This is a genomic window from Nannocystis sp. (genome assembly GCF_016714285.1).
GTDB lineage: Bacteria > Myxococcota_A > Polyangia > Nannocystales > Nannocystaceae > Nannocystis.
In genome coordinates, this window is sequence record NZ_JADJNN010000001.1 from 173,015 (window position 1) to 229,541 (window position 56,527).

General features: G+C 71.3%; 51 protein-coding genes, 1 tRNA gene and 3 pseudogenes (2 of these 55 cut by a window edge). 32 read left to right on the plus strand and 23 right to left on the minus strand.

Annotation, left to right across the window (positions count from 1 at the left end; genetic code table 11):
* A protein-coding gene (locus IPJ59_RS00740) for an ExbD/TolR family protein (protein WP_293269307.1) crosses the window boundary here: on the plus strand, positions 1–74 show its 3' end. Its footprint begins 376 nt before the window's first position; the window shows 74 of its 450 coding nt (coding positions 377–450); the start codon falls outside the window, past its left edge; the stop codon is at positions 72–74.
* 66 nt (positions 75–140) lie between these two features.
* Positions 141–4,151, plus strand: coding sequence for a thrombospondin type 3 repeat-containing protein (locus tag IPJ59_RS00745; RefSeq protein ID WP_293269309.1), 4,011 nt, complete (start codon positions 141–143; stop codon positions 4,149–4,151).
* A 107-nt stretch (positions 4,152–4,258) separates the two neighbouring features.
* On the opposite strand, the gene IPJ59_RS00750 is transcribed toward IPJ59_RS00745, so the two are convergent.
* On the minus strand, positions 4,259–4,777 hold the full coding sequence (locus tag IPJ59_RS00750; RefSeq protein WP_293256318.1) for a peptidylprolyl isomerase: 519 nt from the start codon (positions 4,775–4,777) through the stop codon (positions 4,259–4,261).
* Between the two features lie 86 nt (positions 4,778–4,863).
* Between IPJ59_RS00750 and IPJ59_RS00755 the strand changes: the two genes are divergently transcribed.
* Positions 4,864–5,835: an endonuclease/exonuclease/phosphatase family protein gene (locus tag IPJ59_RS00755; RefSeq protein WP_293256315.1), complete on the plus strand. Its 972-nt coding sequence runs from the start codon at positions 4,864–4,866 to the stop codon at positions 5,833–5,835.
* Between the two features lie 103 nt (positions 5,836–5,938).
* Here IPJ59_RS00755 and IPJ59_RS00760 read toward each other — a convergent pair whose 3' ends face one another.
* Complete coding sequence (locus tag IPJ59_RS00760) at positions 5,939–7,003, minus strand: SDR family oxidoreductase (RefSeq protein WP_293269311.1); 1,065 nt, start codon at positions 7,001–7,003, stop codon at positions 5,939–5,941.
* A gap of 342 nt (positions 7,004–7,345) precedes the next feature.
* On the opposite strand from IPJ59_RS00760, the gene IPJ59_RS00765 reads away from it, so the two are divergent.
* Positions 7,346–8,848: a S1 family peptidase gene (locus IPJ59_RS00765; RefSeq protein ID WP_293269313.1), complete on the plus strand. Its 1,503-nt coding sequence runs from the start codon at positions 7,346–7,348 to the stop codon at positions 8,846–8,848.
* Positions 8,849–8,862: 14 nt separating this feature from the next.
* Here the strand turns inward: IPJ59_RS00765 and IPJ59_RS00770 are convergent, their stop codons facing one another.
* Both IPJ59_RS00770 and IPJ59_RS00775 read right to left on the minus strand, forming a co-directional pair.
* Positions 8,863–9,801 (minus strand): alpha/beta fold hydrolase, encoded by a 939-nt coding sequence (locus IPJ59_RS00770; protein WP_293256306.1) that lies wholly within the window; start codon positions 9,799–9,801, stop codon positions 8,863–8,865.
* Positions 9,802–9,958: 157 nt separating this feature from the next.
* Positions 9,959–10,168 (minus strand): TIGR04563 family protein, encoded by a 210-nt coding sequence (locus tag IPJ59_RS00775; RefSeq protein WP_293256303.1) that lies wholly within the window; start codon positions 10,166–10,168, stop codon positions 9,959–9,961.
* Positions 10,169–10,386: 218 nt separating this feature from the next.
* Between IPJ59_RS00775 and IPJ59_RS00780 the strand changes: the two genes are divergently transcribed.
* The 4 genes from IPJ59_RS00780 (at position 10,387) to IPJ59_RS00795 (ending at position 13,073) form a co-directional block, all read left to right on the plus strand.
* The gene (locus tag IPJ59_RS00780) at positions 10,387–10,914 is read left to right on the plus strand and encodes a TetR/AcrR family transcriptional regulator (protein ID WP_293269315.1); all 528 of its coding nucleotides are present in this window, start codon (positions 10,387–10,389) and stop codon (positions 10,912–10,914) included.
* Positions 10,915–11,166: 252 nt separating this feature from the next.
* Positions 11,167–11,535, plus strand: a complete 369-nt coding sequence (locus IPJ59_RS00785; RefSeq protein WP_366524534.1) for a TraR/DksA family transcriptional regulator — start codon at positions 11,167–11,169, stop codon at positions 11,533–11,535.
* Positions 11,536–11,574: 39 nt separating this feature from the next.
* The gene (locus IPJ59_RS00790) at positions 11,575–12,441 is read left to right on the plus strand and encodes a prolipoprotein diacylglyceryl transferase family protein (protein ID WP_293256295.1); all 867 of its coding nucleotides are present in this window, start codon (positions 11,575–11,577) and stop codon (positions 12,439–12,441) included.
* Positions 12,429–13,073 carry a hypothetical protein gene (locus IPJ59_RS00795; RefSeq protein WP_293256292.1) on the plus strand — a complete coding sequence of 215 codons (645 nt, stop codon included), beginning with the start codon at positions 12,429–12,431 and terminating at the stop codon, positions 13,071–13,073. Before IPJ59_RS00790 ends, IPJ59_RS00795 begins: the two co-directional genes overlap by 13 nt.
* Positions 13,074–13,242: 169 nt before the next feature.
* On the opposite strand, the gene IPJ59_RS00800 is transcribed toward IPJ59_RS00795, so the two are convergent.
* A tRNA-Met gene (locus IPJ59_RS00800) sits at positions 13,243–13,319 on the minus strand.
* Positions 13,320–13,580: 261 nt separating this feature from the next.
* On the opposite strand from IPJ59_RS00800, the gene IPJ59_RS00805 reads away from it, so the two are divergent.
* The 10 genes from IPJ59_RS00805 (at position 13,581) to IPJ59_RS00850 (ending at position 23,479) form a co-directional block, all read left to right on the plus strand.
* Positions 13,581–14,759, plus strand: a complete 1,179-nt coding sequence (locus tag IPJ59_RS00805) for a thiolase family protein (RefSeq protein WP_293269319.1) — start codon at positions 13,581–13,583, stop codon at positions 14,757–14,759.
* A gap of 39 nt (positions 14,760–14,798) precedes the next feature.
* Complete coding sequence (locus IPJ59_RS00810; RefSeq protein WP_293269321.1) at positions 14,799–15,674, plus strand: 3-hydroxyacyl-CoA dehydrogenase NAD-binding domain-containing protein; 876 nt, start codon at positions 14,799–14,801, stop codon at positions 15,672–15,674.
* Positions 15,671–16,495 (plus strand): enoyl-CoA hydratase/isomerase family protein, encoded by an 825-nt coding sequence (locus tag IPJ59_RS00815; RefSeq protein ID WP_293269323.1) that lies wholly within the window; start codon positions 15,671–15,673, stop codon positions 16,493–16,495. The genes IPJ59_RS00810 and IPJ59_RS00815 overlap by 4 nt, the downstream gene beginning before the upstream one ends.
* 43 nt (positions 16,496–16,538) lie before the next feature.
* Positions 16,539–17,687, plus strand: a complete 1,149-nt coding sequence (locus IPJ59_RS00820; protein WP_293269325.1) for an acyl-CoA dehydrogenase family protein — start codon at positions 16,539–16,541, stop codon at positions 17,685–17,687.
* A gap of 65 nt (positions 17,688–17,752) precedes the next feature.
* Positions 17,753–18,295, plus strand: a complete 543-nt coding sequence (locus IPJ59_RS00825) for a hypothetical protein (RefSeq protein WP_293256277.1) — start codon at positions 17,753–17,755, stop codon at positions 18,293–18,295.
* A gap of 2 nt (positions 18,296–18,297) precedes the next feature.
* Complete coding sequence (locus IPJ59_RS00830) at positions 18,298–19,464, plus strand: acyl-CoA dehydrogenase family protein (protein WP_293269327.1); 1,167 nt, start codon at positions 18,298–18,300, stop codon at positions 19,462–19,464.
* A 26-nt stretch (positions 19,465–19,490) separates the two neighbouring features.
* Positions 19,491–20,105, plus strand: a complete 615-nt coding sequence (locus tag IPJ59_RS00835) for a hypothetical protein (protein WP_293269329.1) — start codon at positions 19,491–19,493, stop codon at positions 20,103–20,105.
* Positions 20,105–21,511: a class I SAM-dependent RNA methyltransferase gene (locus tag IPJ59_RS00840; protein ID WP_293269330.1), complete on the plus strand. Its 1,407-nt coding sequence runs from the start codon at positions 20,105–20,107 to the stop codon at positions 21,509–21,511. Before IPJ59_RS00835 ends, IPJ59_RS00840 begins: the two co-directional genes overlap by 1 nt.
* Entirely contained in the window at positions 21,508–22,581 is a 1,074-nt protein-coding gene (gene holA / locus IPJ59_RS00845) for a DNA polymerase III subunit delta (RefSeq protein WP_293269331.1), read from the plus strand. The genes IPJ59_RS00840 and holA overlap by 4 nt, the downstream gene beginning before the upstream one ends.
* 82 nt (positions 22,582–22,663) lie before the next feature.
* Entirely contained in the window at positions 22,664–23,479 is an 816-nt protein-coding gene (locus IPJ59_RS00850; protein WP_293256259.1) for a hypothetical protein, read from the plus strand.
* A gap of 197 nt (positions 23,480–23,676) precedes the next feature.
* Here the strand turns inward: IPJ59_RS00850 and rpsT are convergent, their stop codons facing one another.
* Positions 23,677–23,946 carry a 30S ribosomal protein S20 gene (rpsT, locus tag IPJ59_RS00855; protein WP_293269333.1) on the minus strand — a complete coding sequence of 90 codons (270 nt, stop codon included), beginning with the start codon at positions 23,944–23,946 and terminating at the stop codon, positions 23,677–23,679.
* A 226-nt stretch (positions 23,947–24,172) separates the two neighbouring features.
* Here rpsT and IPJ59_RS00860 point away from each other — a divergent pair, with 226 nt between their 5' ends.
* Entirely contained in the window at positions 24,173–25,039 is an 867-nt protein-coding gene (locus tag IPJ59_RS00860; protein WP_293269335.1) for a peptidylprolyl isomerase, read from the plus strand.
* 141 nt (positions 25,040–25,180) lie between these two features.
* Here IPJ59_RS00860 and IPJ59_RS00865 read toward each other — a convergent pair whose 3' ends face one another.
* Complete coding sequence (locus tag IPJ59_RS00865) at positions 25,181–26,050, minus strand: hypothetical protein (RefSeq protein WP_293269337.1); 870 nt, start codon at positions 26,048–26,050, stop codon at positions 25,181–25,183.
* A 106-nt stretch (positions 26,051–26,156) separates the two neighbouring features.
* Here IPJ59_RS00865 and IPJ59_RS00870 point away from each other — a divergent pair, with 106 nt between their 5' ends.
* The 6 genes from IPJ59_RS00870 (at position 26,157) to IPJ59_RS00895 (ending at position 33,933) form a co-directional block, all read left to right on the plus strand.
* Complete coding sequence (locus IPJ59_RS00870) at positions 26,157–27,740, plus strand: L,D-transpeptidase (RefSeq protein ID WP_293256248.1); 1,584 nt, start codon at positions 26,157–26,159, stop codon at positions 27,738–27,740.
* Between the two features lie 54 nt (positions 27,741–27,794).
* Positions 27,795–28,439: a glutathione S-transferase family protein gene (locus tag IPJ59_RS00875; RefSeq protein ID WP_293256245.1), complete on the plus strand. Its 645-nt coding sequence runs from the start codon at positions 27,795–27,797 to the stop codon at positions 28,437–28,439.
* 112 nt (positions 28,440–28,551) lie between these two features.
* Entirely contained in the window at positions 28,552–29,052 is a 501-nt protein-coding gene (locus IPJ59_RS00880; protein WP_293269339.1) for a hypothetical protein, read from the plus strand.
* Between the two features lie 118 nt (positions 29,053–29,170).
* Positions 29,171–30,097: a tRNA glutamyl-Q(34) synthetase GluQRS gene (gluQRS, locus tag IPJ59_RS00885; RefSeq protein ID WP_293269341.1), complete on the plus strand. Its 927-nt coding sequence runs from the start codon at positions 29,171–29,173 to the stop codon at positions 30,095–30,097.
* A gap of 124 nt (positions 30,098–30,221) precedes the next feature.
* Complete coding sequence (locus IPJ59_RS00890; protein WP_293269343.1) at positions 30,222–32,426, plus strand: prolyl oligopeptidase family serine peptidase; 2,205 nt, start codon at positions 30,222–30,224, stop codon at positions 32,424–32,426.
* Positions 32,427–32,544: 118 nt separating this feature from the next.
* A complete protein-coding gene (locus tag IPJ59_RS00895) occupies positions 32,545–33,933 on the plus strand; it encodes a DUF2520 domain-containing protein (RefSeq protein WP_293269345.1) in 1,389 nt (462 codons plus the stop codon).
* A gap of 33 nt (positions 33,934–33,966) precedes the next feature.
* Here IPJ59_RS00895 and IPJ59_RS00900 read toward each other — a convergent pair whose 3' ends face one another.
* From IPJ59_RS00900 to IPJ59_RS37460, 6 genes and pseudogenes are all read right to left on the minus strand, one after another.
* Positions 33,967–34,689: a TaqI-like C-terminal specificity domain-containing protein gene (locus IPJ59_RS00900; protein WP_366524535.1), complete on the minus strand. Its 723-nt coding sequence runs from the start codon at positions 34,687–34,689 to the stop codon at positions 33,967–33,969.
* A 1-nt stretch (position 34,690) separates the two neighbouring features.
* Positions 34,691–36,166, minus strand: a complete 1,476-nt coding sequence (locus IPJ59_RS00905; RefSeq protein WP_293269347.1) for an HsdM family class I SAM-dependent methyltransferase — start codon at positions 36,164–36,166, stop codon at positions 34,691–34,693.
* Positions 36,163–36,546 (minus strand): hypothetical protein, encoded by a 384-nt coding sequence (locus IPJ59_RS00910; RefSeq protein ID WP_293269349.1) that lies wholly within the window; start codon positions 36,544–36,546, stop codon positions 36,163–36,165. The genes IPJ59_RS00905 and IPJ59_RS00910 overlap by 4 nt, the downstream gene beginning before the upstream one ends.
* Positions 36,530–37,312, minus strand: a complete 783-nt coding sequence (locus tag IPJ59_RS00915; RefSeq protein WP_293269351.1) for a hypothetical protein — start codon at positions 37,310–37,312, stop codon at positions 36,530–36,532. Before IPJ59_RS00915 ends, IPJ59_RS00910 begins: the two co-directional genes overlap by 17 nt.
* A 66-nt stretch (positions 37,313–37,378) precedes the next feature.
* Positions 37,379–38,530, minus strand: coding sequence for an AAA family ATPase (locus IPJ59_RS00920; protein ID WP_293269353.1), 1,152 nt, complete (start codon positions 38,528–38,530; stop codon positions 37,379–37,381).
* A gap of 256 nt (positions 38,531–38,786) precedes the next feature.
* A pseudogene (locus tag IPJ59_RS37460) lies at positions 38,787–39,932 on the minus strand (ATP-binding protein); the annotation flags it as partial.
* Positions 39,933–40,087: 155 nt separating this feature from the next.
* Between IPJ59_RS37460 and IPJ59_RS00930 the strand changes: the two are divergent.
* Positions 40,088–40,456 carry a hypothetical protein gene (locus tag IPJ59_RS00930; protein WP_293256227.1) on the plus strand — a complete coding sequence of 123 codons (369 nt, stop codon included), beginning with the start codon at positions 40,088–40,090 and terminating at the stop codon, positions 40,454–40,456.
* Between the two features lie 26 nt (positions 40,457–40,482).
* Here IPJ59_RS00930 and IPJ59_RS00935 read toward each other — a convergent pair whose 3' ends face one another.
* The 8 genes and pseudogenes from IPJ59_RS00935 to IPJ59_RS00970 form a co-directional block, all read right to left on the minus strand.
* Positions 40,483–41,415: a hypothetical protein gene (locus IPJ59_RS00935; RefSeq protein ID WP_293256224.1), complete on the minus strand. Its 933-nt coding sequence runs from the start codon at positions 41,413–41,415 to the stop codon at positions 40,483–40,485.
* Between the two features lie 308 nt (positions 41,416–41,723).
* Complete coding sequence (locus tag IPJ59_RS00940; protein WP_293269357.1) at positions 41,724–42,383, minus strand: MBL fold metallo-hydrolase; 660 nt, start codon at positions 42,381–42,383, stop codon at positions 41,724–41,726.
* A 499-nt stretch (positions 42,384–42,882) separates the two neighbouring features.
* Entirely contained in the window at positions 42,883–44,088 is a 1,206-nt protein-coding gene (locus IPJ59_RS00945; protein WP_293256219.1) for an NAD(P)/FAD-dependent oxidoreductase, read from the minus strand.
* Positions 44,085–44,387 (minus strand): (2Fe-2S)-binding protein, encoded by a 303-nt coding sequence (locus tag IPJ59_RS00950; RefSeq protein ID WP_293256216.1) that lies wholly within the window; start codon positions 44,385–44,387, stop codon positions 44,085–44,087. The genes IPJ59_RS00945 and IPJ59_RS00950 overlap by 4 nt, the downstream gene beginning before the upstream one ends.
* 87 nt (positions 44,388–44,474) lie before the next feature.
* Positions 44,475–45,335 (minus strand): hypothetical protein, encoded by an 861-nt coding sequence (locus tag IPJ59_RS00955; protein ID WP_293269359.1) that lies wholly within the window; start codon positions 45,333–45,335, stop codon positions 44,475–44,477.
* Positions 45,336–45,579: 244 nt separating this feature from the next.
* Positions 45,580–45,819, minus strand: a pseudogene (locus IPJ59_RS37470) ((2Fe-2S)-binding protein); the annotation flags it as partial.
* Positions 45,820–45,993: 174 nt separating this feature from the next.
* Positions 45,994–46,743, minus strand: coding sequence for a YggS family pyridoxal phosphate-dependent enzyme (locus tag IPJ59_RS00965; protein ID WP_293256210.1), 750 nt, complete (start codon positions 46,741–46,743; stop codon positions 45,994–45,996).
* Positions 46,744–46,762: 19 nt separating this feature from the next.
* Positions 46,763–47,341: a Maf family protein gene (locus IPJ59_RS00970; protein ID WP_293256207.1), complete on the minus strand. Its 579-nt coding sequence runs from the start codon at positions 47,339–47,341 to the stop codon at positions 46,763–46,765.
* Positions 47,342–47,593: 252 nt separating this feature from the next.
* On the opposite strand from IPJ59_RS00970, the gene IPJ59_RS00975 reads away from it, so the two are divergent.
* The 3 genes from IPJ59_RS00975 (at position 47,594) to IPJ59_RS00985 (ending at position 51,305) form a co-directional block, all read left to right on the plus strand.
* Positions 47,594–48,475 carry a hypothetical protein gene (locus IPJ59_RS00975; protein WP_293269363.1) on the plus strand — a complete coding sequence of 294 codons (882 nt, stop codon included), beginning with the start codon at positions 47,594–47,596 and terminating at the stop codon, positions 48,473–48,475.
* Positions 48,476–48,512: 37 nt separating this feature from the next.
* The gene (locus IPJ59_RS00980) at positions 48,513–49,538 is read left to right on the plus strand and encodes an LLM class flavin-dependent oxidoreductase (RefSeq protein WP_293269364.1); all 1,026 of its coding nucleotides are present in this window, start codon (positions 48,513–48,515) and stop codon (positions 49,536–49,538) included.
* A 96-nt stretch (positions 49,539–49,634) separates the two neighbouring features.
* Positions 49,635–51,305, plus strand: coding sequence for an Ig-like domain-containing domain (locus IPJ59_RS00985; RefSeq protein WP_293269366.1), 1,671 nt, complete (start codon positions 49,635–49,637; stop codon positions 51,303–51,305).
* A 75-nt stretch (positions 51,306–51,380) separates the two neighbouring features.
* On the opposite strand, the gene IPJ59_RS00990 is transcribed toward IPJ59_RS00985, so the two are convergent.
* Entirely contained in the window at positions 51,381–52,325 is a 945-nt protein-coding gene (locus IPJ59_RS00990) for a hypothetical protein (RefSeq protein ID WP_293269368.1), read from the minus strand.
* Positions 52,326–52,467: 142 nt separating this feature from the next.
* Here IPJ59_RS00990 and recD2 point away from each other — a divergent pair, with 142 nt between their 5' ends.
* Positions 52,468–54,729 (plus strand): SF1B family DNA helicase RecD2, encoded by a 2,262-nt coding sequence (recD2, locus tag IPJ59_RS00995; protein WP_293269369.1) that lies wholly within the window; start codon positions 52,468–52,470, stop codon positions 54,727–54,729.
* Between the two features lie 91 nt (positions 54,730–54,820).
* On the opposite strand, the gene IPJ59_RS01000 is transcribed toward recD2, so the two are convergent.
* Positions 54,821–55,570 carry a hypothetical protein gene (locus tag IPJ59_RS01000; protein WP_293269371.1) on the minus strand — a complete coding sequence of 250 codons (750 nt, stop codon included), beginning with the start codon at positions 55,568–55,570 and terminating at the stop codon, positions 54,821–54,823.
* A 71-nt stretch (positions 55,571–55,641) separates the two neighbouring features.
* Here IPJ59_RS01000 and IPJ59_RS01005 point away from each other — a divergent pair.
* Both IPJ59_RS01005 and ruvC read left to right on the plus strand, forming a co-directional pair.
* Positions 55,642–56,387: pseudogene (locus IPJ59_RS01005) on the plus strand (YebC/PmpR family DNA-binding transcriptional regulator).
* 1 nt (position 56,388) lies between these two features.
* A protein-coding gene (gene ruvC / locus IPJ59_RS01010; RefSeq protein WP_293269373.1) for a crossover junction endodeoxyribonuclease RuvC crosses the window boundary here: on the plus strand, positions 56,389–56,527 show its beginning. It continues 368 nt past the right edge of the window; 139 of the gene's 507 nt are visible here — the first part of the coding sequence; the start codon lies at positions 56,389–56,391; the stop codon falls past the right edge of the window.

Below are 56,527 nucleotides of genomic sequence, written 5' to 3' on the forward strand. Positions count from 1 at the left end.
GTGCTGAGGTTCTCGGCATCATGAAGAACAAAGACAAGCCGACCCCGAATTCACTGCGTCCAGGCGCCGCCTGAGCGCGGCCTCGCAGGTCTCGTCCCCGAATTTTTTGTCGCCATCCGTCGTCACCAGGACCCATCGCCATGCGCACGTACACCACCCTCGATCTCGGAACGCAGCGCCCGACCTCTCGCTGGCGCCTCGCGGGCTTGCTCGGTCTGTTCGGCTCTCTCGGTATCGCCGCGGGCGCCATGTCGGGCTGCGTCAACGACCCCGACTGCGGCGTCTGTGACCCCGACAACCTGATCCTTGAGAGCATCGCGGGGGTCAACTACGCGGGCAAGATCGTCAAGTTGCTCGGGCCGGAGTGCGTTGGAGACAGCTGTCCCGGGGAGATCACCGAAGGTCAGTACTTCGTCGAGAAGGTCATCCCCTGCATCGAGACCGACGAGGCGATCAACGCCCCCCGCGGGGTCGACGAGTGGTGTCGTGTCTCGCCCCTCATCGTCGATTCCGGGCTGCAGTTCATCTTCAATAACCTCCTCGACCCGCAGTCGGTCGAGCTCGTGCGCAAGCAGGCGGTCAACCCGCAGTTGATCGAGGTCTTTGATTGGAAGACCCACATCGTTCACCTCGAGGGTCCGATCACTCGCTTCAACGGCGACTACCGCCCCGGTCAGACGCAGACCAAGCCTGACACGGTCACCCGCGCCACCAACCTCGCGTGCATTGAGAACCTCGCCAAGCAGGGCATTCCCTACGACCACACGGTCGTGGAAAAGGACCCGACTATCTGCGACGGCACCTACAAGGCCGAGGATGGCAAGGTCTGGCCGCTCAAGACTGAGTTCCAGCGAAAGAACAGCAAGGGCAAGCTCGAGCCCGCCAGGATCGACACCTACCGCGGCGAGACCGACACCCGCCGCCAGTCGCAGTCGTGCACGCCGCCGCAGAGCGGAGCCGACACCTGCTGCGACACTTGCGACTACGAGGTTGCGGTCAATGTCTCCAAGTATGGTGTGGTTGCGCCGCTCGACGAGATGACGCCCGCCGGTGCCGACCAGCGGCGTACGCTGAGCAATGCAATCAAGTGCACGCCGATGGGCGACAAGTACAGCCAGTGCAAGGATTTCATCCCGCACGTGTACCGTGGCCAGGAGCAGCGCAGCTTCTCGTACAACTGGGATGGCGACCCCGCGGGCACCTACGAGACCTTCCACGTCCCGCTGCAGGACAAGCTGCGCGAGACCCATCCGGACCAGCGCTGGTCCGGTCACGAGCAGCGCACGGTGCCTTGCAACGATGACGCCGACTGCACGAGCGACACCAAGGCTTTCCTGGTTGGGATGGAGTGCGTGGGCGAGCTCGGCAAGAACGGCCCCGCCTGCAATACCGGCGATGAGTGCATCAACAAACGCTGCGTCGCGGAATGGTTCGGGGACTGCCGCGCCGACGCGAAGACCACCGGCGAGCAGGGCTACTGCGTCGACAAGCGCTGGAACGGCGAGGGCAGCGCGGGCTGCTTCACCAACGACGCGGCGTACTATGTATGCGCGTCGCCCGAGACCTGTCCCGACGAGGACTTCGGCAACAAGGGCCGCACACAGGGCAAGGGCTCGCGCTTCTCGCTGGCCGACTCGAACTTCGACGGCACCGTGGAGGCCATCGAGGGCTGTCGCACCAGCCTGGGCGGCGTAGACAAGGAGGCGTGCGATCCGCTCTACCAGTCAGGCATCACGCCGATCCCGCTCTATGACCGGAAGGAGACATTGCCGACCACCACCCGCAACTGCGTCTGCGAGGATGAGCCGGCGGAAGGTTGCGACGAGCTCGTCGACAAGCTTTGCCGCGTCGACGGTGACCCGAGCAAGGATATCATCAAGGAGAAGAAGGGGCAGTTCGCGGTCAAGTTCGTCACTCGCCTCGGCGGTGTGGTCTACGATCCGGCGATCAAGGGTGTACAGTTCCTGCCCGCCGATCTCGGCAACATGCCGCGCAGCCTGGTCGAGGCCTGCTCTGCGGCTCGCGCTGGCGGAGCCAAGGGCTTCAGCATCAAGGACGGCTGGCGCGCTAACGACTCCGGCGCGGAGAACTACGAGGACTTCGATCGTGCCATGTGCTCGAGCTCCGAGTACAGGGTCGTGTTCAACACCGACGCCGACAAGGGTCCAGTCGAGTACATCCGCGACAAGGTCGGCAACACCCTGCGTGGCAAGTCCACCTACGTCTTGCACACGCCGGACTTCCACGTCATCCCGGGCAGTGGCTTCCCGACGGACAATCTCCGGATCGGCGCCTGCGACGACTTCGAGATCCGTTTCTCGAACAAGTACGATCTCAGCGCCGCCAACCTCCAGAAGCTGCAGATCGTCGAGATCACGCCCGAGGGTGAGGAGATCGGCGTGGTCGCCGGCGGACTCAACTGCACGACCGATGCCGACGCGAAGATCCCATGCCTCACCACGAACGTGCGCGACCAGGAGATCGGGGCCATTCGCCTGTCGATCGATACGGCGTTGTATGGCGCGGTCCTGGTCGCCCAGCACCGCTACCGGGTGAAGGTCCCGGGCATCGAGCTCGCCAAGGGCGAGACGGTGCAATCGGTCATCGCCCAGGGTGGTGCCCGCTACCGTGAGGCGTTCTGGGATGCTTGCGGCATGCCGCTCACGAATTCGATGCCGACCCTCGACAGCGCTGGCAAGCCGGACGACGGCGGCAAGCGGCGTGATGCCGACTACTTCTACGACTTCAACATCGACGAGCCGAAGCCGAAGGAAGACAAGGAGAACGACAACGTCCAGTTCTCCTGCGACAACGCTCCGGACAACTACAATCCCGACCAGGCCGACATGGATGGGGATGGCTTCGGCGACGTGGTCGACAAGTGCCCGACGATCGCCACCGACAACAACAAGGCCGACACCGACAAGGACGGCATCCGCAACGCGTGCGACCTCTGTACCCGCCAGCTCACGGCCTACAACGAGCATGCTGGCGACGTGGTGCCGCCGGTACCGGTGTACATGATGGTCCGCAACATCCCGTTCCAGGCCGACTACGACCAGGACGGTATCGGCGATGTCTGCGACAATTGCATCGTCAAGGCCAACTGCGGCGACTTCGGGCCGAAGGCGGACGGTTTGACCCCCGCGGTGATCAGCAGCACCGTGCCCTTCGACAACGACAGCGAGTGCCAGGTCGACAATGACGACATGCCCTTCATCGGCGACGCCTGCATCGACCAGGGCATGCCGGTGCAGCTGGCCGACGCCGCCGGGCCGGTCGGTCACGCCGCCGACGATGACTTCGATCAGGACGGCCTGACCAACCTGAGCGACAAGTGCCCGCGCCTGCGCGTCGAGCTCACGGCGTGCCAGGGCGTCGACGACTGCCCTGAGTTTGCCGAATGCACGGCGGGCTTCTGCAACCACCCAGACAGCGATAACGACGGTGTTGGTGACCTCTGCGACACCTGCCCCGCCAAGGCGAACCCGAAGCAGGTCCAGGACGGCGGCATGCAGGCCGACGACCCCGACTCCGACTTCGTCGGCAACGTCTGCGAGACCAACCCCGGTTGCTACGATCGCGACGACGCCCGCCGCATCGCGTTCTACACCAAGTCGGCCAACGGTCAGTGCTGCGTGCAGACCTTCAGCGAGAAGCTCGGCTTGACCGACCCCGGCTACGTCGAAATTGACGAGACCACGGCCGAGTGCAAGGTCATCGACCCGGTCGTTCCGCTGACGGCGGACTGCGCCGAGGATCAGGAGAACGTCACTTGCCGTCGCCTGCCGAAGTCTGTGATCGACCGTCCGGGTGTTGTGAACCTGCCGGTGGGGTGCACCGAGGTTGGTGAGCCGCTCACCCTCGAGAGCCCGACGATCAAGGGCGACGAGGATCTGCTCTACAGCTTCATGTGCCTCATGCCGCAGCTCGACTCCGACTTTGACGGGATCGGCGACGCCTGCGACCTCTGCGAGTTCTCGTTCGACCCCGACAACAGCTTCTACAAGGACGACAACAACAAAGTCTGGCCGAACTACGGCAACTTCTGCCGCGGCAAGTATGACCCCGAGAAGGGCATCCAGACTTGCGAGGATGTGCCGGATACCGATACCGAGGGCACTGGCGGGACTGGTGGTACCACCGGTTAGCGTCTGGGTAGGCTCTGGCCTTCGGGAACGAGCAACGGCGGCCCCTGCGGGGTCGCCGTTTTGATTGGTTGGCGGCGCGTGGCGGTGGATACCGCCACGTGGTTGCGTCAGGGGAGCTGGCCGGAATCCGCGATGACCACGGGCTGCTTGGTGCTGCCTTCGCGTGAGCCCACGGCCTCCATCTTCTTGACGACGTCGAGGCCCTCGACGACCTTGCCGAAAACGACGTGCTTGCCGTCGAGCCAGGGGGTCACCACGGTGGTGATGAAGAACTGGGACCCGTTGGTGTTCGGGCCGGCGTTGGCCATGGAGAGCAGTCCCGGCGTCGTGTGGCGCAGCTGGAAGTTCTCGTCCTTGAACTTCTCGCCGTAGATCGACTCGCCGCCGGTCCCGTTGCCGCGGGTGAAGTCTCCACCCTGGCACATGAACTGCGTGATGATGCGGTGGAAGCTGGAGCCCTTGTAGTGCAGGGGCTTCCCGGAGATGCCATTGCCCTTCTCGCCGGTGCACAGGGCCCGGAAGTTCTCGGCGGTCTTCGGGGTGACGTCGGCGAAGAGCTCGAACACGATGCGGCCCGCCGAGTGGCCGCCGATGTTGATGTCGAAGTAGACGCGGGGATTGGACATGGGGGGCCTTTTAGCACATTGGCGCTGGCGCCGGCCGGCCCCTGTCGGGGGCCTGGACGGTCCCTGTCTGCTATCGTCGCCGGGCCGTGCTTCGCCCCGCCTGGACCCCCGTATGCATCACCCTCCTGGCTCTCGGCTGCGCTTGCGGCATCTTCGCGCCGATCGACCCCCCGGAGGGCGCCAGCTCGAGCACGGGCGCGAGTGAGGGGGGCCCCGATCTACCCCCGCCCGATCCCTCGGACCTGGCGATCGCCACCTTCAACGTTCGCCGGTTCTTCGACCCGGTGTGCGACAGCGGCCAGTGCAGCAGCGGCGACTACGAGGAGGCGCCGACGCAGAAGCAATTCGAGTACAAGGCGGACACCATCGCGGAGGCGATCGCCGGCTTCCAGGCGGACGTGGTGATCCTTGAGGAGGTCGAGACCCAGACCTGCCTCGACGCGCTGGTCGAGCGCCTCGGGGCCGACACCTTCCCGACGGCGATTCTCGGCGAGACGGGCTTCGCGGCCTCGGTCGATGTGGCGGTGTTGTCCCGCTTCAAGACCGTCGAGGTTCGCCGCCACGCGGACGTCCCGCTGCAGCGCCCGAGCGGCGGCCAGACCTGGTTCTCGCGCGAGTTCCTCGAGGTCCACCTCGACGCCGAGGGCCATCAGCTGATCGTGTTCGCGGCGCACTTCAAGGCCAAGGTCGACGACGATCCGGAGCGCCGCCTCGCCGAGGCGACGCGTGCGCGGGAGATCGTCGATGCGGTCGCTGCTGCGAACCCGGACGCGCTCATCGTCATGGGCGGCGACCTCAACGACACGCCTGACTCGCCGCCCTTGATGGCCCTGCTGGCCGACGGAGGCATGCAGCGCGTCGCCGCCGAGCTCGTCCCCGACGACTGGACCTACTCGTACCAGGGCGTTCACCAGGCGATCGACCACCTGCTGCTCGCGGCCGCGGCGACCGGCGGCCAGCACATCAAGGGCAGCACCCACGTGTTCCGCGGTGAGGGCAGCGACGGCTACGGCGGCTCCGATCACGATGCCCTGCGCGCGAGCTTTCGCGCCGAATGAGCCGAGCGGGCGAGCTTTCGCGCCGAACGAGCCGAGCCCGGGTCCCGGGCTCGAGATGAGACGCCTGCGCGAGCTGTCGCGGCGAAGCGTCGAAGTCGGCGGCTCAGGCCGAGCCCGGGTCCCTCGGGGTGAGGGCGGCGGCGGCGGAGGGCTTCACGTGGCCGTGCGCGACGAACCACTCCACCGCGCGGCGCAGGGTCTCGTCGAGCGGTCGGACGTGAAAGCCGAGCTCATCGCGGGCCTTGCGGTTGTCATAGAAGAGGCGCTGGCTGGCGTAGGCGACCGCGCCGGGGGTGATCATCGGCTCGCGTCGTGAGACTCGCGCGGCCCAGCCCTCGAGCAGGTGACCGAAGGCGGCGGCGAGGCTGGCGGGAACACGCAGCATGCCGTGACGCATGCCGACCACCTTGCGTAGTTCGGCGATCATCTCGAAGATCGTGAGGTTGTGGCCGGTGAGCAGGTACGCCTCGCCGCGGCGGCCGCGGGCCTCGGCGAGCAGGTGGCCGCGCGCGACGTCCTCGACGTCGACGAGGTTGAGGCCGCCTTCGAAGCTGACCCGGATCTTGCCGCTCAGCGTGTCGACCAGGGTCTTGCCGGTCGGGGTGGGTCCGATGTCACCCGGCCCGAGCGGCATGCCCGGACACACGAGCACGACGTCGAGGACGGACGCGAAGGCCGCGGCGACCTGGTGCGCGAGGTACTTCGAGCGCACGTAGTCGAAGGCGTGGCCCCACAGGTTGTAGGTGGTGTCCTCGCCGGCCGGTTGCCCCGACGGGTCGATGCCGATCGCCGCGATCGAGCTGGTGTGGACCACCCGTCGCACGCCGAGCGCCGCCGCGGTGGCCAGCACGTTGGCGGTGCCGGTCACGTTGACGTCGTAGATGAGCCTCGGGTCGGGCACCCAGGTCCGGTAGACCGCCGCGAGGTGATACACGAGGTCGCAGCCGGCCATGTGACGGGCGAGGGCAGGGCGGTCGAGGATGTCGCCCTCCACGCGTTCGATGCCCGCGCCGGCGTCCGGGTCCGCGGCTGCGAGCTCGTCGAGGTTGCGCGTGTCCTCGCCGGGCCGGATGAGCGCGCGGACGCGGCGGCCCTCGGCACGCAGCAGGCGGACCACGTGATGACCGATGAAGCCGGCGGCGCCGGTGACGAAGACCGTTTCGGACATGCCGCGCGAGTCTAGCCCCGCGTGCTCGCCAGCGGCTGCGTAGCCCCTGAAAGCCCGCGGGTCGTCGCCCGCGTCGCCCTGGGCTGCCCGCCGTTGGCGGTGGAGGCCATGAGCCCCCGCCGCTGCTGCCAGCCCCCTGTGCGTGGCTTGTCGTCCCTGACCAGGCGAGCGAAATTGGGGTTGACATACTTTTCGCGCGATTGTACGCAGGGTGTGCTCGGTCACGAGTCACCTCCACACTCACCCACAACATCACGCAAATCCGCACAAACCACAGGACCCTCTCAGGGATCCCGGGGATGGCGGAACTGACACTGTCACATTCGGTTCCTGGACGTCCGAATGTGCTGGTGGAGGACGGCGACGTGCGCCTGCCTGGACCTGGGCGGCCTCAATGTCCTCGCGTTCACCCTGCGTCTCACGCGGGTGTGGGCATTGCTTTGCCATCGTCCGGACGACTGGGAGCTGATCATGAAGAACGCTGGATCGATCCGTCACGACCTCTTGCTTGTGCCCCTCGTTGCCGCCGGGTTCGCGCTGACCGGCTGCTACGATGGCGTCACCATCACTCAATTCTCGGACGCACGTCGCCCGATCGAGCTCGGCAACGAGGAGATGTTCGGCGGGCTCGCGCCGCCGGCCCCGCCGTTCGACCCTGACCCCAGCGAGGACTTCACCGACCCCGAGGACGACCCGAACGCGATCTACGGCGGTGCGACGGTGCCGGCCTGCGGCTGGCCCTCGACGGTGGAGCTCGGCGGTGCGTGCAGCGGCACTCTGGTGCACCCGCAGGTCGTGATCTACGCCTCGCACTGCGGTGCCAGCTACAGCAAGATCTACTTCGGCGAGAACTATCAGGCGCCAGCCAAGACGGTGACCCCGAGCTTCTGCAAGATCATCCCTGGCGGCAACCCGGGCAGCGGTAACGACTTCGCAGTGTGCAAGCTGTCGCAGCCGGTGACGAACGTGCCGATCACGCCGATCTTGATGGGTTGCGAGACGGACATCCTGAAGGCGGGCCAGGCGGTCACGCTGGTCGGCTTCGGCAACGCGGACAACGGGCCCTACGGGATCAAGCGCCACGTCACCACCACGATCAATGGGATCGACGGGAACAACGAGGTCTCGATCGGCGGCAACGGCAAGGACACCTGCCAGGGCGACTCCGGCGGTCCGGCCTTTGTGCAGCTCGCCGACGGGACCTGGCGTGTGTTCGGCATCACCTCCTACGGCGGTGCATGCGGCACCGGCGGGATGTACTCGATGATGCACAAGGGCATGTCCTGGTTCGAGTCCACGGTCGGCCTCGACATCACGCCCTGCCACGACGCGGACGGCAAGTGGAACCCGACGGCTGCTTGCGGCAACTTCCAAAAGGCGCCCGCCAACAGCGGCGGCACCTGGGCCGCTGGCTGCAACGTCGGCAGCAAGGGGGGCATGAGCTCGACCTGCGGAGCAGCCTACGGCGGCAACCCGCAGCCCGACCCGCAGCCGCAGCCGCAGCCGCAGCCGCAGCCGCAGCCGCAGCCGCCTTGCGCCAACTGCACCAAGTACAGCGGCAGCCTGAGCGGGGCCGGCGACGCCGACCAGCACCCGGACAATAACTACTACCAGTCGACCAAGTCCGGGGCGCACGAGGGCTATGTCGTCGACGCGCCGGTCGGCAGCGACTTCGATCTGTACCTCTACAAGTGGCTCAATAACAAGTGGACCATGGTCGCCAAGGCCGAGACGGAGACCTCGAACGAGACCATCAAGTACAACGGCACGGCCGGCTTCTACACGTGGGTGGTCGAGTCGTACAGCGGGAGCGGCAGCTACAACTTCTACGCGAAGAAGCCGTGAACCCCGGCGCCGGCTCAGGCCGCGGAGGTCTGGGCCGGCGCGAGCGAGGGTACGACGGTGCCCTCGACGAACTCGAGGATCTCGCGGGCGATCTCCAGCGGGTACTCGGCTGGCAGCGCGTGCGTGGCGTCGGGGTAGACCTTCCACTGCACGCGAGGGATCGCGAAGGCGAGGGCTCTCATCGTCGTGATCGGCACGAAGCTGTCACGCGCACCGGCGACGATGAGGGTGGGCACGGCGATCGTCGGCAGGACGTCGGCGGCGCTGTGGCGGTGGGCCTCGTCGAGCAGGGTGACGAACAACTCCGGGTTCATCGCCGCGATGCCGCGCATGTAGAGCTCGAGGTCGGCGGCCTCGATGCGGTCGGCGTTGACCTGGCCGGAGCGCAGGCTGATCTCGCGGGACAGCTGCGAGGGCAGCAGCCGGCGCCACACCCGGGTCGTGAGGTCGTGGGCGATGCGGGTGACCGCGACCGCGAGCGGCAGCAGGCGGCCGAAAGCCTGAGTGCCCTGGAAGCTGGTGAGGACACGGCCGCTGGGGCCGGCCAGAGAGAGCAGGCCGGCGACGAGCGGCCGGTGACGGCGGTACACCTCGAGCGCGACGGGGAAGCCCATCGAGAAGCCGACGAGGACCACCGATCGCAGGCCGAGGTGCTCGCAGGCGGCGGCCGCGTCGTCCGCGAGCACCGGGATGTTGAGCTGCCACGGGCGCGGTGGGTCTGGTGACTTGCCGTGGCCGCGGTAGTGCATGAGCACGATGCGGTGGCGCTCGCTGAGCGTGGGCAGGCTGCGCTCGAAGGCCCAGCCCGCGCAGCCGATGCCGTCGAGGATGAGGATCGCGGGGCCGGGCGCGTCGCGGGGGCCGTGGCAAAACAGGCGCAGGGACGCGCCGTCGTCGCGGCGAAGGCGGACGACCGTGCCCTCATCGCGGCTCGGCGCGGCGACGCTGTTCATCCGCTCCGCCCCGATGCCCGCGCCCGCTTCGAATGCTGCGCCTCCAGCCGTCTCGCTGGCTGTGGCACGGGCCGCCCTGGCCGTTTCGCTGGACGCTGCGATTGCTGACTGACTGCTGGTCTCAAGAACGGCCTTGCGAGCAGCCGCGCCAGTTGGGTCATTCGTTGCGGCCGCGCTCGTCGTCGGCGCCGTCGTCTGCCAGGTCGTTGACGCTGGGGTACTTCATGATGTCCTTGCGGGCGATCTTCCACGCCTTCTGGACGATCCACGATAACGAGCGGTCCTGACGCGCAGCCTCCTCCTGGATCTCCTTGAGCATCTGTTCCGGGAAGTAGAGAGACTGTTTGCGCTTGTCCGAGCTGGCCATTCTGGTCTGGTCTCCGCTAGTGATAATCGCGGTTTTTAGGGTAGGCTGCGCCGCGATTGGCTGTCAACCGTGACCGTGACGCCGTTGTCCCCGGCGAGGAGCCTGCGGACACAAGCCCGGGCGAGAGCCTGGACGTGGCCTCTGCGGCGGCGGGCGCGGAGGCGCGCGGTCTGGCGGGGGGCGTCACGTGGTCGGGCGAGGAGTCCGATGGTCGCGCGGTGCGAGCTCAGGCACGTCGTGAACAGCGGCGCAGCACCATCCTCGCGGCCGCTGTGGCGGTGTTCAAGGACAAGGGCTACCACGCGGCGTCGGTGCACGACATCATCGACGCGGCTCAGATCGCGCGGGGCACCTTCTACCTGTACTTCACCAGCAAACGCGAGATATTCGCGGAGTTGGCGGCGACCTTTCTCGAGCTGATCCGTGGCAGCGTACAAAAGATCTCCCTCGATCCAGCTGCCGGCGAGCCGCTCGCGCAGATGCGGGCCAACTTCCGCCGGGTCATGAACACCGTCCTCGAGCACGGGGACCTGGCGACGATCATGCTGCGTGGCGACGCCGGGGACAGCGAGGTTCGGGCCCAACTCGACCTCTTCTACGCCCAGGTGATCGCGTTGATCGGCCAGGCCGTGCGCGTCGGCCACGCCCTCGGCTTCGCCCGTGACTGCGACGTGCACGTGATCGCCGTGGCGGCCCTGGCCGGCCTCAAGCGAGGTGCTCGGGCGGATGCTGGCGGCGCGGGGTGAGGGGGATCCCCCCATGGGGCCGGACGGGGTCGGCGCGGAACCGGCGGGGCCGGACGGGGAGGGCGCAGGTGCGCCTTCGCCGTGGCGCATGCCACCAGAACGCCTCGCGGACGAGCTCCTGACCTTCTTTGTGCGCGGCGTGTTTACCGAGGCGGTCCGCTGAGCTAGAAGTGTCGCCCTCGAAGGTCGGCCCCCCGGCGGGCTGTGATAACTTCGAGGGCCGAGCACGATACGGGAGCGGCATCCATGGCGTTGAAGGAAGCTCAGATGAAGAAATTTCGCGCGATCCTCGAGGACCGGCGCAAGGCGTTGATCCACCAGGCGAAGAAGACTCTGGAGAGCGACATGGTCCTGTCGCCGGACGACCGCTTCGATGAGGTCGATCAGGCGTCCAGCGAGTACATGCAGGCGTTTAGCTTCCGCCTCCGCGGGCGCGAGAAGTTCCTGATGGACAAGATCCAGCTGGCGCTGCGAAAGATCGACGAGGGCACCTACGGCACCTGCGAGGAGTGCGAGGAGATGATCGCACTCAAGCGCCTGCAGGCCCGCCCCGAGGCGCCCCTGTGCATCCAGTGCAAGGAGGCCCAGGAGAAGGAAGAGGCGGTGTATGCCGAGGAGTGAGCTGGCCGCGTAGGCCCGTCCACGCAGCCACGTAGGGCCATGCACCCGCTCCTCTTCACCGTGCCTGGCACGGAATTCGTGGTCTCTTCGTACGGCTTCTGCATGGGCCTGGCGCTGGTCGCTGCCTGGGTGCTCGCGCTGCTGCTGGCCCGCTCGGATCGCCTGCCGAGTGATCGTCTGGGCAGCGTGTTCGTGGTCGCGGCGATGCTGGGCCTGCTGTGCGCGCGGGCGGTGTGGTTGCAGCAGCAAGGGCAGGCGCTCAGCTGGGAGGCGCTGCGTGGTTTGCCGGCCGGCGGCATGACCGTGTTCGGGGGCGCCTTCGCGGCGCTGCTCGTGTCCGTGATCGGCTGCCGTCGGATCGGGGTGCCGCTGCTGGCCTGGCTCGACTGCGTCGCGCCGGCCTTCGCGCTCGGGGCGATCGCCGAGCGGGTCGGGGCGCTGCTCGCTGGCGGCGACTTCGGGCGCTACGTCGGGGCCGAGGACCTCGGTCACGCGCTGGCGATCACGTACCCGCCGGGCTCGCCGGCGTTCATCCTCCACGCGGTCACCCTGCAGGGCCTGCCTGGCGTCAGCGAGCTCGCGTCGGCGCCGGTGCATCCGGTCCAGGCCTACGAGGCCGCGCTGGCGCTGCTCACCTTGGTGGTCGCGCTGTGGGTGCGACGCCGGCGGCGGCACAGCGGGCAGGTGTTCTTCGCGGCGATGGCGGTGTTCGTGGCCGGGCGGGCGCTGCTCGATCCGCTGCGTCACGACGCCTCGCCGGAGCTGCTGGGGCCGCTGCGCCTGGCCCAGATCTCGGGGCTCGGCCTGTTGCTGGTCCTGTGGATCGCTAGCCAGGTGCAGGCGGCTCGGGCCGCGTCCACGCCGGGCGGTCTGCGCGGCTGGGAGGGCGGATCGTGGTCGAAGTAGCGGCGACGCCGGTGGTCGTGATCCACGGGGCGCTGCGCTCGCAGGCGGGGCTGTGGCCGATCGTGTGGTACTTGCGCCGCCAGGGCTTCGCGGCCCGGGCCTTCGGCTATGCGACGCGGCGGCACACCCTCGCACAACACGGCGAGCGGCTCGAGGAGTTCCTCGCGGGCTGGCTCAAGGGACAGGTGCCGACGCTCGGGATCTTGACCCACAGCATGGGTGGGCTGGTCGCGCGGGCCTACCTCGCGCGGGCCGGGGCGGCCGCGCAGTCGCAGCGCCAGCGGGTAGTGATGCTGGCGCCGCCGAATCAGGGCGCCGCGCTGGCCGCGAGCATGCGGGGCTTTCGTCCGTTTCACTGGCTGTACGGGGCCGCGGCCGAGGAGCTGCAGCCGGAGCGGGCGGCCACTCTCGGGTCGCCGCCGGGCAGCGCCGAGCTGCTGATCCTCGCCGGTGGCAAGCACGACAGCGAGGTCGGCTACACGCGGCGGATCGCCGGCAACAACGACGGGCTGGTCGGCGTCGCCGAGACGGCGCTGCCGGGCGTCCCGCCGGTGTTCGTCGGCGGGCTGCACAGCACGATGCAGTGGCGACCCGCGGTGCTGCGCCGGGCGGCGAGCTTCCTCGCGGGTTGATGCTGGGTCCGTCGGGTCCGGGTGGCTCGTCGGGTCCGGGTGGCTCGTCGGGTCCGGGTGGCTCGTCGGGTCCGTCGGGTCCGTCTTGTCGCTCTGGCCCGTCGATCCAAGCTGTCCCGAGAGACAGCAAGGCGAAAGGCCCGCAGCTCTCGAGCGGCGGGCCTTTCGGTGGTGCTGAGGGGCGGGATTGAACCGCCGACCTAGGGGTTATGAATCCCTCGCTCTAACCATCTGAGCTACCCCAGCGGAGGGAGACGGTGGGTATCTCATCCGGGGCGAGCAAGTCAACAGGGCAGGGGGCTGTGGCGCCTGCGGACCGCGTTGCGAGCGACGTGACCTTTGGTGCGTGATGCCGGCGCAGGGGGGCCCTGGGTCGCGTCTGCGGGTGGCTGTGAGTCATCGCAGGTGCCCTCGCGGTGCGCACGCGAGGCCCCGCGTGATAGGTGATCAAAAGCGCCTTGGGCGGCCGTCTCGCTCGCCCTGGCCCCAGGAAAGGACCCGTAGACCATGGCCCGCGAAGTCGTCATCGCCAGCGCCGCTCGTACCCCGATCGGCGCGTTTCAGGGCAGCCTCGCCGCGCTCACCGCCCCGCAGCTCGGCAGCGCCGCGATCATCGCGGCCCTGGCCCGCGCCGGGATCGAGGGCAAGGACGTGCACGAGGTGCTGATGGGCTGCGTGCTGCCGGCGGGGCAGGGCCAGGCGCCGGCGCGACAGGCCAGCCGCGGGGCGGGCATCCCCGACAGCGTCGGCTGCGTGACGATCAACAAGGTCTGCGGCTCGGGCCTCAAGGCGGTGATGCTCGCGGCCCAGGCGATCCGCGCCGGCGACGCGGAGATCGTGGTCGCGGGCGGCATGGAGAGCATGAGCAACGTGCCGTACCTGCTGCCGCAGGCCCGCGGGGGCTACCGCCTCGGCAACGGCACGCTGGTCGACGGGCTGGTCCACGATGGCCTGTGGGACCCGTATAACAACTTCCACATGGGCAGCGCCGGGGAGCTGTGTGCGCGCGAGTGCCAGATCCCGCGCGACCGCCAGGACGCGTACTCGGCCGAGAGCTACCGTCGGGCCCAGGCGGCGGTGAAGGAGGGCAAGTTCCGCGACGAGATCGTGGCGGTGCAGGTGCCCGCGCGCAAGGGCCCGCCGACGGCCGTCAGCGAGGACGAGCAGCCGTTCAAGGGCGACCCCGACAAGCTCGCGGCGCTGCGTCCGGCCTTCGACAAGAACGGCACGATCACGGCCGGCAACGCGTCGACGCTCAACGACGGCGCGTCGGCGCTGGTGGTGATGTCGCGCGACGAGGCCGAGCGCCGCGGCATCACGCCGCTGGCCACGATCAAGGGCTACAGCGGTCACGCGCAGGAGCCCGAGTGGTTCACCACGGCGCCCGCCGGGGCGATCGCCAGCCTGCTGCAGAAGACCGGGCTGCGCCAGGAGGACGTCGATCTGTGGGAGCTCAACGAGGCCTTCGCCGTGGTCGCGCTGGTCAACCAGGACAAGCTGGGCATCCCGCACGAGCGCCTGAACGTGCGCGGCGGGGCGATCGCGCTGGGCCACCCGATCGGCTGCTCCGGCGCGCGCGTGCTGACGACCTTGCTGTACACGATGAAGCAGGACGGCAAGCGCCGCGGCGTCGCGTCGCTGTGCATCGGCGGCGGCGAGGCGGTCGCGCTGATGGTCGAGCGTTGAGCCGGACTTGCCACGAGAGGGCCAGGAAAGGAACCCGCGATGAGCGACACACTCGAGAACATCACCACGATCGGCGTGCTGGGGGCCGGACAGATGGGGGCGGGCATCGCCCAGGTGGCGGCGCAGGGCGGCTTCACCGTGCTGCTCGCTGACGTCAGCCAGGCGCGGGCCGACGCGGGCAAGGCGGGCATCGCCAAGCAGCTCGGCCGGCTGGTCGAGAAGGGCAAGCTGGCCGCCGAGGCGCGCGATGCGATCCTCGGCCGCATCACCGCGGTGGTCGGCGCCGCGGGCCTCGCTCCCGGCGACTTCCTGGTCGAGGCGGCGACCGAGAACATCGAGCTCAAGAAGCAGCTGTTCGTCGAGCTCGACCGGGCGGCGCGCCCTGGCGTGATCCTGGCGACCAACACCAGCTCGATCAGCATCACCCTGATCGCGGCGGTCACGGGCCGACCCGAGCGGGTGGTCGGGATGCACTTCATGAACCCGGTGCCGGTGATGAAGCTGGTCGAGATCATCCGCGGCCTGCAGACGGCGGACGACACCTACCAGCTGACGCTGGCGCTGGCCCACAAGCTCGGCAAGACGACGATCACGAGCAAGGACTGCCCCGGCTTCCTGGTCAACCGGATCTTGATCCCGCTGATCAACGAGGCGGGCTTCGCCCTGCAGGAGGGGCTCGGCAGCGCCGAGGACATCGACACCGGGGCCAAGCTGGGCCTCAATCACCCGATGGGTCCGCTCGAGCTGGCCGACCTCATCGGCCTCGACACCTGCCTGGCGATCGCCGACGTGCTGCACCGCGAGCTCGGCGACGACAAGTACCGGGCGCCCAACATCTTGCGCATGCACGTCGCCGCCGGCTGGCACGGCCGCAAGACCGGGCGCGGCTTCTACAACTACGCGAGCAAGCCATGACTGCAGCACTGCAACCTCGGGGCACCCTCCTCACCGAAGATCACGGCCCGGTCCGCGTCGTCACGATCAACCGGCCGCAGGTGCTCAACGCCCTGAGCGCCGAGGTCGTCGCCGAGCTCACCGAGGCGGCGCACCAGGCCGGGCGCGACGCGTCCGCGGGCGCGCTGCGAGGGCTCGTCCTCACCGGTGCGGGGGCCAAGGCCTTCGTCGCCGGGGCCGACATTGCGGCGATGTCGACGATGGGCGAGGACAGGGCCCGCGAGTTCGCCCGCCAGGGGCACGCGCTCGGCGAGCTGCTGGCGCGCCTGCCGATCCCGGTGATCGCGGCGGTCAACGGCTTCGCGCTGGGCGGCGGCTGCGAGGTCGCGCTGGCCTGCGACTTCATCTACGCCAGCGAGACGGCGCGCTTCGGCCAGCCCGAGGTGAAGCTCGGGGTCATCCCCGGCTTCGGCGGGACCCAGCGGCTGCTGCGGCGGGTGGGCCTGGCCCGCGCGCTCGAGCTGTGCATGAGCGGGGCGATGATCGACGCCGCGGAGGCGCTGCGCATCGGCCTGGTCAACCGGGTGTGCAAGCCAGACGAGCTGCTGCCGGCGGCGATCAAGACCTGCGAGACGATCGCCCAGATGGGCCCGCAGGCGGTCGCGGTGGCCAAGGCGGTGCTGCACCGCGGCGCCGACCTGGCGCTGACCGCCGCGAACGCGCTCGAGATCGAGGCCTTCGCCGGCCTGTTCACGAGCGATGATCAGAAGGAGGGCATGGCGGCCTTCCTCGGCAAGCGGCCGGTGGCCTTCACCGGGCGCCCCGACGCCGGCTCACTGTGATTCTCGCGTTCATTCCCCGCGCCCCCCGAAGCAGGACACGACCATGGATCTGAGCCTCAGCGACGTTCAACAGGCCCTGCTCGACACCGTGCGGCAGTTCGCGATCCGCGAGGTCAAGCCGCTGGCGGCCGCCCTCGACCGCGAGCACCGTTATCCGGCGGAGCTGGTGGCGCGGATGGCCGAGCTCGGGCTGATGGGCATCGAGGTGCCGGAGGCCTACGACGGCGCCGACCTCGACCCGATCGCGTACGTGCTGGCGATGGAGGAGGTCTCGGCCGCCTGCGCGTCGACCGGCGTCATCATGAGCGTCAACAACTCGCTGGTCTGCGACCCGCTGCTGAAGTTCGCGACCGAGGCGCAGAAGCAGCAGTGGCTGCGCCCGCTGGCCCGCGGGGAGAAGCTCGGCTGCTTCATGCTGAGCGAGCCGAACGCCGGCAGCGACGCGGCGGCGCAGAAGACCCGCGCGATCAAGGACGGCGATGGCTACGTGATCCAGGGCGTGAAGAACTGGATCACCAACGGGCCGCAGGCGGACACCGGCATCCTGTTCACGATGACCGAGCCCGAGAAGGGCAACCACGGGATCACGGCCTTCATCGTCGACATGCACGGCGAGGGGGTCACGCGCGGGCCGAAGGACGACAAGCTGGGCATCCGCGCCAGCCACTCGTGCCAGATCTTCTTCACCGACCACCGCGTCAGCGCCGACCAGGTGCTGGGCGAGCCGGGCAAGGGCTTCAAGGTGGCGATGAGCACCCTCGACTGCGGGCGCATCGGCATCGCCGCGCAGGCGCTGGGCATCGCCCGCGCGGCCTTCGAGGCGGCGGCCGAGTACGCCGGCGATCGTCAGACCTTCGGCAAGCGGATCATCGATCACCAGGCGATCGGCTTCATGCTGGCCGACATGCTGATGGAGATCGACGCGGCCCGCCTGCTGACCCTGCGGGCGGCGTGGATGAAGTCGCGCAAGTTGAACCACACCCGCGAGTCGGCGATGGCCAAGCTGTTCGCCTCGGAGACCGCCAACAAGGTGGCGAAGAACGCCCTGCAGATCTTCGGCGGCAACGGCTATGTCACCGAGTATCCCGCCGAGCGGCACTTCCGGGACGCCAAGATCACCGAGATCTACGAGGGTACCAGCGAGATCCAGCGCCTGGTCATCGCGGCCTCCCTGCTCAAGTCGCGCAAGTGACCCTCACACTGGTACAATCTCGCCCTCCCGAGACCCATCGATCCCTCGGCCCGTCAAGGTACGCCATGCAACACACCACCAAGCTCATGCTCCTCGCCGCCGCTGCGCTCGCGCTGTCGTCGGGTTGCGCCCGCCGGCAGACCGACAAGATGAACACCGGCGAGTCGGACCTCTACGCCAAGTACCAGGAGTCCAGCTACGAGAAGGACATGGTCACGCACGAGACGAGCCGCGACTACGCGGACCAGGGCAAGGGCGTGTCGCCGAAGGTGCTGAAGTCGATCCAGGACACGGTCGAGAACGTGTACGAGCGTGACTTCGGCCGCTGCCTGCAGAAGGACATGGAGGAGTACGAGAACCGCTGGATCGCCGGCACCTTCTCCATCGAGTTCACGATCGACACCACGGGTAAGGTGATCCAGGCGCGCATCACCCAGGAGGACATCAAGGAGCGCAAGCCGCCCAAGGGCAAGAAGGAGAACCAGGCCCGCGCGGCCAAGCTCTTCGGGCCGTGTGTCGTCGACTCGGCCGGCAAGTGGGAGTTCGACCCGCCGCCCGAGGTCGAGTACGTCTACACCTACTCCGGCAAGGTCGGCGAGCAGTTCTAGCCGTGTTCGACCTGTCCCTCGACGACGCCCAGCAGATGGTCGTCGACACGGCGCGGCAGTTCGCGGCGCGGGTGCTGGCGCCGCGGGCGGCCCAGCTTGACGTCGAAGGCGGCTTCCCGCGGGACAGCCTCGCCGAGGCGGCGAAGCTCGGGCTGCTCGGCATCAACGTGCCCGAGGCGCTCGGCGGGGTCGAGGCGGGCGCGGTGGCCTACGCGCTGGCGGTGGTCGAGCTGGCCCGGGCCTGCGCGAGCACGACGGTGGCGATGACCGTCAGCAACATGGTCGCCGAGGTGATCACCAGGTTCGGCACGCCGGCGCAGCGCGAGCAGCATGTGCCGGCGCTGTGCAGCGGCGAGTACGTGGTCGGCGGCTTCGCGCTGTCCGAGGCCGGGGCCGGCAGCGACCCGGCGGCCATGCGCACGCGGGCGCATCGCACGGAGCGCGGCTGGTCGCTCAGCGGTCAGAAGCTGTGGATCACGAGCGGCACCGACGCGGGGCTGTTCGTGGTCTGGGCGCGCACGGACGACCCCGCTGCGAGCAAGGGGACGGCGGGTATCACCGCGTTCCTGGTCCGCGGCGACGCGCCCGGGCTGGTCCGCGGCAAGCCGGAGCACAAGCTCGGGCAGCACGGCAGCACGACGACGCCGCTCGAGTTCAACGAGGTCCTGCTCGGCGACGACGCGCTGCTCGGCGAGGAGGGTCGGGGCTTTCGCGTCGCGATGATGGCGCTCGACGGCGGACGCATCGGCATCGCCTCGCTCGCGCTCGGCTGCGGGCTGGCGGCCACCGACTTCGCGGCGGACTACGCCCTCCAGCGCTCGCAGTTCGGCCAGGCGATCGCGGGCTACCAGGCGATCCAGTGGATGCTGGCCGATAGCGCGACCGAGCTCGACGCGGCCCGCCTGCTGGTGCTGCGCGCGGCCTGGCTCAAGGAGCAGGGCAAGGGCCACACCACCGAGGCGGCGATGGCCAAGCTGATGGCCAGCGAGCGGGCCCACGCGGCCTGCGACCGGGCGATCCAGATCCTCGGCGGCTACGGCTACGTCCGCGACTTCCCGGTCGAACGCTACCTCCGCGACGTGCGAGTCACCCGCATCTTCGAGGGTACCAGCGAGATCCAGCGCATCATCCTCAGCCGCGAAGTCATGCGACGCTTCGCCCGCGCCTGAGCTGTCCACGGAGAGAGACACCTGTCATGGCCCAGGACCCCCGCCAGCAGTACGCCCAGATGCTCAGCGCGCTCCCGCCGAACGCGCTCGAGCGGATCAAGCACGAGATGCGACGGCGTGCGCTCCTCTTCGGCGTCGGCGCCGTGATCACGATCGTCGGCGCTTTCCTGACGCTGCAGCCGGTGTTCCTGCCGACGCTCATCATGTTGGGCGGCGCGTCGATCAGCCTCATCGGCCTGCTCGGCCTGTCGCGCGGGATGGGCTGCATGGCCTACGTGGCCGGGTTCTTCTGGCTCAGCGCGGTGAGCTGCGGGGTCGCGCGCGGCAGCGAGGCGATCTTGTACGTGCTCGGCGGCGCGGCCGGGGTGTTCGCGCTGGGGGCTCTGTTCATCCCCAAGCCGAAGGCTCAAAACCCGCTCGCGGACCTCGCCAAGATGATGCAGGGGGGCGGGATGCCGGGCGGGATGCCGGGCGGGATGCCGGGTGGTTTCCCGTGGGCCCAGCCGCAGGACGCCCCGAGCAACGCGCTCGGCAGCCAGCGTCCAGCGCGTGAGCGGGTGATCGACGTCGACGCCCAGGAGAAGCAGGACAAGCAAGACAAGCAAGACAAGCAAGACAAGCAAGACAAGAAGCGGAAGTGATGCCCGTGCGCGGGACCATCGACGCGGGCGTCGGGCATGTCGACGGAATGGGGGCCGTGACAGCGGCGCCGGTGCGCGTGACGATCCATGGGATGGCCAACGGCGGCGAGGGCATCGGTCGCGCCGAGGCCGGTGATGCGCGCGTGTGGTTCGTCGAGGGCGGGCTGCCGGGTGACACGCTGATGGTCGTGCCGCTGCAGGCGAGGCCGCGGATGATCCGCGGGCGGGCGCTGGAGGTGATCACCGCGAGCCCGCTGCGACAGGCGCCACCGTGCCCACTGGCGGATCTCTGTGGGGGCTGCGGCTGGCAGCACGTGCTGCCCGCGGCGCAGGCGGAGCTCAAGGCGCAGATCGTCGTCGACCTGCTGCGCAAGCTCGGGCCGCCGGCGCCCCGCGTGTTCGCCAGTCCGGCGGCGCTCGGCTACCGCCGTCGGGCTCGTCTGCACTTCGAACAGGGGCCCGGCGGGCTGCGGCTCGGCTTCTTCGCGCGCAGCGGGCACACGGTGGTCGACGCGCCGGAGTGCCTCGTGCTCGACTCGCCGCTGCGTCACGCTGCGGCGCAGATGCGGCGGGCCGCGCCGCTGCTGCCGAGCCACGGCGAGCTGCACCTGCTCAGCGACGGTGCGCGGGCGGTGGTCGGGGTCGCCGCGGCCTCGGACGCGTTCGGCCAGCGGATCCCGCTGCCGCCGCTGGCCGGCGACAGCGAGCTGCTGCGGGCCGGGCTCGCGGCGCTGCTCGACGAGGTGCTGGTCGGCGTCGTGGTGGCCGGTCCGCGCGGTGCGGTGGGGGTCGGACGCGACGCGCTCGAGCTCGACGCGGCTGGCCCTGAGGACATGTCCGTACGGACCGGTCCCTTCGCCTTCGCGCAGGCGCAGCGGGCCCAGAACGACGCGCTCGTGGCCCACGTGCAGGCGCAGGCGCAGGCGCAGCGGCGCGGGCGGGGCCTCGAGCTGTTCGCGGGGGCCGGCAACTTCACGCGCGGGCTGGCCGGGCTGCTGCGCGAGCTGACGGCGGTCGAGACGGACGGCGCGGCGGCGGCCGAGCTGCAGCTGCTGGCCTCGCGGATCGCGGTGCGCGGCGGGACGCGGGTGCAGGTGAAGCGTGAGGCGGCCGCGACGACGCTCAAGCGGGCGGCCGCGGGCAACTATCGCTTCGATCTGGTGGTGCTCGACCCGCCGCGCGCGGGGCTCGGCACGGCGGCCGCGCGCGACCTGCTGAAGGTGGCCCGCGGGCGCGTCATCCACGTCAGCTGCGACCCCGCCACGCTCTGCCGCGACCTCGCGGTGCTGACCGCGGGTGGGCTGCGGATCGTCGACCTCGCGGTCTTCGACATGATGCCGATGACGCCCGAGGTCGAGGTGGTCGCGGTGCTCGACCACCTCGGGCGCGCGCGGGGGCAGGCGTGAGCGACGATCCGGTGCAGGCGCTCGAGCGGGCCATCGCGGCGGGGCGCTTCGCCCCGATCTACGTGCTGTTCGGCGACGAGCCGGCGGCGATCCGGGCGATCGTCACGGCGCTGCGCAGGGCCCTGATCCCGCCCGACGACGCGACCGCGCAGGCGATGGCGGCCTTCAACCACGAGCGCTTTGATGGCGCCGACCTGCGCACGGCGACGCCGGTGATCTCGGCGTGCCAGCAGGTGCCGATGCTCGCGGCGCGGCGCCTGGTCGAGCTCGCCAACCCCGACGACATCGGCAAGGGCGGCGGCGAGGAGGGCGGCTCGCCGACGGCGGCGATCGACGCCCTGATTCACTACATCAGCGCGCCGAGCCCGACGACCGTGCTGGTGATCCACGGCAGCGGGATCGACGGGCGCTCGCGCCTGGTCAACGCGTGCAAGAAGGGCGGCCACGCCCACAAGTTCGAGGCGCTCAAGCGGGACGACGAGGCGGTGGCCTTCGTGCTCGCCGAGGCGAGCGCGCGCCGACGGAAGCTGGCCCGGGATGCCGCGACGATGCTGGTGGCGGCGGTCGGCACCGGGCGCAGCGAGCTGCTCGCGGCGCTCGAGCAGGCGATGCTGCACGCGGGTGACGGGGCGATCGGCCTCGCCGACGTCGAGGTGATGGTGGCGCGGACGCGCGAGGGCAATATTTTTCACCTCACCGACGCCGTCGGTCGCGGGGACGCGACGGCGGCGCTCGCCGTGCTCGCGCAGATGTTCAGCGCCGGCGAGAAGGACACCGGCGCGGCGATGCAGGTGCTAGCGATGCTCACGCGCCAGATCCGGCTCATCTTCACGGCGAAGGTCGGTGGACCCGAGGCGATAAAATTGCCGCCCTTCCTCCTCCGGGGCCTCGAGTCGCAGGCGCGGGGCTTCAACGAGGCGCGCCTGCGGACCGCGTATGCATCGCTGGTCCGCCTCGATCGCGATCTCAAGGGCGGCTCGCACGTGGCCTACGCGTCGCCGATGTTGGCGCTGCAACGATGGATCCTCGACACTTGCCGCGCCTTGCCCGGCGTCGATGCGCGGACCTGAGCGCCGACATTCCCGGCGAGAGTTGGCCGACTTCTCGCCGGGTGGGGCGACTCGCGTGATACCTTCCGCGATACGCACACCCATGAAAAGCACACGCTTCAGTCACGTGGTCGGTTCTCTGGCAATCCTCGGGCTGCTCCTCGCTAGCGGCTGCGACGCGGCGACGAAGGACGGCAAGACGGCCGGGAACACCGTCGTCAACGCGGACGGCAGCGTGCAGGCCGGCAACGTCAAGGTCGACGGCAACGGCGTGCAGGCCGGCGACGTCAAGGTCAACGCGGACGGCAGCGTGCAGGCCGGGGCGATGGGCGTCACGAACATCGGCGCCGACGGCAAGACGGCGACGATCACGGGCCCGAACGGCGTGGTCATCCAGGCCGACGCGAACGGCGACGGCAAGGTGAAGATGAACGGGCTCGAGGCCGACGGCAGCAACGGCGGGACCGTGAAGGCCGCGGGCCTCGAGGTCGACGGCGCTGGCGGTGGCAAGGTCAAGGCGGGCGGGGTCGAGGTCGACGGCGACGCGGGGACCGTGAACGTCAACGGCATCGCCGTCGATGCCACGGGCGTCACGCTGCCCTCCGGCGCGAAGGTCCACACCGGGGGCAGCGCAGGCGCCACCGCGGGGCACAGCGCGGGCGGCGGCAAGAAGGCCTGTCCCGGCGGCTCGTGCAAGCAGGTCTGCAAGGACGGCGGCGAGCTCAGCTGCGACGGCGGCTCGTGCAACCAGACCGCCGAGTCCGGCAGCTGCACGCTCGGCTGCCGCGGCGGATCGTGCAACCAGACCTGCAAGGCGGGCGCGAGCTGCGACCTCAGCTGCGACGGCGGCTCGTGCAAGCGCACCTGCACGGGCACCTGCGGCAAGAAGACCTGCGTCGGCGGCGACTGCACGGGCTAGCGCGTCGGCTGCGAGCGGGGCGGGATTTCACCTGCCCCGCGTGTGCTGATCGTCAACGACCTGACAATGACGGGGCGCCGACGAACGGCACCAAACGCCCATGGCCGGTGACGCGAGGCGCTCTGGCGATCGGCACGAACGTTAAACAGCAATAGCCGGTGACGCGAGGCGTCACCGGCGAACGGCGCGAGCGCTGCTCAGGCGGCGCTGGCCTTGTTGGTGGCGATCGTGAGCCGCGAGATGTACCGCGACGCGGTGTTGCGATGAATGACGCCCTTGGAGGCGGCCTTGCTGATCGCCTGGATGGCGTCCGGGAGGGTGGTCTTGGCGGCCTCGCCGTCCTCACCCTCGAGCGCCTTGCGAACCCGCTTCATGTAGGTACGCATCGTCGACAGATGCATCAAATTCTGGGCCCGCCGCTTGATCCGCTGACGGTTGCGCTTCTCTGCTTGCTTGTGGTTCGCCACGTCTGCTCGCTTCTCGAAGTTTCGGTAGGAGGCGAGCCTTATGGCTTCCCAGCCGGCCCCTTGTCAAGCCGCGCGCGACGGGCCACCCTCACGCACCCTGCCCGTGGCCGCCACGATGTTACGTCCGCCTCGCCGAACCCTGCTGCGCCCCCTGTATCGCCGGTCTCGTCCGTTTGGGGCCCGCAATCGGGGTCGGTGCAGCAGGTGTATCGGGGCTGCCTGGGTGGTGTTTATCGGGCTCGTCGGGCCGCTGGGCTGCGTGTTCACGCCTCCGCCGCCCTTGCCCGAGGAGATCGCGGCCACGGAGGCGGCCGCAGCGGCGCGCAAGGCCGCCGTGCGCGGGGGCCAGGCGGTGCCGCCAGCCACTGCAGCGGGCGGGGCGGGCACAGCAGGCGAGGGCGAGGGCGAGGGCGAGGCGCTGGCGACCCGCTTCACCAAGGGCGAGGAGGCCCCGCGTGGCATGAACGCGGCCCAGCTGCGGGCCTACAACGCGGCCCAGGGCGACCCGGAGCAGAGTGACTTCACCCTCGAGGAGGCGCTCGCGGGCCTGCCTGGTAGCCCCGGCGACGCGCTGTGGGCCCTGCTGAAGACGCCCCGCGGGGTCATCGAGTGCGAGCTCTTCGCCGACAAGGTGCCCGGCACGATCGCCAACTTCGCCGGCCTGGCCCGCGGGCTGCGGCCGGTCTACGACAAGGCCAGCGACAGCTGGGTGAAGCGGCCCTACTACAACAACACGACCTTCCATCGCGTGATCCCGGGCTTCATGATCCAGGGCGGCGATCCGACGGCGACCGGCACCGGCAACCCGGGCTACGTGATCGAGGATGAGATCCGACCCGACCTGGTCCACGACGCGCCGGGCCTGCTCAGCATGGCCAACAAGGGCCCCAACACCGGCTCGGCGCAGTTCTTCATCACCTTGAACCCGACCCCGCACCTCGACGGATTGCACACGGTGTTTGGCCGCTGCACCGACGAGGGCACCCGCCTCGCCGACGACATCGCTCTGGTGCCGCGCGTCGAGAACGACAAGCCCAAGGAGCCGGAGCAGCTCGAGACGATCACGATCGTGCGCCGCCCGGTGAAGCGCTAGCGCCGGGCCGGCTCGCTATCAGGGGGCCGGTGCAGCTCCGGCCGGTCGCTGGCGTGCGGCCGGCGGCGCCTGGCCCTCGGGGCATGTCCCTCGGGGCATGTGCCTCGGGCCATGTGCCTCGGGCCATGTCGCGGATCGGCCTCAGGTGCCGAAGTAGAAGCCCATGAAGAGGCCGATGTACACGGTGTTGGACATCGGTCGGCCCGCCGCCGCGGGGGTGAAGCCGAGCCAGCCGAGCTCCGGGCCGAGCGAGAAGCCGCCGCCGCGGCGCGGCCGCTTGCGGGCGGCGAGCGGGAAGATCTCGTAGCGCACGGCGCCGGTGAACACGGCCCCGCCGAAGCCGCTGCGGGCCGAGCGTCCGGCCTGACGCACCGCGCCACCGCCGGCGCCGAAGCCGACGTGCAGCGAGAGGGGGATCCGCGGCACCGGCAGGAAGCCGAAGTCGATCAGCACGGCGCCCTGCAGCAACCGCTGGCGCGGGTCGGCGGAGCGCAGCGCGTAGCTGCCGGTGATCTCGAGGCCGATTGTCATCCACGGATAGATCGCCTGGCCGACCCGCAGGCTCGCGGTGCCGCCCGAGAGCGGGTCCGGGGTGGGGAAGTTGTTGACGCGGGTGAAGCTGCCGCCCGCCGCGATCGTGCCGCCGATGTACGGGCCGTCGACCCGCGGCGGCTTGCTCGCGGGTGTGCCAGCGAGGGCGCCGGTTGTCGGGGCGTCGCTGGCGGGCGTGGGTGAAGTGGGCGCCGGGGGCGAGGTCGCGGGCGATGCGGGCGATGCGGGCGATGCGGGCGATGCGGGCGAGGCGGGCGATGCGAGTGAGGCGGGCGATGCGAGTGATGCGGGCGATGCGGGCGCTGCGAGTGAGGCGGGCGATGCGGATGGTGCGGATGGTGCGGATGGTGCGGATGGTGCGGCCGATGCGGATGGTGCGGCGAGCAGGACGAGGGCCGCGACGGCGCGGCGCGTCCTCGTGGGCAGCGAGCGGGGGCCGCGGCGGCGGGGGGTCGGCACGGGCCACAGCATGGAGCAGCGGCGCAGCTCTGGGCAAGCGGGTTACGGGATTGCCAGGGGCGAGGGCTTTGATTATGGTCGCGCCGCGGCGAAGGCCCGCATGATCATGCAGCGCAGGCGCGTCCTCGAGATGCTCGGCAGCTTCGTCCTCGGCGGTGGGATCGTCGCCATGGTGTACGAGCTCGGTGGGCGTGCGCCGGCCGTGATCAGCGAGCCGGTCGCTGGCGAGGACGTTGGTGACGCCAGCGGGGTCGCGGTGAGCGACGCGGCGGCGCCGGAGATCGCGGCGAGCGAGGCCGGGACGCCTGGTGGGCCGACGCCGGCGCCCGGTGAGCCCGATCCCTACGCACCGGGGCCGGACGGCAGCTACAGCGCGTACCCGCCGATCTACGATCCGCCGCAGCCGCTCGACGCGGCGGCCGAGGCGAAGTTCCCGAAGCACGGCCTCGTCACCGGCCAGGCCGTGCTGGTGCGCGAGCGGACCGAGAAGGACGGGCGCGTCGTCGGCATCCTGCGCGCGGGGACCCGGGTGCGCGCCGACGCCGAGCTGAGCTTCGGCGGCGGCTGCACGAAGGGCTGGCACGCGATCTTCCCGAGCGGATGGATCTGCCTCAACGCCGGACTCGAGGTCGGCGACACGCCGCCGGACGACGGCGCGATCAACATCCCGCGGCCGCGGATCGACGCGCCGATGCCGTACGAATACTGGCGGGTCTCGCACGACGGCACGCCGTTCTTTCACCGCCTGCCGAGCTTCACCGAGGCCGATCAGGCCGACGCCGCGGCGAAGGCGTGGATCGCTGAGCACGGGCGGGAACCGGTGCCGCTCAGCCCGGCGGAGCGGCCGGCCGAGGTGCCAGCGGTGGTGAAGGAGTATCTGAACGCGGGCTACTACGTGACCGTCGCGGGCGAGGCGGTGAAGGCCGAGCGCCGCTTCCTCCGCACGCTGCGCGGGGTGTTCGCGCGCAAGTATCAGCTCGAGCAGCGCGAGGGCTCGACCTTCACCGGCATCGTGCTGCGCGGCGAGGTCGAGCTGCCGGTGTACTGGATCGTGCGCGAGACCCCGCTGCAGAAGCGGCAGGCCGAGGGCAGCGAGCTGCTGGTGAAGCTCGAGGGCACGCCGCCGCCCCGGCGCTCGCGCTACCCGTTCAAGCGCAAGGTGACGATCGGCACCACCCAGTTCTACGAGGACGCCGACGGGCTGCTGATGCCGGCCTACGCGGTCGGGCAGTCGTACAAACTTCGGCGTCCGCCGGGGGTCGGCGCCGACGAGCGGTGGATCCACGTCGACCTCTCGGAGCAGGTGTTGGTCGCGTATCAGGGCGACACGCCGGTGTTCACGACCCTGGTGTCGACCGGCAAGGAGCCGGGCATGACGCCGATCGGGGTGCATCGCCTGCAGAGCAAGCACGTGGCGACCTCGATGCGCGACCAGCCGATGGAGGAGGACGCCTACTCGATCGAGGATGTGCCGTGGACGCAGTACTTCCACAACAGCGTCGCGCTGCACGGGGCCTTCTGGCACGGCGGCTTCGGGCTGGTGCGCAGCCACGGCTGCGTGAACCTGTCGCCCGCCGACGCGCGCTGGCTGTTCGGCTTCACCGAGCCGCAGCTGCCCGACGGGTGGCACGCGGCCAGCCCCGGCGTGGCCAGCATCGCGCGCGGCTCGGCGATCGTGATCACCGAATAGCGGCTGTCAGGGGCCGCGGGGGCCGTGTTAGAAGCCTCCGCGGAGGATCGCAGCATGAAGGTTTATGGACATCCCGGGAGCACGTGTACGCGCAAGGTGTTGACGACGCTGGCGGAGAAGGGCCAGGCGTTCGAGTTCGTGACCGTCGACATCATGAAGGGGCAGGGCCGCTCGCCCGAGCACCTGGCTCGCCAGCCCTGGGGACAGGTGCCGGTGTTCGAGGCCGACGACGGCTGGCAGCTCATCGAGTCGCGGGCGATCATCCGCCACCTCGACGCGACCCTGCCGGGTACCTCGCTGACGCCCGCCGACCCGCGTGAGAAGGCGAAGATGGACGAGTGGCTGAGCATCGAGCAGTCGAACTTCACGCCGAGCGTGATGAAGATCCTCGGCCAGCTGATGTTCGCCCGCTGGCGCGGCGAGGAGCCGCAGATGTCGATCGTGGAGGACGGCCGCGTCGGCGTGCGCAAGGCGGTCGCCGAGCTCGAGAAGCGCCTGACCGGGCGTGACTACCTCGCGGGGCCCGGCGGCGGCCAGTTCTCGCTCGCCGAGATCAGCTTCATGCCGTACATCGAGTACCTGTTCATGTGCGGCGAGGGCGGCCTCATCAGCGAGCAGCCGAACACCGCGGCGTGGTGGGCCCGCATCAGCGAGCGCGACTCGTGGCAGAAGATCCGCGGGAAGCTGCAGGCGGACTGATCGACGGTCGGCCGCTGCTTCGGTCCGCGCCCGGGCCGAAGCAGCCCCAAGGCAGTGGCCGAGGGCGCTGGACCCCTTCCCAGGCGACGCGCGAATTTGTTACCGTGGGCCTGTGCTGGACGCGAGCGCCGATCCGATCGCAACTCCGATCGCCGTGAGGCCCGAGGATGTGGCCTCGATCGACGCGATCGTCCGGGCGGTGTACGAGGCCGTCAGCTTCACCGAGGGCGCGGGTCCGGATGGGCCCCGCCTGTGTGGCCTGTGTGGTCCGCACGCGCGCCTGAGCAAGGTGCACGCGGACGGGATCGAGGACATGAGCGTGGCCGAGTTCGTCGCTCGCGTGCGCCGGCGGATCGCCGAGACCGACCTGCGCAGCTTCGTCGAGCGCGAGCTGTTTCGCCGCACCGAGGTGTTCTCGGGCATCGCCCACGTGTTCACCACCTACGAGAGCCGGACCGGTGCGGGCGACGCGAGCGAGCTGCTCTACCGCGGGATCAACAGCATCCAGCTGCGCCACGACGGGCGCCGCTGGTGGATCTTGACGATCCTGTGGACCGACGAGCGCGAGGACTCGCCGATCCCCGCGGCCTACCTGCCGCGCAACTCGGCGTAGGGCGTTCTGGGGGTCATCGTGTGCTGGCCGAAAGGACAGGTGCATCGGGTGCATCAGGCACATCATCGGCGTGGGGCGTTCTGGGGTCATCGTGTGTAGCTGGCCGAAAGGACAGGTGGTGCAGGCGGGCCCGCGCGGCCGGCACGCGCCGAGCCCGACCGGGCGGCTGCACCTCGGCAACGCGCGCACGGCCCTGCTCACCTGGCTCGACCTGCGCAGCCGCGGCGGGCGGGTGGTGCTGCGCATCGAGGACAACGACTTCACGCGCTCGCGGGCCGAGCTCGAGCAGCGCATCTATCGCGACCTGGCGTGGCTGGGGCTCGACTGGGACGAGGGGCCCGATGTCGGCGGGGCGCTCGGGCCGTACCGCCAGAGCGAGCGCGGAGAGCTGTACGCGGCCGCGCTGGCGCGGCTCGACAGCTACGCGTGCACCTGCTCGCGGGCGCAGCTGCGGGCGCTGCCGACGATGGGGGCGACGGGGGAGGTGGTGTATCCGGGGACCTGTCGCGGACGGGCAGCGGCGCCGGGACAGGCGGCGGCGATCCGCTGGCGGGTGCCGCCGGGGGAGGTGGCGTTCGTCGACCGTGTGCTCGGGCCGGTGCGGCAGCGCGTGGCCGAGGAGGTCGGTGACTTCGTGCTGCGCCGGGCTGATGGTGTGTGGGCGTACCAGCTCGCGGTGGTGGTCGACGACGGGGCGATGCAGATCGACGAGGTGCTCCGCGGGGCGGACCTGCTGGACTCGACGCCGCGCCAGATCCTGCTGCAACGGGCGCTCGGTCTGCCGACGCCGACCTACGCTCATGTGCCGCTGATCCTCGGGCCCAGCGGGGCCAAGCTGAGCAAGCGGGACGGGGCGCCCGACCTCAGCGCGCTGCGCGAGGCCGGGGTGGCGCCGGAGCGGGTGATCGCGGTGCTGGCGGGGTCGCTGGGGCTGGTGGGGCCGGAGCTGCGGGCCGTGGCGGCGCGCGAGCTCGTGGCTGGCTTCGCGCTGGGGGCGTTGCGCGAGCGGCCGCTGACGCTGGAGACGCTGACGCTGCTGCGCTGATGGGTGGTGGATGGGGCGGCGGATCGGGGAACTGGTGGCGGCGTGAGGCGGCGCGGGTGGGCCGGCGAAGCTGGACGTGGGTCTTGAGGGTCGGAGCCGGTTGCCGCTACAACGGCCGACGCCCATGCCAACACGGACCCTGACCTTCGCCGCCCTCTGTCTGCTCCTCGCGTGTCGCCCGGGGGCGATGACCATGCCCGACCGCCCGCACAACGAAGGCGCGACCGGGGCCCCGGCGGCCAGTGAGGCGCCGAAGTCGGCCTTCGCGTACCCGGTGAGCAAGCGCGGCGAGGTGGTCGACGACTACCACGGCACCAAGGTCGCGGACCCGTATCGCTGGCTCGAGGAGCCCGACGCGCCCGACACGCGGACGTGGATCGAGGCGCAGAACAAGCTGACCTTCGACTATCTCGGCGGGATCGCGGAGCGCGAGCTGATCAAGGCGCGCCTGACCAAGCTGTGGAACTACGAGCGCTACGGGCTGCCGGTGCGCGAGGGCGGGCGCGTGTTCTTCAGCAAGAACGACGGGCTGCAGAACCAGAGCGTGATCTACACGGCGGACTCGCTGAAGGGCGAGCCGCGGGTGCTGCTCGATCCGAACACCCTGTCGGCCGACGGCACGGTGGCGCTGTCGGGCGGGGCGTACAGCGACGACGGCAAGCTCTACGCGTACGGGCTCGCGTCGGCGGGCTCCGACTGGCAGGAGTGGCGCGTGCGCGAGGTGGCGACCGGCAAGGACCTGCCCGATCTGGTGAAGTGGGTGAAGTTCAGCGGGGCCTCGTGGACCCGCGACGGCAAGGGCTTCTTCTACAGCCGCTACGACGAGCCGAGCGCCGACAAGGCGCTGCAGGCCAAGAACGAGTTTCAGAAGCTCTACTACCACCGCCTCGGGACCACGCAGGCGGAGGACCTGCTGATCTACGAGCGCAAGGACAAGCCGAAGTGGGGCTACAACGGGGGCGTCAGCGACGACGGGCGCTACCTCGTGATCTCGGTGTGGGAGGGTTCGGCGGACAAGAACGCGGTGTTCCACGTCGACCTCAAGCCGGGGGTGGGCAAGGGCAAGGTGGTCGAGCTGCTGCCGAAGTTCGACGGGCAGTACAGCTTCATCGACAACGACGGGCCGGTGTTCTACTTCATGGCCAACACGGGGGCGCCGCGCGGCAAGGTGATCGCGATCGACACGCGCAAGCCCGACGCGGCCGATCCAGCGAGCTGGAAGACGCTGGTGCCGGAGGCCGCGGAGACGCTGCGCGGGGTCAGCCTGGTCGGTGGGCGCCTGTTCGCGAACTACCTCAAGGACGCGCACAGCCAGGTCAAGGTGTTCAAGCTGGACGGCAAGCTCGAGCGCGAGCTGGCGCTGCCGGGCATCGGCTCGGCCAACGGCTTCGGCGGGAAGAAGAAGGACAAGGATCTGTTCTACGCGTACACGAGCTTCACCTCGCCGAGCACGATCTATCGCCTCGACATCGCCAGCGGCAAGAGCGAGGTGTACCGCCAGCCGAAGGTGGACTTCGACCCGACGCAGTACGAGACCTCGCAGGTGTTCTTCACCTCGAAGGACGGCACCAAGGTGCCGATGTTCCTGGCGCACAAGAAGGGGATCGCGAAGGACGGGAACAATCCGACCTACCTGTACGGATACGGGGGCTTCAACGCCGCGATCACGCCGTACTTCTCGGTCGCGGACCTGACGTGGATGGAGATGGGCGGGGTGCTGGCGGTGGCCAACCTGCGCGGCGGCGGCGAGTACGGCGAGGCCTGGCACGAGGCGGGCACCAAGCTGCGGAAGCAGAACGTGTTCGATGACTTCATCGCGGCCGCGGAGTTCTTGATCGCGGACAAGATCACGAGCCCGAGCAAGCTGGCGATCGGCGGGCGCAGCAACGGCGGGCTGCTGGTCGGCGCGGCGCTGACCCAGCGGCCGGAGCTGTTCGCGGCGGCGCTGCCCGGGGTCGGCGTGATGGACATGCTCCGCTTCCACAAGTTCACGATCGGCTGGGCGTGGGTGCCGGACTACGGGTCGGCGGAGGACCCGGAGCAGTTCAAGGCGCTGCACGCCTACTCGCCGCTGCACAACCTGAAGGCGGGGACGAAGTACCCGGCGACGCTGGTGTACACGGCGGACCACGACGACCGGGTGGTGCCAGGGCACTCGTTCAAGTTCACGGCGGCGATGCAGGCGGCGCAGGCGGGCGACAGTCCGGTGCTGATCCGCATCGACGTGAAGGCGGGCCACGGCGCGGGCAAGCCGACGACGAAGGTGATCGAGGAGTGGGCCGACCTGTGGGGCTTCCTGGTGAAGAGCCTCGGGATGAAGGTCGGGTGACCTCGAATTGGCCGCGCGTGTTCGCGCGGCGTCGCGCCTTCACCGTGTACACGCAAGACGTCTCACGGGCCGGTGGCTGTCGGGCGTAGGGGCCCGCGGGCTATAAGTCCGCGGGTCCATGCGACGTCCGATCCTCGCGGTGCTCGGTGGTAGCTTCGACCCGCCCCACATCGGGCACGTGCTCATCCCGACCTATCTGCTGACCCGTGGGCTGGCCGTGCGGGTGCTGGTCGTGCCGTGCTGGTCGCACCCGTTCGCCAAGCGGATGTCGCCGTTCGACCAGCGGCTGGTGTGGACGCGCCTGGCGATGGGCGTGCATGGATCGCAGGTCAGCGTCAGCGACCTCGAGCTGCGCCTGGCCGAGGGCCGCCCGGCGGACTCGCCGAGCTACAGCTACGAGATGCTGTGCGCCGTGCAGGCAGAGCACCCGGAGTTCAAGGTGCGGTTGGTGGTCGGCTCGGACATCGTCGCCGACGGCGAGATCCAGCGCTGGCGCAACTACGACCGCCTGGCCGCGGAATTCTCCCCGATCGTGGTGCCACGCATGGGCTACGCGGAGGCCAGCAGCTGCGCGTTGCCGGAGGTGAGCAGCACGGCGGTGCGCGGCTGGCTGGCGGCGCGCGACAACCCGGCCGCGCGCGCGGGGCTCGAGGCGGCGGTCCCGGCGGCGGTGCTCGAGCGCCTGCACGCGGGCACTCGCGGGCACGTGTGGCTGGTCGGACACGGGCACGTGGCGCGGCACGCCGAGGCGTGGCTGATGGCCCGCGGCTGGACCTCGACGCTGATCTCGGCGCGCGGGCTGATCGACGGCAGCGAGGAGCTGCCGGGGATGGCGTCGCGGCCGAACGCGGCGGCGTCGGGTCCGGTGTCGCGGGTGCCGAAGGTGATCTGGATCCTGTGCCAGGACCGGTTCATCGGCGCGGTGGCGCAGGCGCTGGCGAGCTTCGGTCTGCGACCGGTGCCGGTGTTGCACGCGGCGGGCTCGCAGCCGGCGCACGAGGGGCTGGCGCCGCTGGTGGCCGCGGGCTTCCCGGTCGGGACCCTGCACCCGATCTGCTCGCTGCGGCAGGAGCTGCCGGCCGGTCTGCTCGAGCGCTGCAGCTTCGGGATCGAGGGCGACAAGCCGGCGCGCGAGCTGGCCCTGCGCCTGATCGGCGAGCAGCCGTGGCTCGACCTGCAGGACATGGACGCGGCCGGGCGGGCCCGCTACCACGCCGCGTGCGCGCTGGCGGCCAACCACCTCGCGGTGCTGCACGAGGCGGCCCGCGCGACGCTGGTCGGGCAGGGCCTGCCGGCGGAGGCGGTGGCGCAGGCGCTGGCGGTGTTGATGCAGTCGTCGCTCGAGAACCTGCTCGCGCTCGGCGTGCCGAGGGGCGTGACCGGGCCGATCGCTCGCGGCGATCACGAGGCTGCGGCCCGCCACGCTGCGGCGCTCGGCGGGACGGCAGGGGAGCTGTACGCGCTGCTCAGCGGGCGCCTGGCGGCGATGCTGCAGGCGCCGGGCTAGGCCGGGCGAGGGTGGGTGTCGCGGGGCGACGGCTCAAGCGGGGAACGGCCGCTGTCGGGCCGACGAAGATCCGTCGGGCGCTGCGGTGGTTCGGGCGAGGGCGGACTCGAGGGTCTCGATGGCGGCGGTGTCGAGGCCGTAGTGTTTGTAGACGAGGGCGTCGATGCGGCGCTCGAGGCTGCGGATGCGGGTGGCCTGCGGGTGTTTTGTCGCGTCGGTGCGGGCGGCACGGGATGTGGCCTCGAGTTCGAGGCGCTGGTCGACGAGAGCGACGAGCGCGTCATGGGCCGCGCGGCCAGACTTGCTGGCGAGGTCGAAGCGGGGGAGCGGCAGGCTGGCGAGCTCCTTGGTTTGCACATGCAAGGTCGGGAAGGTGCTGCGGTAGTAGAAGCGCATGGCCTGCGAATTGAGGATGCCGAGGAGGGCCTTGAGGTCGTAGGTGGGGAGGTCCGGGCGCGGGAGGACGATCAGGACGTCCTTGACGTAGTGCGTGCCGTCCTCCCAGGTGGCGCCGAGATCCTTGCTGGTGTCCTTGACGATGACCTTGGGCTGCTCGAAGCGGGCGGCCTCGCCGGGGCGGGCCGTGCTGCGGTGGGCTCGCATCTTTTCGGGGACATACCAGACGTACTCGCCGTTCCAGGTGTGGCCGTAGCGGCGGATGTCGTCGCCACGCAGCAGGGGCTGGTCGTCCTTGTGGTAGCCCTTGCGGGTGTGGATGAATTTGGCGTCGTCGCCGGTCTTGAGGCCGAAGACGATGTCATAGAGGGAGCCGAGCGCTCGGGCCCTCGCGCATGCGGGACTTCACGGCCTCGGTGGCGGGCTCGATGCTGAGGTCGAAGACGTTGCAGTAGGTGGCGGCGAAGGCCTGCTGGCGGATCGTTCGTTGCGGCTGCACGCGTTCGCCGACGAGGGTGTTGACGGCGATGACGTTGCGATCGCGTGCCTTCGCCTCCAGCGCTCGCTGGAACACGAGGGCGATGGTCTCGACCTGAGCCTCGGCGAAGACCCGCGCCGGCAGTTCGATGAGCTGCTGGATCTTGTAGTGCTCGAGGATGTGCCGGCGCAGGACGTCGAAGCTGTCGAGCGCCAGCCAGCCGCGGGCGACGATGTATCCGAGGTATCCGCCGGGCTTGAGCAAGGCCGTCGAGCGCTGCATGAAACAGGCGTACAGGTCCGCCTTGGCCTTGAACACGGGGTAGTGGTCCCAGAGCCGGCGCTTGTGGGCGGCGCTCAGGTTGTGCGGGCGGACGTAGGGCGGGTTGCCGACGATCACGTCGAAGCCGCCGGATCTCATGACCGCGGGGAACAGCTGCTCGACGGTGGGCCGATCGTCGCGACGAAGTGCGTCGGCGCAGACGATGTTGCGGCCCAGGGTTGGGACGGGGGCGGTGGGTGTGTGGCCCGCGAGGAGCTTGAGAGAGAGGGTGCGTCGGGCGATCGCCACTGCCTGCGGATCGATGTCGACGCCGAAGATGTTGGCGACGAGGATCGCCTGGCGCTGCGGGAGCGAGAGGGCGAGGCTGCCGTCGCGCTGCCGCACGCAGCCGGCGCGCGATGCCTCGGCTGGGTGTTGTTGGTACCACTGCGCGTGGGCGGCGAGCAGGCGCTCGTAGACGCCGAGCAGGAAGGCGCCGCCGCCACAGGCGAGGTCGCAGACGCGGAGCTCGGCGAGCTCCGCCGGGGTCTTGCCGACGATGTGCGGGCCGAGGGTCTGCTCGATGATCAGGCCGACGATGTACGCCGGGGTGTAGTAGGCGCCGGCGCTGCGACGGGGGCCCGGGCGGGCGACGAAGTGAGCGTCGCCGCCACGGACTGCGAGGACCTGGCCGAGCGATCGCTCGTGGAGGTCGCCGAGGATGCCGGGTGGGAGCGGGTCTGCGGATCCGCGGGGTGCGAGGTGATGACAGACGGCGGCGAACATCGCCTCGTCGACGCGGAGTCGATCCAGGCGAGGGGGCGCGACGGGGTGCTCGTGGAGACGGTCGAGGCGGCGGCAGGCAGCCTGGAAGGTGGCCCAGGGCGAATTGCTGGCGGCGATGCCGGTGAGGGCGTCGGGCTCGATCTGCGCGTCGGCGAGGAGGCGCAGGAAGATCATGCGGTCGAGCAGGTGGGTCGTGAGCTCGGTGAGGGCGAGGGCGTCGAGCCGCGGGTTGGCGCCGCGCAGGCTGCGTGCGAGGGCGTCGCGTTGCTTCTCGAGGTCGGCGAGGAGGGCGGCCCCGGCCGGGCGAGTCACGCGGGCGTTTCGCTCTCCGCGACCAAGCTGCGCACGGCGTTCGCGGCGTGGCGCGCCTCGGCGACGTCCATGCGAGAGATGGGGCGAGCGAGGTTGTAGTCGGCGTCGACACGGCGCTGGTGGAGGTCGGCGAGACGTTGTCCCGCGCGCCGGAGATGCTTGTCAGTCGACTGCTTGATCGCGGCGATGAAGGCCTTGTGCATTCCGCCGTCGATGGTGGCGCGTGGCAGGGATCGGGTGGCCGGTGCCGCCTGCAGGCTGTGGAAGACGGCGTAGTAGAGGCGGGAGATGACGAGGCGGCGGGCAAATTCGGAGTCCCCGTCGAGGCTCCCCTCCGCAAGCTGCTCGGCGGCGTTCCACAGCTCAATCGGCGTGATCACGGAGCACCTCAGGCCGCGGGATGAACGGCAGGTGTACGGCGATCACGACGACACCGAGAGTGGCGGCCGGGCCCTCCGGGTGCGTCGCGTAGGTGCGCTCCATCGCATCGTCGACGCGTGCTTGCAGCACGTCGAGCTCGGCGAAGGAGGCTGCGTCGGTGAGATAATCGAGGACAATGACGGGCCGATCCGCGTCGCTCCACTGGAGCTCCCGGCCGAAGCGGGTGGTGTGGGGTCCGAGCACGGCCTCAATCGCTTGCTGCTGAGCATGCCACCAGTGGTCGAGGCCGGTCTCCCGCAGCGCGTGCAGGAACCCGCGGGACTCGGAGCCAGCGGGCATGAGGTCGGCGAGGCGCGCCAGAAGGGCGAGGTCGCCGAAGCGGAGGGCGGCATCGCCTGCCAGCCTGAGCAGGCGTGCGCGGTCCTTGGGCGCGAGGTCGTCGCGCGGGAGCATCGCCTCGATGAGGCTGCTAGCGAGCCCGGACTCACCTGCGATCACGTGGAAGCTGAGGACGTTGAGCTTGAGCCAGTCGGGGAATTGGGCGACGTGGGGGCTGATCTGGGCGAGGCAGCGGCGAAACTCCGTGACCTCGCCCGCGAGGGTGTGCGCCATTGCCATGACTGCGTGAGACAGCAGGTCGCTGGGGTCGCGGCGGAGGTCGTTGCCGAGGATCCAGAGGATCTGGTCGAGTCGGGCTCGGTCGTCCCGGGTTAGCGAGGACAGCTCCTCACCGAGACTGATGGCGCGTGGGACGGGCAGGCCCATGGGGCGTCACGATGCGCGAAGGTCTGGATCTGGTCAAGGCGGGTCGGCGACTTCGCGCGAGGGGCTTTAGGCGCGCGAGGTGGCGAGCACGAGCTGGTTGTCCTCGACGTCGACGCTGACCTCCATGCCGGTGCGCACCTGGCCGCGGAGGATCGCGTCGGCGACGCGGGCCTCGACGACGCGGGTGAGCACGTGGCGGAGCGGGCGGGCGCCGAGGGCCGCGTCGCGCTCGCACAGGCCGACGACGTGACGACAGGCGCGCTCGCTGAGCTTGAAGCGGATGCCACGCTCGCGGAACAGTCGCTCGCTCGAGGCGCGGACCAGGCGGGCGCAGATCGTGGCGAGCTCCGACGTGGCGAGCGGGTGGAGCACCAGCGGGGCCTCGATGCGGTTCCACAGCTCGACGGGGAAGGCGGCGCGGGCGGCCTCGAGGGCCCGGGCCTCGCGCTGGGGGTCGTCGCCGAGGAGGCAGCTGGCGCCGAGGTTGGAGGTCATGATCAGGACGGCGTGGCGGAAGTCGACGGTGCGGCCGCGGCCGTCGGTGAGGCGCCCCTCGTCGAGGACCTGCAGCAGGAGCTGGTGGACGTCGCGGTGGGCCTTCTCGATCTCGTCGAGGAGGACGACGCAGTGGGGCTGGCGCAGCAGCGGGTCGGTGAGGGCACCGCCCTGCTCGTGGCCGACGTAGCCGGGCGGGGCGCCGATGACCCGGGCGACGGCGTGGCTCTCGGCGTACTCGCTCATGTCGAGGCGGACCAGCGCGTCGGGGCGGTCGAACAGGGCGCCGCACAGGGCCTTGGCGATCTCGGTCTTGCCGACGCCGCTGGGGCCGAGCAGCAGCACGGTGGCGACCGGGCGCTGCGAGCTGAAGCCGGCGCGGTTGCGGCGGATGAGCTGGCCGAGCGCCTTGATCGCGGGGTCGTGGCCGACGACCTGGCGGTGCAGTTCGCTCTCGAGGTCGAGCATCTCCTGGTCGCCGAGCTGACCGCCGAGGCCCTCGATGCGCTCGCGCGGGACGCCGCTGCGCTCGCAGACGATGTCGATCCAGGTGTCGCGGTGGAGCTGGCGCCGGCCCTCGCGGGCGGTGCGGGCGCAGGCGAGGTCGAGCAGGTCGAGCGCGCGGCCGGGCATGGCGAGGCCGCCGAGGAAGCGGTCGGCGAGGCGGGTGAGCTCGGCCAGGCGGGCACCTGGCCCGAGGGACAGGTCGTGCTGGGCGAGCACGGCGGGGGCGGCCGCGGTGACGGCGACACCTGAGCGCGTCGCCCTCGAGCACGGGGAGCTCGAGGACGTCGAAGGTGGAGGCGATGCCGGGCAGCCAGGACTCGAGGCGGGCGCGGCCCTCGGGGGAGACGATCGTCAGCACCGGCGGGTGGCCGGAGGACCAGATCTTGACGAGCGCGGGGAGGATGTTCGGCGGGGCGTCGCCGCCGAGCTGATCGAGGTCGTCGAGGATCGCCACGCCGCGCTGGCGGGCGACCACGGCGAGCTCGGCCCGCAGGCTGTCCTCGTCGGCGTGGTCGGCGGCGTCGATGCGGAACACCGGGGCGCCGAGGACCCGCGCGAGGTGGCTGGCGACCAGGGTGCGGCCGCTGCCGTGCGGGCCGACCAGCAGCGGCGGTCGCGGGCTGCTGCGCAGGAGGGCGTCGGCGAGGCGGGCGAGGGTCGCGTCGCGGGCGTGCAGGGGGGCCAGCTGGCGCGGATCGATCGCGGTGAGGCGCGGGCCGGGGCGCAGCTCGGGGCGCGTGGTCGGAGCGTCGGCGAAGGTGCGGCTGTCCGAAAGGACAGGGGCGTCGGCGGTCGCTACATCGTGGTCACGGGCGTCGCCCTGGTCGCGGAGCTCGGCGCGGGCCATGCGGGCGGAGCTGTCGGCGCGCGGGTCACGGAGCTCGGCGCGGGCCATGCGGGCGGAGCTGTCGGCGCGCGGGCGCTGGGCGTCGTGGGGGCCATCGTCGCGGACCGGTGACATGCGGCCGCCGCGGGTCGGGCTGTCCTCGCGGACAGGCGACATGCGGCCGACGCGGGTCGGGTTGTCGTCGCGGGCAGGTGACATGCGGCCGACGCGGGCCGGGCTGTCGTCGCGGACAGGTGTGGGCTCGCGGCGGCGGGGGCTGTCCTCGGGGACAGGTGTAAATTCGCCGCGGCGGCGCGGGGCCGGGTCGCTGGTCAGCGGGAGCACGCGGGCTGGCGCGGCGAGCTGGCTCTGGCGGGTCGGGAGGCTGCGGGGGGTGGACTCGTGGGCGGCCCGGTTCTCGGCCTCGCGGAGCAGGTCGATGAGGCGCTTGCGCAGCGCGCTGCAGGCCACGCCGGCGCGCTCGAGCAGCTGGTAGGCGTGGCAGTCGGCGCTGCGGACGATCGCCAGCAGCTGCTCGAGCTCGCCCGCGCCCCGGCGGCCGGCGCTGCGCTGGGCGATGCGCAGGCGCCAGTCAGCCGGCTCGCTGTCGGCCTCGGCGTGCAGGCTGGCGACCCCGCGGCGCAGCGTGGCGAGGTCGGCGAGGCCGGCGAGGCAGGCCTGGACCGCGGAGTCCTGACACAGCGAGAGCAGCAAGTCGCAGGAGCAGCGCGCGTGGCCGGCGGGCGCGGCGGATCGCCGGCCCACGGCGCGCAGGGAGGACTCGCCCGTCATGCGCGGACGCTACCCGCGGCGCGGGCCGGGGCCAAGAAATCGGCGGGTGTGCGGGCGGGAGCTGCGCGGCGGCGGGATCGGGCTCCAAGTGGGCTCCGGGTGACCTGGGCGGCTTGCCTGCGGGCGAGGCTTGCGACTAGGCTCGCCGACCCGCCATGACCACCGAGTCCGCCATGCCGCGCACGCGCCTGCAGATCCTCGTGTGCGACGGGCCGAGCTGCGGGGTCACCCACGAGAGCGAGCTGCTCAAGGAGCTGCTGGTCGCGCGGGTCGCCGCCGATCCGGAGCTGCAGGGGCGGGTGCACGTGGTCGACTACATGTGCTTTGGTCGCTGCAGCGAGGGGCCCAACATGTTCGTGCGCCGGCTGGGGCCGCAGGAGCGGGCCGACGCGGAGCCCGACTCGGCCGCGTTCTCGGGCGAGCGCGGCTTCTATCCGGGCATGGATCGGGGCAAGTGCGAGCGGGTGCTGGCGCAGCACTGCAAGGCGGGCGTGGTCGTCGGCGATCTGGTGGACGACTACTGAGGCTGTCCTGCGGGACAGGTGCGTGGTCAGGGCGGGTCGGCGAACAGCGCGTCGGCGCTGGCGACGGTGACGGAGCGGCGGATCCACAGGTCGAGCTGGGCCGCCGCGCTGCAGCCGAGGATCATCGACTCCTGCTCGGGAGACAGGGGCACGCCGCGCTGCGCAAGGACTCGCAGCAGCGCGTGTTGAAGCCCGCGGGCCTCGCCGCGGGCCTCGCCGCGGGCCTCGCCGCGGGCCTCGCCGCGGGCGAGGCGGGCCTCCAGCACGGCGCTGAGGTCCGCGAGGATGGCGTCGGCGGTGGGTGTGGGGAAGCGGGCTGGGGGGAAGAATTCGTCGAGCAGCATGAGTTCATCCTTGAGGTGCCGGACGCGTTCGGGGCGGATGCCACGGAACACCAGGTCAGTGTACATGCGGCGTTCGCCGCGGTCCAAGTGGGTCAGGGCGGTGAGGGCCGCGTGGAGGACCGCGTCGCCCTCGGCGCCCGCGCCGTGCGTGTGGGCCGAGAGCAGTGACAGGGCTGGCTGGACGGCGGCCTGTTCGGGCTCCGTGATCCGTGGGATCTGGGCCGGGCCGAGGACCAGCGGGCGGGTGCTGCTCTCCGGGCCGCACGCGATCGACTGGGCCGCCCACGCGGCCACGGCCGGGTCGGGAGCGACGACCAGGAGGCGGCAGCTGCAGCGTCGGCGCAGGCGCTCGAGCCAGAGATAGGCCGGCCAGCTGAAGCGTTTGTCGGGGTCGATGCTGCGCTGCACCTCGACGATGATCACGAGGCTCGCCGGGTCGCCGAGCTCGAGCACGAGGTCGGGTGCCAGGGCGCCCGGGCGCAGCACGGGGTCAGCGACCCGAGCCGGACGTTCGGGCACCGCGACGCCGAACACGCTGGCGAGTAGCTGCGCCGCCAGCTGCGGGGTGCCGCGGAACAGCTCGACGATCGCGGTGTGCTCGCTCGACTCGTGCATCGCGCGGCGCACAGCAAGTCGCGGGCCAGGGCGATGCGCTGGCGCTGCGCGGGGTCCGTGACGCGAGGGTGGCCGGCGGGCGGGACGGTGGCCGGCGGGCGGGCCGGGTGCGAGTGTCCCTTGGGACAGGCCACATCGAGTGTCCTTTGGGACAGGCCGAGCGCCGAGCTGCGAGCCGAGTAGCGAGCCGCGAGCCGAGCCTGGAGCCGAGCCTACAGCCCAGCCTACAGCCGAGCCTACAGCCCAGCCTACAGCCGAGCCTGGAGCCCAGCCTACAGCCCAGCCTACAGCCCAGCCTACAGCCCAGCCTACAGCTTGATGCGCATGCCGTCGCGGGCGGCGACGGTGCCGGGGTACTGGGCCTGGGCGGCGGCCTCGATCTTGCGCAGCATCTCGTCGTCGTGGCCGGGGTCGTGGCTGTAGAGGACCAGCTGCTTGACCTTGGCGGTGCGGGCCAGCTTGACGGCCTCGGCGAAGGTGCTGTGGCCCCAGCCCTGCTTGCCGGCGCTGTACTCCTCGGAGGTGTACTGGGCGTCGTAGACCAGCACGTCGGCGTCGCGGGCGAGCTCGGCGAGGCTCTCGTTGATGTGGTCGGGGGCGTGCTCGGTGTCGGTGGCGAAGACGATGCTCTTGCCGCGCTCGTCGACGCGGAAGGCGGTCGACTCCTGCGGGTGGGGCAGGGGGATGTGGCGGACCGTGGCCTCGGCGATGGCGACCACGTCGGCGGCGTGGAGCAGGCGGAAGCTGCGGCGCGCGGCCATCATCTCGAGGCTGACCGGGAAGAAGGGCGTTTGCATCTGTCGCTCGAGGATCGACTTGGCGTCCTTGGTGCAACTGATGTTGAGCTGGAAGTCCGGGAGGAAGGCGGGGGCGAAGAAGGGGAAGCCCTGGATGTGGTCCCAGTGCGCGTGGGTCAGGAACAGGTGGACGACGCGGGAGTGGGTGGCGCGGGTCTGGATCAGACGCACGCCGAGCTCGCACGCCGGAGCCCGAGTCGAAGATGACGGTGTCGGTCGTGCTCTCCAGCGAGATCTGCAGGCAGGGCGTGTTGCCGCCGAACTCGGCGTACTTCGACCCGGATACGGGGATGCTGCCCCGGGTGCCCCAGAACGTCACTTCCATGGGGCGCTGTCCTTCGCGGGCTGCATGTAGCGGCCATGATAGGTCAGAATAAATTTGGTTGGCAAGCGCGGCCCGGTGAGCGCACCGGGGGGTCTTCGTGCGGCGGGCTGTGGTGGGGGCGACGGGGGTCGATGTCGGTGGGGCTCGCGGCGTCCGGGTTTCCAGCGCGATGTCGGGCCGCGGGGGCCGGTCCATGCGGGGTTCTTGAGGCGGCGCGCATGGAGCCGTGAGGCCGCATCTCGGGCGGCTGTGGCGACAACGCGCTCGCCTGGCGTCGCGATCATTCGCCCTGGGCGGCTGGGTTTTCCGTTGCTCTGGCGGCGCTTCTTCGGGTTGAGGGATCGCCTAGCCGATGATCATGTCCTCGCGTCGGTGGGCCTGGCCGCTGGCGAAGCGACCGGGATCCCAGCGCGTGAGCATCGGGTGCTGGGTGCCGTCGGCGAGCCAGCGCGCGAGCAGGCGGCCGACGGCCGGGGCCATCATGAAGCCGTGGCCGGTGAAGCCGCAGACCTGCACGAAGCGCGGGTGGCCGGGGCTCGGGCCGACGATCGCGTCGCCGTCGGGCGAGACGTCGTAGGGGCCGACCCACTGGCGCAGCACCTTCATGCTGGCGACGATCGGCATCAGTTGCACGAGCGTGCGGCTGATGTGACCGAGGAAGCGCAGGCTCGAGTGGAGGCTCAGCGAGGTGTCGCTGCCGTCGTCGGCGTCGGGCAGGGTGATGCCGGTGACGAGCTCGCCGCGGGTGCTCTGGGAGAAGTAGAGGCCGCTGCCGAGGTCGACGACCAGGGGATCGAGGAAGGGCTTGAGCGGCTCGGAGGAGAGGATCTCGTGGCGGTGCGGCTGGTTCGGCAGATGGATGCCGAGCTGGGCGTTGAGGCCGTGGCTCCACGCGCCGGTGGCGTTGACGACGCGGGCGGCGAGCAGGGACTCGCCGGTGGACAGCTGCAGGCGGTAGCGATCGCCGACGGGTTCGACGCGGGTCACCGCGGTGTGGGTGCGCAGGCGGGCGCCGTGGCGCACAGCCTGGGTCGCGTAGCCCCACACGAAGGGCCACGGGAACACGACGCCGTCCTCGGGGTTGAAGGAGGCGAGGCGGACATCGCTGACGTCGAGCTGCGGGACGATCGCCTGGGCCTCGGCGGGGGCGAGCAGGCGGGTCGGCGCGCCGACCTCGGCGTGGAGCTCGGCGTTGCGGACCAGGCGCTGCTCGCCGGCCTCGCTGCGGGCGAGGAACAGGTAGCCGCCCTGACGAAACCACAGGTTGATGCCGAGCTCCTGGGCGAGGCCCTTGCACTCGTCGATGCTCTCCATCATCAGGCGCACGTTGCCGGCGTCGCCCCACTGCATGCGCAGGCCGCCGCCGTTGCGGCCGGAGGCGCCGCTGACGAGGTAGCCGCGCTCGATGACGGCGATCTTGAGGTCGCGGGCGAGGCGGGCGAGGTGGTAGGCGAGGGCCAGGCCCATGATGCCGGCGCCGACGATCGCGACGTCGACCTCGGGCGGCAGGGGCTGGGTGGCGCTGCCCATGGCGTGGAGCTCGGCGCTCACCCGGGCTCCTTCGCGGGGGTCGTCGCGGGGCCCAGGCTCGCGGCGGCGAGGGTGGCGAAGGTGACGGGCTCGAGCGGGGGGCGGGCGGTGAAGGGCTGGGCGGTCGCGGGGTCCAGGGCGCCGCGATCGATGAGGATCCGGCACAGCAGGGCCACGCACTCCTTGCCCTGGCAGGGGCCGGTGCCGAGGCCGGTGTAGCGCTTGATCTCCTCGACGGTGGCGAGGCCGCGGGCGAGGCAGTGGTCGAGCTCGGCGAGGGTCACGTCCTCGCAGCGGCACACGAAGCGGCGCTCGCTCATGGCTGGCCTCCGGGACAGGCTGGCCTTTGGGACAGGCTGGCCTCTTGGACAGGCTGGCCTTTGGGACAGGCTGGCCTTTGGGGCAGGTCAGTCATGGCTGGCCTTTGGGACAGCTCGTGCGAGCTGGCGCAGGAGGGCGGCGGCGACGGCCTCGCCGGCGTCGTGCTGGTTCAGGGCGCCGGTGGCCCACAGGGTCCAGGGTGGGTTCGCGGGCGGGTCGTCGGCGAGCGGGTGCTCCGCGGCGCGCAGCTGGACGCGGCCGTCCGGGTCGCAGATCGGGGCGAAGCCGCTGCCGGTCCAGCGCAGGGCGGCGCCGGCCTGGGCGGCGAGCTCGCAGGCGGGGGCGGGCTCGGGGGCGAGGGCGACGAGGCGGGCGGGGAGGCGGGCGGTGGCGGTCTCGACGGCCTTGACGCGGCGGCGGCCGACGATGCGGCGGACCTCGTCGGGGCCGACGAGGGCCGCGCCGAGGGCGTCGGCGTGGGCCCGGGCGGCCGCTCCGGCGCCGATCACGACGACGGGGCCGGCCAGAGCGCGACCTGTCCTTGCGAGCAGGTGACGCAGGCCGCGGGCCGAGACGACGCCGGGGATGTCGTTGCCGGTGACGGGGATCGTGGGCAGGTGGCCGCCGAGGGCGAGGATGACGTGGCGCGGGCGGATGATGTGGAGGGTGGGGGCGGCGCCTGGCCCGTTGGGATGCCTGGTTGGGATGCTGGTTGGGACCTTCGTCGGCGATGGCGGCGGCGGCGGCCCACAGGCCCTCGTGGGGGTAGGCCGCGAACACGCCGAGGCCGGGGCGGAGGGCGGCGGGCAGCGGGGCGGGGTCCCAGGCGAGCAGGTCGGCGCGGTCGCGGCGGTCGAGGAGGAGCACGTCGAGGCCGGCGGCGAGCAGGCGGGCGGCGGCGACGCGGCCGCTGCGACCTGCCCCGACGACCAGGACCTCCGGGACATGTTCCTCGCGCCAGGCGGGGCCGGCGGGGGCGTGGTCGGGGAGGATGCCGAAGCCGGTGAGGTTGCGAGCGACGCCCTGCATGACGCTGTTGGCGAGGCGGGGGCGGACGACGAGGTGGTGGTGGTCGATGCCGCCGGGGAACACGGCGTCGATCAGGGCGGTCGGGTCGAGGTCGCCGTAGCTGTTCTGGGAGCTGACCTGCATGCCGTCGCGGACGGGGGTGAGGCAGGCGCGGACGTTGGGCTCGCCGTCGACGCGGACCAGGCAGGTGCCGCAGTCGCCGAGCAGGCAGTAGGCGCCGCGCGGGCGGCGATACTTGGCGCTGCGCGAGGTCATGAGCTCGCCGGCGGCGATGAGCGCGGAGGCGACGGTGTCGCGGGGGTCGGCTGGGACCGGCGCGCCGTCGAAGTGGAGCGTGAGCGCGGGGGCCTGGCCTGGGCCGTCGCGCAGCGGAGTGGCCCGACGCACGTCGATCCGATACACCGGGCGGCGAATTGCGACAATGGTCGCGGGCGGCGGGGGACCGTGTTCGGCCTCACCCGGTCATTCACCTGGTGAGATGGTGATGGTCGGCGGCCTGCGGCCGCAGAACCTGCCTCCCGGTCGTTCTCCTGGTGCGGGTCGCCTGGGGTTCGCTGTCACGTGGGCGCGCCGCGGCTACGCCGGCGTGGGACCAGGGCGGGCGCCGAAGATCGCGGTGCCGATGCGGATCATGGTGGCGCCCTCGGCGATGGCGACCGGGAAGTCGCCGCTCATGCCCATGGACAGTTCGCGCAGATCGACGTGCGGGCGGCCGCCGGCGCCGCGGGCCGCGAGCTCGCGCAGGGCGGCGAAGTGGGGGCGGGCGCGCTCGGGGTCGTCGTCGGCGGGAGGAATGAGCATGAGGCCGACGCAGCGGAGGACCCCGGCCTCGCGGGAAATTGCGTCGAGCAGGGCGGGCAGGGCGTCGGGGGCGACGCCGGCCTTCTGGGCCTCGCCGGCGAGGTTGACCTCGACGAGGATCTCCTGCGTGCAGGCGAGGGCGCGGGCGCGGGCGGCGAGGGCGGTGACCAGCGAGCTGCGATCGACGGTGTGGATGAGGGCGCGGCCGACGACGAGGCGGGCCTTGTTGGACTGCAGGCCGCCGATGAAGTGCCAGCGCGGGGTGAAGGTGGCGAGGCCAGCGGGGCCAGCGGGGTCAACGGGGTCAGCGGGGCCGATGAGGCTGGGATCGCCGTGCTTGGCGGCGAACTCCTGGGCGTAGTTCTCACCGAGGTCGCGCAGGCCGGCGGCCAGGGCGGCCGCGAGGGCGGAGACGGGCTGCTTCTTGCCGACGCCGATGAGCGTGACGGCGGGGCCGGGGCCGCGGCGATCGATCGCCGCGGCGATCTGGTCGCGCACGCGGGCGAGGTTGTCGGCGATCGTCACGCGGCGCAGGATACACCGCTCAGGCGACGGCGAGCTCGCGCAGGGCGATCAGCACCTCGGCGAGGGGGAGGCCGACGACGGCGGTGTAGGAGCCGGTGATGCCGGTGACGAGGCCGGCGGCGCGGCCCTGGATGCCGTAGCCGCCGGCCTTGTCGCGCCACTCTCCGCTGTCGAGGTAGGCGCCGAGCTCGTCGTCGGCCAGCGATCGCATGCGCACCTCGGTGGTGACCTGGCGCGAGAGCCAGGTGACCTCCGGGCCGCGGGTGTCGGCGAGGACGAAGGCGGTGGTGACGAAGTGGCGGGGGGCGGAGCTGAGGGCGCGCAGGAGGGTCGAGGCGGCCTGGCGATCGGCGGGCTTGCCGAGCGGCGGGCCGGCGAGGTCGAGGAAGACGGTGGTGTCGGCGGCGAGGATGACGGCGCCGGGGTGCTGCGGGACGGCGAGGGCGGCCTTGCTGCGGGCGACGCGGGCGGCGTAGGCGGGCGGGGCCTCGCCCGGGAGCTCGCGCTCGTCGGCGTCGACGGGGGCGACGGTGAAGGCGATGCCGGCGCTGCGCAGGAGGTCGGCGCGGCGCGGCGAGGCAGAGGCGAGGACCAGCACGCGGCGGGTTCTAACAGGGCGGGCGCGGGGCGGGTAGCAGGTGGCGTCGAGGATCGCGAAGGGGTGGTGCAGGGCCAGGACCGCGAAGGGGTGGTGAGGCCCTGGACCGCGACGGTGGCCCGGCGGCGCGGGGGGGGGGGGGGGGGGGGGGGGGGGGGGGGGGGGGCGGGGGCGCGGGACCGCGAAGGGGGCGGTGGATCGGGTGATCGGGGGTCGGTCTTGCTGGTAGAGTCGGCGCCCATGCTTCGGCGTATGTTCTGTCCCCAGAGTCTGGTGGTCCTCGTGGTCGGGTCGCTGGCGCTGCTGCAGGCGGCGCGCGAGCCGGAGCTGCCGGTGGTCGTCGATGTCTGCGGGGAGGCGCCGCGGGCGGCGAGCGATCCGCGGCTGGCGGGGCTGTGGCAGCGCTTCGAGACGCTGCACGAGGGCGACCCGATGCGCTTCTACTTCTTCCATCCCGATGGCTTCGGCATCTATCGCTACGGGAAGGTCGGGCTGACCAACACGCACAGCTTCGACTTCGAGGGGTCGCAGGGGGCGCTGGGGCTGCGCTTTCGCAAGTCGGGGGCGGAGCACACGGTGGCGTATCGCTTCGAGACGGACGGCGAGCGCGAGTGGCTGGTGCTGCGCGGGGACCCGCGCGAGGCGACGGCGGAGGTGCGCTACTTCCGGGCCGGGAACGCGAGGGCGCACTGCTTCGAGGGGGCCTTGCTGCCGGCGGATCTGCGGGGGAGCGGGGCAGCCATGCGTACCCCGGCGGGGCCGGGGCCGCAGACGGGGGCGCTGGGCGGGCGCCTGTGGGGCGACGAGCAGCGCTTCGCGACCGGGGGGAGCGGCTTCTCGATCTATCAGTTGCAGGTGCAGGCGCTCGACGGACGTGGGGTCGGCTGGCACCACCGCGGCGACTACGACGAATGGACCACGGAGTCGCTGGTGTTTCGCCAGCAGGGTGAGCGGCTGGGGCTGCAATTTCCGCTGCGGCACGAGTCGCAGGCGACGACGATCTCGCTGGAAGCCGGGGCCGATCAAGTGCGCGTGCTGACGCTGGCGGAGGATCCCCGCGACTTCTGGCGACCCCACGCGTATCGCGACCTGGGGCCGGGTTTCACGGATTGTGCCGAGGGCCAGTGGCGATAGGGCGGGTGCTGGGCGGGCGCGCCGACGCCGGGGCGTGATGCGGATCGGCTACTGGTTCCCGGTGTTCGGGGGGTGGCTGCGCAACGTGGCCGACGAGGGGATGGACACCAGCTGGGCCGAGGCGCGGCGGCTGGCGCGGCGCAGCGAGGAGCTGGGCTTCGACCTGACCTTGATCGCGGAGCTGTTCCTCAACGACATCAAGGGGGTCCTGGCGCCGTCGCTGGACGCGTGGACGCTGGCGGCAGCGGTGGCGGCGGTGACGGAGCGGATCGAGCTGATGGTCGCGGTGCGGCCGAGCTTCCACAACCCGGCGATCTTCGCCAAGCAGGCGGCCTGCCTCGACCAGATCAGCGGCGGGCGGCTGGCGCTGAACGTGGTGTCGTCGTGGTGGGCCGACGAGGCGCGGCGCTTCGGGGTCCGCTTCGACGCGCACGACGACCGCTACGCGCGGACGGCCGAGTGGCTGGCGGTGCTGGACGGGGCGTGGGGCGGCGGGTGCTTCTCGTTCGCGGGGGAGCACTACCAGGTCGAGGAGCTGATCGTGTCGCCGCGGCCGCTGCGATCGCCGCGGCCGACGCTGTACGCGGGCGGTGAGTCGGAGGCGGCGAAGGCGTTGATCGCCCGCACCTGCGACGCGTACGTGATGCACGGCGATCCGCCGGCGCGGGTGGCCGCGAAGATCGCGGACATGCGGCGGCGGCGGGCGGCGCTGGGGCTGGCGGCGCTGCAGTACGGGCTGGCGGCGTACGTGATCGTGCGCGACAGCGAGGCGGCGGCGCAGGCGGAGCTGCGGCGCGTCACGGACGTGAGCCCGGGCTCGCCGGGCTACCAGAACTATCACGAGTGGATCGCGCATTCGCAGCTCGAGCAGCAGGTGAGCCTGGCCGACTATTCGGTGAGCAACCGCGGGCTGCGGCCCGGGCTGTGTGGGACGCCGGCGCAGGTGGCCGAGCGTATCCGCGGGCTCGCGGCGGTGGGGGTCGATCTGCTGCTGCTGCAGTGCAGCCCGCAGTTGGAGGAGATGGAGCGCTTCGCGGCGCAGGTGCTGCCGCTGCTGCGTTGATGCTGCGACGATCGCGGGTGCGCCACCCTCAATGGGGTCCACGCGATCAAGAAGCTGCGGCTGCAACGATCGCGGGGCGGTGGTCGAACCGGGGCCATGCGCCTGCTTCGCCTGGTTTTTGTGCTCCTGTGTTCCTGCGGAGAGATCGAGCTGCACGCTGATCTCGAGGGGCCGCGGGTGTTCGCCAGCTCGCTGCTGCGGCCGCGCAACGTCGAGGTCGCGACCTTCCCGGAGATCACGGTCGACTTCAGCGAGGCGATCGATCCGGCGAGCGTGCGGGTCGCGCTGGTGGCGTGGGAGGAGGTCGGGCGCTGCGAGTACACGCCGGTGTGCGCGGCGGAGGGGTCGGGCTGCGAACGCGGTCGCTGCATGCGGGACCCGCTGAGCGCGAGCGCCGTGGCGGGGCTGATGCGCGGGCCGATCGCGGGCGGGGTCCCGGTGGCTGTCGAGGTCGCGGAGCGGAGCCCGGCGGGGCCGGGGGCGCGGGTGACGGTGCGGCCGCAGCGGGCCCTGCAGGCGCGCGTGCGGCACAGCCTCCTGGTGTTCGCGCGCGACACCAGCGGGGCGCCGCTGGTCGACGAGGCGGGCGCGGTGGCGGTGTGGCGGCGGGATCTGGTGACGGCGGACGAGGGCTCGGGCGGGCCCGAGGCGCGCCTGGCGGTGCCGCCGTCGGGGGCGGTGGAGGTGCCGCCGAACCTCGCGCGGGTGGCCACCTCGTTCGCGTCGCCGGTGGCGATCGATCGGGGGGCGACGCTCGAGCTCGCGGCGGAGGACGGGTCGACGGTGACGCTGATCGATCCGGAGCCGTGCCCGGGCTGGGTCCCCGGGCTGTGCCTGCGCTGGCGGCCGGACGCTCCTGTCCGTTCAGACATGGCCTATCGGCCAGGTGGTGGGAGCCTGCGCGACCTGCTCGGGCGCCCGGCGGTGGCGCCCGCGGAGCCCGACTACTTCATCACGGCGGCGGGGCCGGACGTGGCGGCGCCGGAGCTCGCGGGGGCGAGCGTGGCGAGCCTGGGGCCCTGCGTGTACGCGCGGCTGGTCGCCGAGGAGCCGCTGCAGCTGCGCCTGACGATCGGGGCGGCGCAGGACGAGGCGGTGGCGGGGCCGGGACCGGTGACGCTGGGGCTGCGGTTGGCGGCGATCGGGGCGGCGCCGGGGACGGTGGCGACGGCGACGCTGCGGGCCGAAGACCTGGCTGGCAACGCGCGCGAGCTGGCGATTGAGGCTGTCCTCGGGGACAGCCTGGCCCCGCTCGCGCCGCCGCTCGGGCTGGCGGAGATCCTGGCCAACCCGCGCGGGCCGGAGCCGGCGCAGGAGTTCGTCGAGCTGGTCGACCTGCGCGACGAGGGGCCGGCGCAGCTGTGGGAGGGCCTGGTCCTGGCCGACCGCGGCGCGCAGGCGATCACGGGCGAGGAGGGCGACGCGCTGCCGGGCTTCATGACGCGGCCGGGCGAGCGGGTGATGGTGGTCGCGACGGGCTACGATCCGGACGAGGGCAGCGACGTGGCGCCGGCGCCGGGGACGACGCTGGTGCGCGTCGACGGGTCGCTCGCGGCGGGCGGCCTCAAGAACGCGGGCGAGCCGGTCAGCCTGTACTTTCGGACAGGTGATGCGGCGCCGGTGATCGTGGCCAGCTACGCCGACTACATCGCCACCGGCGCCGCGGCGCACGCGGGTCGCAGCGTGGTCGCGGATCCGCAGGCCTGCGATCTGGCGCGCGCGTGGCGTTCGCAGCCGTCGGGGAGCGCCTCGCCGGGCGCGCCGTGATCGCGCGGTCGCGCCAGGTGGATCCGCGGGTGGATTGATCGTGGAGATGGTGGAGTGACTCGAGGCGTACGACGCCTACCTGGCGACGGCGCCGTGATCGCGGGTGAGGGCGCGCAGTCGGGTCGCGAGCTCGGTGACGGTGACGGCGTCGGGGTCGAGCGTGGCGTCCCCGGTGGTGAGGTTGAGGCGGATCTCGGTGGTGCAGGGCTGTGCGATCGCGGCGGCGAAGCGCATGAGGGCGGCGTGATCGACGTCGCGGGTCGGCGCGAGCGAGACGCCGAGCGGGCCGTCGTTGAAGCTGCAAAGATCGGCGGCGATGCGGGCCAGCGCGTGCGGATCGAGCAGGCCGGCGCGCTCCGGGGCGCGCAGGGGCACTCGCTCCGGTAGCAGCGATGGAAGGTCGGGCTGGCCAGGCGCGGGCTCCTCGTGGTCGAGGCCGAAGGGCGCGCGCTCGGCGGGCCGCGGGCGGGCGCTGGCGACGACGCCACCCACGCCCCAGACGACCAGGAGGTCGGCGGCGAGGCGGCCGAAAGGGGGCTTTGCGTCGGGGTGATCGCTGAACATGGGCGGGAGCTCAATGGCAAGCGCCGCGGGCTGCTCGGGAGGGCCGCCGACCAGGCGCAGGGGCGTCCGCGAGGCTCGCCCGGCGGTGTACAGGATCGGGGCGAGGCGCAGCATCGTGACGCGGCGATCGATGTAGAGGTCGAGCGAGGTGGTGGTTGTGTCGGCGGCGAGGAGGTCGTAGAGGTCGCCGATCATCGCGGCCTGGATCTCGGCGTCGTCGAGTCGGTGCAGGCGGGCGTCGCTGCCGACGAAGGCGAGGATCTCGGGGCCGAGCCACAGCGCGGGGCCGTGGGGCACGACCTGACCAGCCGGGGCGGGGAGCTCGATCGCGAGGGTGCGCGCGAGCGCGGCGGGGCTGGTTGGATCGACGGAGGGGATCGCGGGCGCGGGCTCGTGCGCGGTGCAGGCGAGCAGCAGGGTGCCGGCGAGCGCGAGGGCGTGGGGTAGGGATGGCACGTGTTGTGGACCGCGGGCGTTCGTCGAGGTTCCCGTTCGCAATGCTCAGGCGCAAGGGCCAGAGCGCCGAAACCAAGTTGTGGGGGCGCGCGGGCGCTGGGCTTGAGCGCTGCGGGGTTATCGGCGATGCTGCGCGGCCGGCATGAAGCCCCAGGAGCCACGCATGGGTGCGAGCGCCGAGGCGAGCGGCGAGCCGCGCAATGATCTGCGGCTCGACGCGAAGGTCGTGAGCACGGTGTTCCATGGCAAGGACACGCGCTACACGGTGCTGCGGGTGCAGATGCCGGGCGAGCCGGGGCTGGCGACCTGGGTCGGGCGCAGCGGTGGGGTCGACGACGGGGCGCAGGTGTCGGCGGCGGGCGAGTGGGTGCATCACCCCACGCACGGGCGGCAGTTCGCGTTCACGCGGCTGGTGGCGAAGGCGCCGACGACCCTGCCGGGGATCGTGCGCCGGCTCGAGCGCTACCCGGGGCTCGGGGCCGACAAGGCGGAGAAGATCGTGGCGAAGTTCGGGCTCGACACGCTGACGATCCTCGACAAGCAGCCGCGTCGGTTGCTCGAGGTGGAGGGCGTGGGGCCGAAGACGCTGGAGAAGCTGCTGGCGTTCCACGAGGCCCGCAACGGGCCGGTGGTCGAGGTGGAGAACCAGCTGATCGAGCTCGACCTGCCGACCTACCTGGCGCAGGCGATCGTCGACCGCTACCAGGACCGGGCGCTGCAGGTGATGCGCGAGCGGCCCTACCGGCTGGCCCGCGAGGTCCGGGGCATCGGCTTTCTGACCGCCGACAAGATCGCGCGGGCGCTGGGGGTCGACCTCGAGAGCGACGACCGGGTCGACGCGGGGCTGCTCTACACGCTCGAGCAGGCCGAGCAGGACGGGCACTGCGCGCTGCCCGAACCGGTGCTCGTGCAACAGGCGGTGCGGATCCTCGAGCTGCCGGCGGACAAGATCGCCGACGGCGTCGCGCGCCTGGTCGCGGGCGACGATCTGGTCCGCGACGAGCGCCCGGGCCAGAGCGGGGCGCTGTGCTACCCGCGGCGCCACTACGAGGCCGAGCTGCACGTCGCGGCGGCGCTGGTCGACCTGGCCCTGGGGACAGGTGATCGGCCGCGCTGGCGATCGATCGCGATGCCGTCGGACCTGAGCCCGGGGCAGGCGGCCGCGGTCGCGGCGATCACGGACGCGGGCCTGGTCGTGCTCACGGGCGGGCCGGGCACGGGCAAGAGCACGGTGACGCGGCAGATCATCGAGACGGCGCTGGCCAACGGGTCGGCGCTGCTGCTGGCGGCGCCGACCGGGCGCGCGGCCAAGCGGCTGGCCGAGGCGACCGGGCAGCGCGCGACGACGATCCACCGCCTGCTCGAGATCCAGGGCAACACGGGGCAGTTCACGTATGGGGCCGACAACCCGCTGGACCCGGGGCTGGTGGTGATCGACGAGGCGTCGATGCTGGACCTGCCGCTGGCGGAGGCGCTGCTGTCGGCGCTGACGCCCGAGCACCGACTGCTGCTGGTCGGCGACGCCGACCAGCTGCCGTCGGTGGGGCCGGGCAACGTGCTGCGCGACGTGATCGCGGCGGCCGAGCGCCCGGGCTCGCCGATCCCGGTGGTGCGCCTGACCCAGATCTTTCGCCAGGCCGAGGGCTCGACGATCGTGGTCGGCGCGCACGACATCTTGCACGGGCGGGTGCCGCAGAGCGACCGCCGCAGCGACGGCGAGTTCTACGTGGTGCCGGCCCGCGACGCCGAGCGGGCGCACGAGCTGGTGATCAAGGCGGTGACCGAGCGCATCCCGCAGGCCTACGGCCTGAACCCCCGCACGGACATCCAGGTGCTGTGCCCGATGCACAAGGGCCGGGCCGGGACGGAGGCATTCAACCTGGCGCTGCAGGCCCACCACACCCAGGGCCAGCCCGAGCTGGCGCTGCACTTCCCCGGGCGGGCGGCGCCCAAGTTGTTCCGGGTCGGCGACCGGGTGATGCAGGTCCGCAACGACCACGAGCGCAACGTGTTCAACGGCGACATCGGCGTGGTCACGGCGGTGTACCCGGACACGCAGACGCTGGTGGTCGAGATCGACGGCACGCCGGTGGCCTACGACAGCAAGCAGCTGGCGTCGCTGCAGCTGGCCTACGCGGTGTCGATCCACAAGAGTCAGGGCAGCGAATTTCCGGCGGTGGTGGTGCCGCTGCTCGGCGAGCACCACGTGATGCTGCGCCGCAACCTGCTGTACACGGCGGTCACGCGGGCGCGCCGGCTGTGCCTGATCGTCGGCGACCCGCGGGCGGTGACGCAGGCGGTCCACCGCGGCGACGCGGCCCGCCGCTACACCGGGCTGTCGGAGCGCCTGCTGGCGACCCTGCGCGCGCGCCTCGGCGAGACCGAGTTCGTCGCCGACGTCTGAGGGGGCGTGGCTCGGCGAGATCGAGTTCGTCGCCGACGTATGAGGGTGCGCGTCGCGAGGCCGAGTCCGTCGCCGACGTCGGGGGGCCAGCTCAGCCGCCGCACTGCGCGGTGTGACAGCCGGTCATGGCCTTCCAGTCGACGACGCCGGCGACGTGGGCCAACGCGCAGTCGTTCTGGCAGTCGGCGAGGCACTGGTTGTCGCCGGGCAGGCACTGGGCGGTGCACTCGCTGACGCAGGTGTCGAGCGCGGTGCACTCCGGGTTGGCCGCGCAGGCGGCCTCCTGGGCGCCGCACATGATCGGGCAGAACTCGGCGCAGGGGCCCTGAATGCAGTTCGAGATGGCGGTGAGGATCTGGACCGATTCGAGCGCGCCGGGGCAGCCCGGCCACTTGTCCACGCAGGGCTCGTCGCTGATGCACGCCCACGCGGTGGTGCAGGGGTCCGACTGGGCGCACATGGTGAGGAGCTCGCAGCACTCGGCGGTCACGCAGGTGGCGCAGGCCTTGAGGCTCACGGCGCCGCCGAGCACACCCACCGCCGGGCACTCGCCGGGTGGGACCATGGTGGTGGCGTCGCCGCTGCTGCTGATGTCGACGCTGGTGGTGCTGGTGCTGCCAGGGGTGCCGGTGGTGGTGCTTGTGCTGGTGCTGTCGCTGCTGGTGGGGCTGGTGTCGGGGCCGCTGCTCGGCTCGCCGGTGGCGCTGGTGGGCGGCGTGTGAGCGGTCGTCGACGAGGCCGGGTCGGTGTTGCCGGAGTCGCTGGCGGAGATTCCCGGTCGATTGTCGACGAAGCAGCCGGCGGCCAGCAGGGCGGCGGCGGCGAGGGTCCGCGGCGTCATGGCGGCGATCCTAACACCGCGGGGCCACTTCCAGGCGCGCGTGCGCCTGTGGTAGGAAGCCACCAGCAGTCATGTCCGGCCACAGCAAATGGTCCACCATCAAGCGCAAGAAGGGGGCGCTCGACGCCCAGCGCGGCAAGATCTTTACCAAGATCGCCCGCGAGATCATGGTCGCGGCCAAAGAGGGGGGCGGCGACCCCTCGGGTAACCCGCGCCTGCGCACCGCGCTGGCGGCCGCCCGCGCGGCGAACATGCCGCGTGACAACCAGGATCGGGCGATCAAGAAGGGCACCGGCGATCTGGCGGGCGTCACCTTCGAGACGCTGCAGTACGAGGCCGCGGACCGGCGGGGTCGTGCTTTATCGTCGAGATCCTGACCGACAACAAGAACCGTACGGTCGCCGAGATCCGCACGCTGTTCGGCAAGTCCGGCGGCGAGATGGTCAGCAGCGGCGCGGTGTCGTGGATGTTCGTGCGCCGCGGCGTGCTCGAGGTGGCCCGGTCGAAGATCAGCGAGGAGGCGCTGATGGAGCGGGCGCTGTCCGCGGGCGGCGAGGACATCGAGGACTGGGGCGAGACCTGGGCGGTGTACTGCGAGCCGTCCAGCTTCAACGAGCTGCAGACGGCGCTCGCCGACCTCGAGCCGAGCGGCGAGATCCAGTACCTGCCGAAGCCCGAGTCGGAGATCAGCGTGAGCGGCGACGCGGCGGTGTCGGTGGCCAAGTTGTGGGCCAAGCTCGACGAGCACGACGACGTCCAGAAGTGCTACCTGAACGCCTCGCTGCCGGACGAAGTGCTGGAGGAGTACGGCCCCTGAGGTGCGGATCCTCGGCGTCGACCCGGGCACGCGGGTGGTCGGCTACGGCCTCGTCGATCGCGGCGAGGCCGGCTTCACCTACGTGGAGTGCGGGGTGATCCGGCTCGCCGAGTCGGACCCGATGCCCGCGCGTCTGCTGA

Coding starts and splice junctions, on each gene's coding strand:
- IPJ59_RS00745 (WP_293269309.1), top strand. CDS start 141: ATGCGCACGTACACCACCCTCGATCTCGGAACGCAGCGCCCGACCTCT.
- IPJ59_RS00750 (WP_293256318.1), bottom strand. CDS start 4,777: ATGTCCAATCCCCGCGTCTACTTCGACATCAACATCGGCGGCCACTCG.
- IPJ59_RS00760 (WP_293269311.1), bottom strand. CDS start 7,003: ATGTCCGAAACGGTCTTCGTCACCGGCGCCGCCGGCTTCATCGGTCAT.
- IPJ59_RS00765 (WP_293269313.1), top strand. CDS start 7,346: ATGTGCTGGTGGAGGACGGCGACGTGCGCCTGCCTGGACCTGGGCGGC.
- IPJ59_RS00770 (WP_293256306.1), bottom strand. CDS start 9,801: ATGAACAGCGTCGCCGCGCCGAGCCGCGATGAGGGCACGGTCGTCCGC.
- IPJ59_RS00775 (WP_293256303.1), bottom strand. CDS start 10,168: ATGGCCAGCTCGGACAAGCGCAAACAGTCTCTCTACTTCCCGGAACAG.
- IPJ59_RS00790 (WP_293256295.1), top strand. CDS start 11,575: ATGCACCCGCTCCTCTTCACCGTGCCTGGCACGGAATTCGTGGTCTCT.
- IPJ59_RS00805 (WP_293269319.1), top strand. CDS start 13,581: ATGGCCCGCGAAGTCGTCATCGCCAGCGCCGCTCGTACCCCGATCGGC.
- IPJ59_RS00810 (WP_293269321.1), top strand. CDS start 14,799: ATGAGCGACACACTCGAGAACATCACCACGATCGGCGTGCTGGGGGCC.
- IPJ59_RS00815 (WP_293269323.1), top strand. CDS start 15,671: ATGACTGCAGCACTGCAACCTCGGGGCACCCTCCTCACCGAAGATCAC.
- IPJ59_RS00820 (WP_293269325.1), top strand. CDS start 16,539: ATGGATCTGAGCCTCAGCGACGTTCAACAGGCCCTGCTCGACACCGTG.
- IPJ59_RS00825 (WP_293256277.1), top strand. CDS start 17,753: ATGCAACACACCACCAAGCTCATGCTCCTCGCCGCCGCTGCGCTCGCG.
- IPJ59_RS00835 (WP_293269329.1), top strand. CDS start 19,491: ATGGCCCAGGACCCCCGCCAGCAGTACGCCCAGATGCTCAGCGCGCTC.
- IPJ59_RS00840 (WP_293269330.1), top strand. CDS start 20,105: ATGCCCGTGCGCGGGACCATCGACGCGGGCGTCGGGCATGTCGACGGA.
- IPJ59_RS00850 (WP_293256259.1), top strand. CDS start 22,664: ATGAAAAGCACACGCTTCAGTCACGTGGTCGGTTCTCTGGCAATCCTC.
- IPJ59_RS00870 (WP_293256248.1), top strand. CDS start 26,157: ATGCAGCGCAGGCGCGTCCTCGAGATGCTCGGCAGCTTCGTCCTCGGC.
- IPJ59_RS00875 (WP_293256245.1), top strand. CDS start 27,795: ATGAAGGTTTATGGACATCCCGGGAGCACGTGTACGCGCAAGGTGTTG.
- IPJ59_RS00890 (WP_293269343.1), top strand. CDS start 30,222: ATGCCAACACGGACCCTGACCTTCGCCGCCCTCTGTCTGCTCCTCGCG.
- IPJ59_RS00895 (WP_293269345.1), top strand. CDS start 32,545: ATGCGACGTCCGATCCTCGCGGTGCTCGGTGGTAGCTTCGACCCGCCC.
- IPJ59_RS00915 (WP_293269351.1), bottom strand. CDS start 37,312: ATGGGCCTGCCCGTCCCACGCGCCATCAGTCTCGGTGAGGAGCTGTCC.
- IPJ59_RS00930 (WP_293256227.1), top strand. CDS start 40,088: ATGACCACCGAGTCCGCCATGCCGCGCACGCGCCTGCAGATCCTCGTG.
- IPJ59_RS00935 (WP_293256224.1), bottom strand. CDS start 41,415: ATGCACGAGTCGAGCGAGCACACCGCGATCGTCGAGCTGTTCCGCGGC.
- IPJ59_RS00950 (WP_293256216.1), bottom strand. CDS start 44,387: ATGAGCGAGCGCCGCTTCGTGTGCCGCTGCGAGGACGTGACCCTCGCC.
- IPJ59_RS00955 (WP_293269359.1), bottom strand. CDS start 45,335: ATGTCCCGGAGGTCCTGGTCGTCGGGGCAGGTCGCAGCGGCCGCGTCG.
- IPJ59_RS00975 (WP_293269363.1), top strand. CDS start 47,594: ATGTTCTGTCCCCAGAGTCTGGTGGTCCTCGTGGTCGGGTCGCTGGCG.
- IPJ59_RS00980 (WP_293269364.1), top strand. CDS start 48,513: ATGCGGATCGGCTACTGGTTCCCGGTGTTCGGGGGGTGGCTGCGCAAC.
- IPJ59_RS00985 (WP_293269366.1), top strand. CDS start 49,635: ATGCGCCTGCTTCGCCTGGTTTTTGTGCTCCTGTGTTCCTGCGGAGAG.
- recD2 (WP_293269369.1), top strand. CDS start 52,468: ATGAAGCCCCAGGAGCCACGCATGGGTGCGAGCGCCGAGGCGAGCGGC.
- IPJ59_RS01000 (WP_293269371.1), bottom strand. CDS start 55,570: ATGACGCCGCGGACCCTCGCCGCCGCCGCCCTGCTGGCCGCCGGCTGC.